Source organism: Massilia sp. SYSU DXS3249 (genome assembly GCF_053668055.1).
Genome location: NZ_JBSIPX010000004.1, coordinates 1 through 55,777 on the forward strand (window position 1 = coordinate 1; position 55,777 = coordinate 55,777).

The following is a 55,777-nucleotide window of genomic DNA, read 5'->3' on the forward strand; positions in this document are numbered from 1 at the left end:
GTCGCCGCCTGCGCCGCCCGCCGCACCCGAGCCGCTGGTCGCGTCGCGCGCCGCGCCGCCCGCGCCGCCGTTGCCGGCCGTCGCCGCGCCCGCCATCGCGTTGCCGGTGCTGGCGCTGCCGGTCATGGCGTTGCCGCCGGTCGAGCCGGAAGCGGCCTCGCCGCCCGAGCCGGATGCGCCGGCGCCGCCGTCGCCACGGGCATTGCCGCCCATGCCCATTGCGCCGTTGCCGCCGGTCGCGCCGCCGCCGTTGGCGTTGCCGCCGTTGGTGGCGACGTTACCGATGTTGTGGATCGTGTTGCCCGTGACGGTGCCGGTCAGCGAGCTGGTGGCCGTCGCGTTCGAGGTGTTGAACGAGTTGGCGAAGTTGGAGGTGGCGGTACCGCCGTTGTTGGCGGAAGCCGCGCCCATCGCGCTCGCGGTCGCCGAACCGGTGCTGCGGTTCTGGCCCGAGTTGTCGCGGCTGGACGAATCGTTGTTCTGGTTCGAGTTGTCACGGGTCGACGAATCGTTGTTCATGTTCGAACGGGTGCTCGAATCGTTGTTACGGTTCGAGTTGTCGTCGGTGCGGGTGACGGTGCGGGTAGTGGTCGAGTTGTCGTCCATGCTGGCCGTGCCGCCGTCGTTGGCGTTCACGCCGGGACCGCTCTGGGTCACGGTGGTCGAAGAGTCGGTGGTTGGCTCCGTCGTCTGGGCCTGGGCATTGAGGCCGAAAGCGAGCGACAGGGCGGTTACGAGCAAGGTCTTGTTCATCAAAAATTCCCCTAGGGTGTGTGGTTGAGTTCCGACTGGCAGTCGTACCAGCTAGGCTTCCTAATGCAAGACGGGTGCCAGCCGCGTAGGGAATTACTTAAATCCTTGATCAGCCAGCATAAATTTTTCGTGGAATGTCATAATTTCATTCAGTCATTGTTGTCTGGAATTTAATGAATTCGAGCTGTGCCGAATCTGGAACAGTTGTGTGTCTTTTTGCTGAGTTGGGGGTGGACACTGTGCCGTAGAGTATCTGGCCGTGCGCCTACAGCCGACGTCGGAAACGGCCGCAGGCCGCATGGATACACGTTCTTACACGCCCGATGCGTCTGGTCCGACAAAGTCCAATGTGTGGCTGAGCAGGATGCGACAGGCGTGGTCAGTGGGCGTCCTGGTCGGAGCGCGCTTACAAAAACAATACAAATTTGCTGAATTAGCTGGGCAGTGGCGATATCGGTGACCTGCGGGACTGTCCAGCGCAGGAGCGTATGCATGCCGCGAAACCGGCGTTCCGTAGTGAAAACCTACCTGGAGGGGAGGCGGCAGGTGCAGGCGCGGGATGCGCCTGCGGGAACGTGCAGGAAGATGTTTTAAGGCCGCATGTTGTGCTTGGCCAGCAGCCGGTACATCGTGGTGCGCGACACGCCGAGGTCGCGCGCGGCGCGGCTGACGTTCTGGCCGCTGCGGTCGAGGCAGGTGCGGATGGCCAGGCGCTCCGAACTGCAGCGCGCGTCGTCGAGCACGGCTTCGATCGGCGGCGAAGGCATGACCAGGTCGAGGTCGTCGGGCTCGATCCATTTGCCGTCGGCCATCACGAGCGCGCGCCGCACGCGGTTGATCAGTTCGCGGACGTTGCCGGGCCAGGCATGCGCCGCCAGCGCGCCCAGGGCGCGGCTGCTGAAGCCCTTCAGGCGCGGCGACTTGTCGGCCGAATACAGGTGGAAGAAGTGCTCGGCCAGCTCGACCAGATCCTGGCGCCGTTCGCGCAGCGAGGGCACGGTGACGGGCAGCACGGAGAGCCGGTAATACAGGTCTTCGCGGAAATCGCCGCGGGCGACGGCCTGCTGCAGGTTCACGTGCGAGGCCGAGATCACGCGCACGTCGACGGGAATGGCGCGCGTCGAGCCGAGCCGGGTAATCGTTTTGTCCTGCAAGAAGCGCAGCAGGTTGGCCTGCAAGTCCTTGGGCAGGTCGCCGATCTCGTCGAGGAAGAGGGTGCCGCCGTTGGCCGACTCGATCAGCCCGACCTTGTCGCGCGCCGCTCCCGTGAAGGCGCCGCGTTCGTAGCCGAACAGCTCGGAATGGATCAGGTTGGGGGCGATCGCCCCGCAATTGATGGGCACCATGGGACCGGTGGCGCGCAGCGACTGGCGGTGGATGGCCTGGGCCGTCAGTTCCTTGCCGCTGCCGCTTTCGCCCCAGATCAGCACCGGGGCGTCCACCTTGGCCACGCGCTCGACCTGGCTGCGCAGCCGCTCCATGGCCTCGCAGCTGCCGATCAGCGCCGAGGGCGCCGGCCCGGCCCGCGGCCGTGCGCGCCGCAACTGCGCATGCCCATGGACGTGGCCGAGCGTGTGCACGAGGCGGCGGGTGTCGAGCGGAAGCGTGTGGTAGTCGCACAGGTAGTCGCCGGCCAGGTCGCGCCAGGCCGGGATGCCGAGCGCCTCGCGCCCCGCGATGCCGACCCACTGGACCTCGCTGTGCTCGCGCAGGAAACGCTCGACCTCGAGCGGGGGCCGGGAACCGATCACATGCATCAGCAAGCCGACCAGGTAGATGTCCTGGCGCAGCGCGTGGCGCGCCTCGTCGAAACCCCGGACGACATGGATGTGCCAGTCGGGCATGTCTGCGCGCAGGATTTCGGCTGCGCCGGCGCTGTCGGGTGCAATGCAGAGTAGTCGTTTCGGAACCATCCGTTCTCCCTCGCGTATCCCTTGTTTGTGGCCGGCCCGTCCAGGTAGCCGGTACGCCTGGTTGCCTGCTGGGCTCTCGCTGTGCTGTAACTATGGGTTAAGCATACTGCATTATCAGTGTTGCACGATTGGCCACAAGCCCGTCCGTGGGCCGTTACCAACTCGACAATGCGCGGGGCTTGACCGGCGCGCGAGACTAGTGCATGCCAAGGAGGTCGGCGCGCGGATAGCCCCAGCGCGGCAGCCCCGGCGGGCAGGGCAGGCCGGCCTGGGCGGCGTACGGGAGGCTGGAAAAGTTCGGCGCGCCGGGCAGGCCATAGCGCACGTCGGTGGCCGTCCCGTTCGCCAGAGAAGGCGCACGGGCAAAGCGCAGCCAGGCGTCGACCCGGCAGTCGCCCGAACGCAGGGCGCGCAGGCTGGCGAGCCGTCCGCGCTCTTCCCAGGCCCAGGCCAGGCCCGCCGGGCCCGGCGCGACGCGCACTCCGGCAATCGCCGGCGGACAATGGGCAGGAGGGTTCAGCCCGGGAGCCAGGCTGAGCACTCCGCGGCGGATGCGGTAGCCGCCCGTCCCGTCCTCGCTGACGGCGATCGCACCCCAGCACAGCGGATTGGCGGGGAAGGCCGACAGCGGCAGGTCGAGGATGCGCGCGCCCGGGTCCTCGCGCTGCAGAGCAGCGCGCAGTTCGCCGCGCGCCATGTCGGCCATCGCGCCCTGCAATAGCACGAAGCACGCGACCAGGCCGACCCCGGCAAGCAGGGCCGCCCGTTCGCCGCGCCGGCGCGTCAGTAGCTGCGACAGGAGCCAGATCGCCGCGATGGCGACGAAAGAGCCCCACTGCAAGTGTCCGGTGAACACGAACAGTAGCGGCACGGCCAGCAGCAGGCCGAGCAGGAGACGGCGCCAGCGCGGCGCGGCCACGTGCGCGGCCAGCGGCGTGCCCAACGCCAGCCAGAACACCGGCTCGACGATGAAAACCATGTCGCCGTAGTACCAGCGCGGATCGAAGGGCGCGAACGGGTGGATGCCGTAGACGTTGAGCGCGTCCATGCCCAGGTGCAGCAGCAGCCCGAGGACGGTCGCGGCGGCCACGCCGAGGCGCGCCGTGCCGTCCGCCCGCAGCAGGGCACGCGCCCGCGGCCAGAAGGCCCACAGCGCCGCGAACAGCAGCAGGGCCTGGGGCAGCGCGTACAGCAGCGTATGGGTATGGCCGCGGTGGTGCAGCAGGTAGCCGAGCGGCTCCGGCGCGAGCGGGGTCAGCACCAGGTCGAGGTCGGGGAAATTGCTGGCCAGCGCGCCGCACACCAGCAGCAGGCGCCGCCGCGTGGATGCGCGCGCAGGATCGGGCTCGGCGCGCAGCACGCGATGGGTCAGCTCGCCGAGCGCGAGGCCGACCAGGGAGTGGGTCAAGTTATCCATATTGCAATGGTAGCACCGGCTCGGCGCGTGGCGGACAGAGCGGACACTCACGGTTTTGAACAGTCAAGCTTGATTTCTTGATCCACATCAAGGTTTGCGACGATTCAATCCGCATACACTCGCCGTTTAAATTTGCCGTATGGAAACACAGGAGGCGCAGTGCGTACCAATTTGCCGGTCACCGGTATCGAATACCGGATGCAAGCAGGCCAGTCAATCGTCTCGAAGACCGACACCAAAGGCCGCATCATCTATGTCAACCCGGCCTTCATCGAGGTCAGCGGTTTCAATGAAGACGAACTGCTGGGCAAGGCCCACAACATCGTGCGCCATCCGGACATGCCGCCGGAAGCCTTTGCCGACCTGTGGCGCACGCTGCAATCGGGCCAGCCCTGGACCGGGATGGTCAAGAACCGCCGCAAGAACGGCGATTTCTACTGGGTGGTCGCCAACGTCGTGCCGGTCAAGGAAGACGGGCGCGTGACCGGCTACATGTCGGTGCGCACCGCACCCACGCGCGTCCAGGTCGCCGCCGCCGAGGCGCTGTACCGGGCCTTCCGCGCCGGCGAGCAGGGCGCGCTGGCGATCCGCGGCGGGCGTGCCGTGCGCACCGGCCTGCTCGCGCGCCTGGGCGGCCTGCGCCGGCTGCCGCTGGGCCGCAAACTCGGCCTGGCGATGGGCACCCAGGCCGCGCTGCTGGCCGTGCTCGGCCTGGCCACCGACGGCCCAGCCTGGCGCCTCCTGGCCGCGCTCGGCGTGCTGGCGACCTGCGCCGCCTGGGCCGCCCTGCGGCGTGCGATCCTGGCGCCGCTGCGCGACGCAACCGAGGCCGTGCATGCGCTGGCCGGCGGCGACCTGTCGCACCTGCCCGAGGCGAGCGGCAGCGACGAGTTCGCGCAGCTGCTGCGCGCCCTACGCCAGCTGAACATCAACCTGCAGGCCATCGTCGGCGACGTGCGCAGCAACGTGCGCGCCATCGAAACGAGCACGCGCGCCATCGCCGCCGGCAACCTCGACCTGGCGGGACGCACCGAAGCGCAGGCAGCCAGCCTCGAGCAGACGGCGGCAAGCCTCGGCCAGATCGCCGCCGCGGCCCAGCAGAACACCGACGGGGCCGTGCGCGCTGACGAGCTGGTCGGCGCCGCGGCCAGGGTCGCCGGGCGCGGCGGCCAGGCGGTCGACAGCGTCGGCGCCACCATGGGCCAGATCAGCGCCTCGGCCACGCGCATCGTCGACATCATCGGCCTGATCGACGGCATCGCCTTCCAGACCAACATCCTGGCGCTTAACGCCGCCGTCGAGGCCGCGCGCGCGGGCGAGCAGGGCCGCGGCTTCGCGGTCGTCGCCGGCGAAGTGCGCAGCCTGGCCCAGCGCTCGGCCGGGGCGGCCAAGGAAATCAAGCAGCTGATCGAGGAATCGGTGCGCCAGGTGGGCGCGGGCGACGCGCTGGTGGGCGAAGCGGGCCAGACCATGCAGCAGGTGGTCGGTTCGGTGCAGGGCGCGGCGGCCATCATGCACGAGATCACGCTGGCCAGCCGCGAGCAGGGCAGCGGCATCGCCCAGGTGAACGCGGCGATGGAAGAACTCGACGCGATCACGCGCCGCAACGCGCTGCTGGTCGAGGAATCCGCGGCGGACTCGCGCAGCGTGGCGGAACAGGCGGCGCATTTGGCGCAGGCGCTGGCGGTGTTCAAGTTCGGCGGCCGCGACCCGGCGGACGAGGCTGGTGCTCCAGCCCAGCTGGGCCGATTTTGATCCAAATCAAGGATTTTGCACACCTGCATCAATAGACTCCTTTCATCCAAGCCGGACCGCAGCCCGCGGTCTGCGCCTCGCAGCCCGATAGAGCAGGAGTTCCAGATGCATCTTCAAGCAGTTTCCTTCCAGGCCGGCCGCGCGGCGCCGATCCCCTTCACGAGCGGCGTCGACTTCGATGGCGACCTGCTCCAGCGCCTCGGCAAGAATGGCCCGCGCTACACCTCCTACCCGACCGCCGACCGCTTCCAGGACAGCTACGGCTACCGCGACTACCTGCATGCGGTCGCCTCGGTACGCACCCGCGGCGCCCCGCGCCCGCTCTCGCTCTACCTGCACATCCCGTTCTGCGACACCGTCTGCTACTACTGCGCCTGCAACAAGATCGTCACCAAAAACCGCGACAAGGCCGCCACCTACCTGAACTACCTGAAGCGAGAAATCGCGATGCAGGGCGCGCTTTTCGCCGGCTGCAACGAGGTCGAGCAGCTGCATTTCGGCGGCGGCACCCCGACCTATCTCTCCAGCGAACAGATGGACGAGCTGATGGCCCACCTGCGCCGCCACTTCGCCTTTGCGCCCGACGAGGTGGGCGAGTATTCGATCGAGGTCGACCCGCGCACGGTCTCCACCGAACGCGTGCACGAGCTGCGCCGCCAGGGCTTCAACCGCATCAGCCTCGGCGTGCAGGACTTCGACCCCGAGGTGCAGAAGGCGGTCAACCGCGTCCAGCCCGAGGAAGAAACGCGCGCGGTGATTGCCGCCGCCCGCGCGGCCGGCTTCCGCTCGGTCAGCATCGACCTGATCTACGGCCTGCCGAAGCAGAGCCTGGCGACCATGGAAACGACGCTGGCCAAGGTGATCGACGCCAGTCCCGACCGCATCTCGGTCTACCACTACGCCCACCTGCCGCACTTGTTCAAGCCGCAGCGCCGCATCCTCGACGCCGACATGCCCGCCAGCGGCGAAAAGCTCGCCATGCTGGCTCTGTGCATCGAACGCCTGACGGGCGCCGGCTACGTCTACATCGGCATGGACCACTTCGCCAAGCCCGGCGACGACCTGGCCGTGGCCCAGCGCCAGGGCCGCCTGCACCGCAATTTCCAGGGCTATTCGACCCACGCCGACAGCGATCTGGTGTCCTGCGGCGTCTCGGCCATCGGCGCGGTCGGTGCCACCTACAGCCAGAATGCGAAAACGCTGGAAGCCTACTACGAAGCGCTCGACAACAACGAGCTGCCGGTCGTGCGCGGCGTGGCGCTCGGCATGGACGACCTGCTGCGCCGCGCCATCATCCAGAAGCTGATGTGCCAGTTCGAGCTGTCGATCCCGGCCATCGAGCAGGCCTTTCCGATCGTGTTCGCCGACTACTTCGCGCCCGAACTGGCGGTGCTGCGCGTCCTCGAAGCGGACGGCCTCGTGACCCTGGACGGCGACTGGATCACGGTGACGATGCGCGGACGCCTCCTGATCCGCAACGTCTGCATGGTGTTCGACCGCTACCTCGGCCCGCCGGCGACGGTCTCGCTGTCCGTGCCGCGCTACTCGCGCACCCTCTGACATGAACGTGCACCTGTTCCCGGTCTTCCTGGTGGGCCTGCTCGGCAGCGTCCACTGCGCCGGCATGTGCGGCGGGATCGTCGGAGCGCTGTCGCTGGCGCCGCCGCGCGTGCGGCCAGGGGCGGCCGTCATCGCGCTGCGTCCGGTGGACGCGGGCCAGCCTTTGGTACGAACCGCCGCCTACAACACGGGCCGCATCGCCAGCTATGCCACAGCGGGCGCGCTCGCCGGCGGCATCGGCGGCGGAGCGGTCTCGCTGGCCGCGTTGCCCGGCCTCCAGGCCGGCGCATACTGGCTGGCGAACGCGATGCTGGTGGCGCTCGGCCTCTACCTGATGGACGCCTGGCGCGGCATCGCCCGCATCGAGGGAGCCGGGCAACTGCTGTGGCGCCGGGTGGCGCCGGCCCTGCGCCGGGTCGGCCCGCCCGACACGGCGGGCAGGATGTTCGTCGCCGGCGCCCTGTGGGGCTGGCTGCCCTGCGCCATGGTCTACAGCGTGCTGGTGACCGCCATGCTGAGCGGCTCGGCTGCCTCGGGTGCCGCCGTCATGGCCGCCTTCGGGCTGGGCACGCTGCCGATGATGCTGGCGCTCGGCCTGGCCGGCGCCCGCCTGCGCGGCTGGCTGGGACTGCGCGCGGTGCGCCTGGCCTGCGGCGCCCTGGTGCTCGCCTTCGGCCTGCTCGGCCTGGCGCGCGCGGCCGGCGGCCTGCCGGCCAGCTGGCTGGCCGCGGTCTGCATCGCTCCGGGAGCGCACCCGTGAACGCGGTCGTCGACCAGCTTGCAGGCTGCTTCCACTGCGGCCTGCCTTTGCCGGACGGGCCGCGCTGGCACGCCCGCGTCCAGGGCGTCGAACAGGACATGTGCTGTCCCGGCTGCGCTGCGGCCGCGCAGGCCATCGTCGATGCCGGCTGCGACGACTACTACGCGACCCGCACCGGTTTCAGTGCCCACGTCGACGCGTCGGAAGCGCCCGAGCTGGCGCTGTTCGACGCGGACGGGAATCCGGGGGAGGGCAGCTTCACGGTCGAGGGCATCCGCTGCGCCGCCTGCGTCTGGCTGATCGAGCGCCGCGTCCAGGCCGTGCCCGGGGTGATCGAGGCCAGCCTGAACGTCAGCGCGGCGCGCCTGCAGGTAACCTGGGATCCGGCCGCCTGCACGGTCAGCGCCATCCTGCGCGCCCTGCACGCCATCGGCTACACCGGCTATCCCTACGATGCGAAACGCCATGGCGAGCAGCTGGCGCGCGAGCGGCGCACGCTGTTCCGTCAACTGTTCGTCGCCGGCCTGTCGATGATGCAGGTGATGATGTACGCGGTGCCGGTCTACCTCGCCGACGACGGCACGATGGATGCCGACATGACGGCCCTGATGGGCTGGGCATCGATGCTGCTGACGCTGCCGGCCGTGCTGTACTCGGCCCGGCCCTTCTTCCTCGGGGCCTGGCGCGACCTGCGCCGCGGCCTGCCCGGCATGGATGTGCCGGTGGCGCTCGGCATCGGCGCCGCCTTTGCCGGCAGCACCGCCGCGCTGCTGCAAGGCGGGACCGGCCTGTACTTCGATTCCGTCACGATGTTCGTCTTCCTGCTGCTGGCCAGCCGCTACCTGGAACTCGGCGCACGCCGGCGCGCGGCGGCAGCCCTGGAAGCGCTGCAGGAAGGACTACCTGCTTCCGCCCAGCGCCTGCCGCGCTGGCCCTTCGAGCGCACGCCCGAGCTGGTGCTGGCAAGCGCGCTGCGTCCCGGCGACCTGGTGCTGGTCGCGCCGGGCCAGGCGGCGCCGGCCGACGGCGCCATCGTCGAGGGCGAGACCGAGGCCGACCTGGCGCTGCTCACCGGCGAGAGCCGCGCGAAGCACATGGGGCCTGGGGACGTGCTGCCGGGCGGGGCGGTCAACGTGGCGCAGCCGGTCGTGCTGCGCGTCCATGCCGCGGCAGGGGACAGCACGCTGGCGCTGCTGGTGCGCCTGGCGGGCAAGGCCGGGCAGGGCAAGCCGGCGATCGCGCTCTGGGCCGACCGGGTCGCGGCCTGGTCGGTCGCGGCGCTGCTGGTGCTGACGGTGCTGGTGTTCGTCGGCTGGCAGCTGGTCGACCCGGCGCGCGCCTGGCCGGCCGCGATCGCGGTGCTGGTCGTCACCTGCCCCTGCGCGCTGTCGCTGGCCACGCCCACGGCCCTGGCTGCGGCCACGGGCAGCCTGCTGCGGCGCGGCGTGCTGGCGGTCAGCCCGCACACCCTGGAAACCTTCGAGCGCGCCACCCACGTCGTGTTCGACAAGACCGGCACGCTGACCCTGGGCCGGCCGCGCCTGGTGGCGACCCGTCTGTTCGATGCGCCGGACGAGCGTTGGGCGCTGCGTATCGCGGCCGGGCTGGAAGCGGGCAACGCCCATCCGCTGGCCGCCGCCCTGCGCGCCGCGGCGCCGCCCGCCGCCTGCGCCGATGAGGTCTCGTCCGTGCCGGGGCAGGGCGTCGAAGGCAGCGTCGACGGCGTGCGCTACCGGCTCGGGAATGCGGCCTTCGTGGGGGTTGTCGCCGGGCCGCAGCCGCATGAGACTGGAGACGAGCATGAAGCCAGCGTCGTCTGGCTTGGGTGCCCCGGCCGCTGGCTGGCGCGCTTCGACATCGCCGACGCGTTGCGCCTGGAGGCGCCCGGGGTGGTGCGCGCCCTGGAAGCGGCCGGTAAAACCGTCATCCTGCTCAGCGGCGACAGCCCGCAGGCCACGGCCGCGCTGGCCGCGAGGGCCGGCATCGCCCAGGCGGCCGGTGGCCAGCTGCCCGCCGACAAGCTCGACTTCGTGCGGCACCTGCAGGCGGGAGGAGCGGTGGTGGCGATGGTGGGGGACGGCATCAACGACGCGGCCGTGCTGCGCGGCGCCGACGTCTCGTTTGCCATGGGCAGCGGCGCGGCGCTGGCCCAGCTGCATGCGGACGGCGTGCTGCTCGGGGACAGCCTGGCGCCGCTGCTGGACGCCGCCGTGACCGCGCGCCGCAGCCTGCGCGTGATCCGCCAGAACCTGGCCTGGGCCAGCGCCTACAACCTGCTCGCCATTCCCGCAGCGGCGGCCGGGCTGCTCAACCCCTGGCTGTCGAGCATCGGGATGGCGGCCAGCTCGGCCATCGTCGTGCTCAACGCGCTGCGCTTGAGGAAATAAGCATGGAAGCCCTCTACCTCCTGATCCCGCTGAGCCTGGTGCTGGTGGCGCTGGCCGTCTGGATCTTCTTCGGCGCCGCCGACAGCGGGCAGTTCGAGGACCTCGAAGGCCCGGCGCTGCGCGTGCTGCGCGACGACGACAGCGCAGGTCCTTGACACCTTACATCGTCGGCCCGCGCCCGCCGCCGTTTTCCTGCTCGATCCGTTCCTGGCAGGCGATGCAGGTCTGCGCCGTCGGCGTGGCGCGCAGGCGCTCTTCCGGGATGTCGCAGCCGCAGGAAACGCAGATGCCGTAGCCGCCCGACTCGAGGCGGCCGAGGGCGGCGTCGATCTCGTGCAGCAAGGCGGTTTCGTGGTCGGCGAAACGGTGTTCGTCGTGCGCGGTCGCCTCGGCTTCCGGCGAGTCGTCGCCCGTTTCCATATGGGCGGACGGCGCGATCTGCGGCGGGTCGCCGGCATCGGAACTGGTACGGGCGCGGATGGTGGCGAGGGTGGCTTCGCGGCTTTGCTGCAGTTGCTTGGCGACTTCGTCGTGCAGGGATTGCGAGATAGGCGGCATACGATTTTCCTGTCAATGAATGGGAACATAGACCGTAGAGTAGGCGCGGCCAGCGTAGGCACTCCGTGCCCATGCGTTACGTGTTCATCCGAGAGCCAGTAGCCGCGACGAATCGCTCCGCGGCGCGTCGATTGACTGCGGCGCTAACTTGATGCATTTGGATCCGCTAACACGACGCATCCTTCCGCGTGGGCACGTCGTTGAGGCCCCCGGCCTCAACTACCCCACCCTACGGGCCTATCCGAGGTGAAACTGAACATTTTGATTCACATCAAGGATTTTTAAGGTCCAGAAAACTACTCTCCTGCTGTCAATCAAGGGAATCCTTAAAGGAGAGTATTGTGGAAGGCAGTCTAAACTATAACTACAAGATCGTGCGCCAGTTTGCCATCGCGACGGTCGTGTGGGGCGTCATCGGCATGGCCGCCGGCGTCTTCATCGCAGCCCAGCTGGCCTGGCCTGCGCTCAACTTCGACATCGCATGGCTGTCCTACGGGCGCCTGCGTCCGCTGCACACGAATGCCGTCATCTTCGCCTTCGGCATCTGCGGCCTGTTCGCCACGTCCTATTACGTCGTGCAGCGCACCTGCCAGGTGCGCCTGTTCTCGGACCGGCTCGCCGCCTTCACCTTCTGGGGTTGGCAGGCCGTGCTGGTGGCGGCCGCCATCACGCTGCCGATGGGCTTCACGCGCGGCAAGGAATACGCCGAACTCGAGTGGCCGATCGCGCTCCTGATCACGGTGGTCTGGGTCGCCTACGCGGTCGTCTTCTTCGGCACCATCGTCAAGCGCAAGGTGCAGCACATCTACGTCGCCAACTGGTTCTTCGGCGGCTACATCATCGCGGTCGCCGTGCTGCACGTCGTGAACGGCGCGGTGGTGCCGGTCTCCGCATTCAAGTCGTATTCGGTATATGCGGGCGTGCAGGACGCGATGATCCAGTGGTGGTACGGCCATAACGCGGTCGGCTTCATCCTCACCGCCGGCTACCTCGGCATGGTCTATTACTTCATCCCGAAACAGGCCGAGCGCCCGGTGTATTCGTACCGGCTCTCCATCGTCCACTTCTGGGCGCTGATCTTCACCTACATGTGGGCCGGCCCGCACCACCTGCACTACACCGCGCTGCCCGACTGGACCCAGTCGCTGGGCATGGTGTTCTCGCTGATCCTGCTGGCGCCTTCCTGGGGCGGCATGATCAACGGCGTCATGACGCTCTCGGGCGCCTGGCACAAGCTGCGCTCGGACCCGATCCTGAAGTTCCTGATCGTCTCGCTCTCGTTCTACGGCATGGCCACCTTCGAGGGCCCGATGATGTCGATCAAGACCATCAACTCGCTGTCCCACTACACCGACTGGACCGTCGCCCACGTGCACGCCGGGGCGCTGGGCTGGGTCGGCTTCATCACCATGGGCTCGATCTACTACCTGATCCCGCGCCTGGCCGGCAAGAAGCAGATGTGGAGCCTGTCGCTGGTCGAAGCGCACTTCTGGGTCGCCACCATCGGCATCGTGCTGTACATCGCCTCGATGTGGATCGCCGGCGTGATGCAGGGCCTGATGTGGCGCGCGGTGAATCCGGACGGCACGCTCACCTATACCTTCGCCGAAAGCGTGAAGGCCACCTATCCCTACTACGTGATCCGCTTCACGGGCGGGTTGCTCTACCTGTCGGGCATGGCGCTGATGGCCTTCAACACCTGGAAGACGCTGGCCGGCACCGTGAATGTCGACGCGCCGATCCCGCAGCCGAATCGGCCACACCCGGCGCATGACGAAGCCTGCGCCGTCGAATCCCGCGTGCCGACGCACGCCTGAGCAAGAGAGCCATCGAACATGAAAAACTTCACCCATGAATGGATCGAGAAGAACCCCTGGCTGCTGATCGGCCTGGTCCTGCTCGTGATCTCCTTTGGCGGCCTGGTCGAGATCGTGCCGCTGTTCTTCCAGAAGTCCACCACCGAACCTGTGGCCGGCCTGAAGCCTTACTCGCCGCTGCGCCTGGCGGGCCGCGACATCTACATCCGCGAGGGCTGCTACAACTGCCACTCGCAGATGATCCGCCCGCTGCGCGCCGAGACCGAGCGCTACGGCCACTACTCGGTGGCCGGCGAATTCGTCTACGACCATCCCTTCCAGTGGGGCAGCAAGCGCACCGGTCCCGACCTGGCCCGGGTCGGCGGCCGCTACAGCGACGAATGGCACCGCAGCCACCTCGACAATCCGCGCGACCTGGTGCCGGAGTCGAACATGCCCGGCTATCCGTGGCTGGCCACCACCAAGCTGAAACCGGCCGAGATCGTGCCGAAGATGCGCGCCATGCAGCTGCTGTCCGTGCCCTATACCGAAGACGAGATCAACAACGCGCCGGCCGAACTGGCGGGCAAGAGCGAGCAGGACGCGCTGATCGCCTACCTGCAGGGTCTCGGGACCCAGATCAAGACAAGAAATTAAAGAGGAACCGACATGTCGATCGAACTCATTTTTGACCGCGCCAGCAGCGTGATGACCGTGCTGTCGTTTGCCACCTTCATGGGCATCCTGCTCTGGACCTTCCTCCTGCGCAGGAGCGCCGATTTCGACCGCGCGGCGGCGCTGCCGTTCGCGGACGAGGAGAGTGAGCATGGCTGATTTCACCAGCAGCTTCTGGGACTGGTACATCGTCCTGATCACCGTGGCCTCGATCGCCGGCTGCGCCATCCTGCTGTGGTCGCAGTCCAGGTACCGGGTCAAGCTCGGCGCCGACGGCCAGCCGCAGAAAACCACGGGCCACGTCTGGGACGAGGACCTGACCGAACTGAACACGCCGATGCCGCGCTGGTGGATGGTGCTGTTCTACCTGACGATCCTGTTCGCGGTCGGCTACCTGGTGCTGTATCCCGGCCTTGGCGCCTACGCCGGCAAACTGGGCTGGAACTCCACCGGCGAATACAAGGCCGAACTCAAGAAGGCCGAGCAGGACTTCGGCCCGCTGTTCGCGCGCTATGCCGGCCAGGACATCCAGGCGGTGGCCGCCGACCCGCAGGCGCGCGCCATCGGCGAGCGCATGTTCATGAACTACTGCGCCCAGTGCCACGGTTCCGACGCGCGCGGCAACAAGGGCTACCCGAATCTGACCGACAAGGACTGGCTGCACGGCGGCGAGCCGGCCACGATCAAGCAGACCATCATGGCTGGCCGGGTCGGCATGATGCCGCCGATGGGCGCCGCGCTGGGCTCGGACAAGGACGTGGAGGCGGTCGCCCACTACGTGCGCAGCCTGTCGGGCGTGACCGCCGACCCGATCAAGGTCGTCTTCGGCAAGCCGAAATTCGCCGCCTGCGTGGCCTGCCACGGCGCCGCCGGCACCGGCAACCCCGCGCTGGGCGCGCCCAACCTGGCCGACAAGACCTGGCTCTACGGCGGCAGCGCCGAGACCATCATGGAAACCGTCCGCAAGGGCCGCACCAACACCATGCCCGCCTTCGGCGAGTTCCTCGGCGACGCCAAGGTGCACGTGCTGGCGGCCTATGTCTGGAGCCTGTCGAACCCTGTGGACGTGAAGGTAGCCAAAAAATGAATGCGCCAAAGGAGGCGGTCATCAGGATGTACGCCGCGCGCGAGGAGATTTACCCGCGCGAGGCCAAGGGCCGCTATGCGACGCTGCGCTGGGCCTGCGTCTGGCTCACCCAGCTGCTGTTCTACGGCCTGCCCTGGATAGGCTACAACGGTCGCCAGGCGGTGCTGTTCGACCTCGGCGCGCGCAAGTTCCACCTGTTCGGCCTCGTGCTCTGGCCCCAGGATTTCATCTATTTCGCGGGCCTCCTGATCATCTGCGCCTACGGCCTGTTCCTGGTCACGACGGTGGCCGGCCGGGTCTGGTGCGGCTTTGCCTGTCCGCAGACGGTGTACACCGAGCTGTTCCTGTGGATCGAGCGCAGGATCGAAGGCGCGCGCAGCGCCCGCATCCGCCTCGACCGCCAGCCCTGGAATGCAGAGAAGATCGCCAAGAAGACCGCCAAGCACGCGGCCTGGCTGGCGGTCGCCCTGTGGACGGGCTTTACTTTTGTGGGCTACTTCACGCCGGTGCGTTCCCTGGCGGCGGAAGTGCTGGCCTGGCAGCTGGGGCCCTGGGAAGCTTTCTGGGTGCTGTTCTACGGCTTCGCCACCTATGGCAACGCCGGCTGGATGCGCGAGCAGGTCTGCAAGTACATGTGCCCGTATGCGCGCTTCCAGAGCGCCATGTTCGACAAGGACACGCTGATCGTGACCTACGACCGGGCGCGCGGCGAGCCGCGGTCGCCCAGCGGCCGCCTGCCGGGCGGGCAGGGGGCGGGGGACTGCATCGACTGCACCCTGTGCGTGCAGGTCTGCCCGACCGGGATCGACATCCGGCGCGGCCTGCAGTACGAATGCATCGGCTGCGCCGCCTGCATCGACGCCTGCAACGGCGTGATGGACAAGGTGGAGCGGCCGCGTGGCCTGATCCGCTACGCCACCGAGCAGGCGCTGGCGAAGGGCTGGGGCAGCGAGCAAGTCAGGCGCCGCCTGCTGCGTCCGCGCGTGCTGGGCTATGCGGCGGTGCTGGCGCTGATGGTGGCGGCGATGACGGCCTCGCTCGCGCTGCGGGTGCCGCTCAAGGTCGACGTCATCCGCGACCGCGGCTCGATGGGGCGCGAGGTCGAGGACGGCCGCATCGAGAACGTCTACCGGCTGCAGCTGATGAACACCAGCGAGCAGGCGCGCAGTTACCGCCTGGGCGTGGCGGGCTTGCCGGGCGCCGCGATCGCCGACAGCGAGGTGGTCGAGGTCGACGCCGCCAGCACGCGTGCGGTGCCGGTGCGGGTGCGCGCGGATGCCGGCGGCGCGTCGGGCTCGCACCGGATCGCATTCACCATCACCGCGCTCGACGACCCGGCGGTCGCCGTGCGCGAGGAGGCGGCCTTCATCGTGCCGCGCTGAGAGGGATATATCATGCAAACCGCTTTACCCGTTTTCCCGCAGGCGCCGGTCAGGCCCTGGTACCGCCATCGCTGGCCCTGGTTCATCATGCTCGGCCCGGCCGCCGTGATGCTGGCGACCGCCGTCACCGTCTGGTTCGCGCTGCGCCAGCCCGACGCCATGGTCGTGGACGACTATTACAAGCAGGGCAAGGCGATCAACCAGGACTTGCGGCGCGACCGCGTGGCGACTGGTCTGCAGCTCGCCTTTAGGGCGCGCTACAATGCGCGGGCCGGGCGCCTGGAAGGGCGGCTCGCCAGCTTCGGCCGGCCGCTGGCGGCGCCGATCCGCATCCACCTGGCGCATCCGACCCTGCCTGCGAAAGACCTGGTGCTCGCGGCGCGCCCTGGCCCGGATGGTGCTTTCGCGATTCCCCTGCCGCGGCTGGAAATGACGCACTGGCAGGTGGTGATCGAAGGGGAGGGGCGCGAATGGCGCCTGGCGCGGCGCTGGAATCCGGCTGCGGGCGGATTGGAAATCGTCGCCGACCCGACACCCCAGGCAGGGCCGCGCACGCGACTGTAAAGACTGTTCCTCCCAACTCTTCCATGTTAGATTTCCAGCGCGGCAATTTGCCGGACTACTAATTAGAAGAGACACCATGCCTGCTCAGTTCCAATGCGCCTTGCGCGTCGCCCTTGCTTCCCTGTTCGTTCCCATCGCGCTGGCCGCCGCGCTGCCCTCGGCGGCGCTGGCCGCACCCGCCGCAACGGCTGCCACTGCTCCCGCCGTCAAGCCGAACGCCGCCTTCGATGCCTGGGCCGACAAGTTCGCCAACGACTGGGTGCGCCGCAACCCGCAGTTCGCCACCTCGACCCAGTACTTCGGCGGCGCCGAGCAGGAACGTTTGGACCGCGAGTTGACGCCGCAGACGCCGGCCCAGCGCAAGCAGGCCATCGCGCTGGCGAAGCAGGGCCTCGCGCGCCTCGACAAATTCCTGGCCGGTCCGCTGAGCGAGACCCAGCGCATCTCGGCCATGGTGATGCGCTGGTCGCTCTCGAACACGGTCGCCAACGAGCCCTTCGAGGACCACAACTTCGTGTTCTCGCAGTTCAGCGGCGTGCAGGTCAGCCTGGTGAACTTCCTGACCCAGACCCACCCGATGCGCCGCGCGGCCGACGTCGACAGCTACCTGGCCCGCCTGGACCAGGTAGCCGCCCGCATGGACGAGGCGCTGGCGCGCGGCCGTTCCGCCGCCGAACGCAAGCTGATCCCGCCGCGCTTCATCCTCGAGCGCGCCCAGTTCCAGGTCGACACCTTCCTCAAGCCGGCCGCGCCGCAGAACGTGCTGGTGACCTCGCTCGAGCAGCGCACGGCAGAGTTGAAGGACCTGACGCCCGCGGCGCGTACGGCGGCGATCGCGCGCGCGACGAAAATCGTCGAGGACAAGATCCGCCCGGCCTACACCCGCGTGCAAGCCTTCATGGCCGAGCTGCATCCGAAGACCACCGACACGGCCGGCATCTCGCGCCTGCCCGACGGCGCCAAAGCCTATGCCCGCGCGCTCGCCAACTACACCAGCACCACGCTCGGCGCCGAGGAGATCCATGCGATCGGCCTGCGCGAAGTGGCGCGCATCGAAGGCGAGATGGACAAGCACCTGCGCTCGCTCGGCTTCAACGAGGGCAGCATCGAGGCGCGCATGAAGGCGCTCGACGCCACCTTCCAGCCGAAGGTGAAGGATGGAGAGGACCCGCGCCCGGCCATCCTGGCCAAGTACGTCGAGATGGTGAAGGACGCCGAGCGGCGCAGCGCCAGCCTGTTCAACCTGAAGCCGCGAGCCCCGGTCGTCGTGCTGCGCGAGCCGCCGCTGACCGAGGCCTCGGCCGCCGCCCACTACTCGCTGCCGGCGCCGGACGGCAGCCGCCCGGGCGTGTTCTGGGTGCCGATGCGCGGTCCGACCTTCGACATGATCCGCATGCGCAGCCTGTCCTACCACGAGGCGGTACCCGGCCACCACTTCCAGCTGGCGATCCAGCAGGAATTGACCGGCATCCCGAAATACCGCAGCCAGCGCATCTTCAGCGGCGGCAGCGCGCACAGCGAAGGCTGGGCGCTGTACACCGAACGCCTGGCGGTGGAGCAGGGCTGGTACGGGGACGAAAAGACCGGCGACGTGCCGGGCCTCCTGGGCGCGCTCGGGTCGGAACTGTTCCGCGCACGCCGCCTGGTGGTCGACACCGGCCTGCACATGAAGGGCTGGACGCGCCAGCAGGCGGTCGACTACGGCATCAACGTGCAGGAAGTGGACCGCTACGTCGCCTGGCCGGGCCAGGCCACGGCCTACATGATCGGCATGCTGCGCATCCTGGAGCTGCGCGAGAAGGCCAAGGCCGAACTCGGCCCGAAATTCTCGCTGCCGGCCTTCCACGACATGGTCCTCGGCGCCGGTTCCGTGCCGCTCGACGTGCTGGGCCAGCTGGTCGACGGCTGGATCGCGAAGGAGAAGGCGAAGGCCTGAACCGACCGGTAGGGTGGGCACTTGTGCCCACGCGGTACGTACTCTGCGTCCAGGCGACCATGCCGCGGACGCGCAGGCAGCGCGTCCATGCACGTGATGAAACCGCGTGGGCTCGAGAGCCCACCCTACGTCCGCCGCACGATAGAATGGATTCCCGACCACCTCTTTCCGAAGGAGTGCGCTATGGAAACCCAGGAACTCTACCGCGGCCGCCTGATCGACCACATCCAGCTCGTGGTGCGCAACCTCCCTGCGTCGCGCAGGTTTTATACGGCAGTATTCGAAGCGCTGGGCGTGCCGCTGGCGGCTAGCGGCGAGGATTATTTCTGGGCCGACGAACTGTTCGTCTCGACCGCCGACAGCGAGGCCGCGCAGGGCATGCTGACCGGGCGCCACCACCTGGCCTTCCAGGCGGGCAGCCGCGAGATGGTCGATGCTTTCCACAAGGCAGCACTGGCCGCGGGCGGCAAGGACAACGGCGGCCCCGGGGAACGCGCCTACCACCCCGGCTATTACGCTGCCTTCGCGCTCGATCCGGACGGCAACAACATCGAAGCCGTTTACCACGGCGAGGCGCAGCGCAGCGCCCCGGCGGTGCGGGTTACTTTTTAATCCGGAGGGGAGCGCCTAAGAAAACCTCCAGGGCAAGGCGCATCGTCGAAGACAGTACCAGGGTACGGCGAGACGATGCAACGCAGCCATGGAGGTTTTATTAGGCACTCAGCTCATCGGGCTGCACTGGTCGGTGCCGGCCGCAATCGCCTTCAGCTTGGCCGGCTCGAGCAGGCGCACCTCGCGCTTGTCGACTTCGATCCAGCCCTGTTTCTTGAAGCGCGACAGGAGCCGGCTCACGCTCTCGATCGTCAGGCCCAGGTAGTTGCCGATGTCCTCGCGCGACATGCGCAGCCCGAAGCTGGTCGAGGAGTAGCCGCGCGCCGCATAACGTGCGGACAGGTTCACCAGGAACACTGCAAAGCGCTGCTCGGCGCGCATATTGCCCAACAGAAGCATCACGTTCTGCTCGCGCGTGATCTCCTGGCTCATGATCCGGTGAAAATGGCGGAGCAGGGCGGGCACCTGGCCGAACAGGTCTTCCAGGCGTGCGAACGGAATTTCGCAGACTTCGCTGTCTTCCAGCGCCACCGCGTCGCAGTGGTGGCGGTCGCCGCTGATCGCGTCCATGCCGAGCAGCTCGCCGGCCATCTGAAAGCCGGTGATCTGCTGCTCGCCGGCGGCATTGACCTGGTAGGTCTTGAAATGGCCGTAGCGGATCGCGTACAGGCTGCGGAAGGGCTCGCCCATGGCGTACAGGCGCTCGTCGCGCGCGAGGCGGCGGCGGCGGCCGATGATCTGGTCGAGCCGGTTGATGTCGGCGTCGTCGAGCCCCATCGGCAGGCAGAGCTGGTGCATGCTGCAGGCGCTGCAGCTGGCCTTGATCGCGCCGAGACTGATCGGCGCCGTCGCGGGAAGTGGGATGCCTTGGGTCATGTTAGGACGAAGAAACGAGGTAAAAACGTGGCCGGTCCATTATAGACCGCTGAGCCGTCCCCATTCCCGGTTTTTCCGGACAAGGCCGTCCACATGCGCGCTTGCGATGTAAGTACGCAACGGCTCCCTACGCTTCGCACCGCCTTTCGCGAGCATGGACAGCTTGCCAACTGTGCGCACCTTTACCCATGCTAGATTCTCGACAGTTCATCCTCGGGAGTGCTCATGTTCGGCTTATCGGCGTTGGACCTGGCCCGCATCCAGTTCGCGTTCACGATGTCCTTCCACATCCTGTTCCCGGCGGTCACCATCGGCCTGGCAAGCTACCTCGCCGTCCTCGAATTGTCCTGGCTGCGCACCAAGCGCGCGGTGTATGTCGACCTCTACCATTTCTGGCTGAAGATCTTCGCCGTCATGTTCGGCATGGGCGTGGTGTCGGGCATCGTGATGGCCTACCAGATCGGCACCAACTGGGGCGCCATGTCCGAGTTCGCCGGTTCGATCATGGGCCCGGTGCTGGCCTACGAAGTGCTGACCGCCTTCTTCCTGGAGGCGGGCTTCCTCGGCGTAATGCTGTTCGGCTGGACCCGGGTCGGCCCGCACCTGCATTTCGTCGCCACCTGCATGGTCGCGGTCGGCACCCTGATTTCCGCCACCTGGATCCTGGCCGCCAACAGCTGGATGCAGACCCCACAGGGCTATGCCATCGAGGGCGGGCGCATGGTGCCGGCCGACTGGCTGGCGATCGTCTTCAATCCCTCGTTTCCCTACCGCCTGCTGCACATGGTGGCGGCGGCCTACCTCACCACGGCGCTGATCGTCGGCGCGGTCGGGGCCTGGCAACTGCTCAAGGGCAGGGACAACCCGGCGGTGCGCAAGATGCTGTCGATGGCGATGTGGATGATCCTGCTCGCGGCGCCCGTCCAGGCGGTCATCGGCGACTTCCACGGCCTCAACACGCTCGAGCACCAGCCCGCCAAGCTGGCGGCGATGGAAGGACACTGGCAGAACGAGCCCGGCGAGGCGGTGCCGCTGCTGCTGTTCGGGATTCCCGACATGGAGGCCGAGCAGACGCGCTACGCGGTCGGCATCCCGCACCTGGGCAGCCTGATCCTGACCCATACCTGGTCCGGGCAGATTGCCGGCCTGAAGGAATTCGCCCCCGCCGACCGGCCGAACTCCCTGATCGTGTTCTGGAGCTTCCGCCTGATGGTCGGACTGGGCCTGCTGATGATCGCCCTCGGCGCCTGGAGCCTGCTGCTCAGGCGGCGCGGGCGGATCTTCACCAGCCGCGCTTTCCTGCGCGGTGCCTTGTGGATGGGGCCGGCCGGGCTGGTGGCCATCCTCGCCGGCTGGGTCACCACCGAAGTGGGGCGCCAGCCCTGGGTCGTGTACGGCGTGCTGAGGACGGCGGACGCCGTCTCGCCGCACGGCGCCGGGACGCTCGCGCTCACGCTGGCCCTGTTCGTGGTCGCCTACCTCTTCGTGTTCGGCGCCGGCACCGCCTACGTGCTGCGCATGATGCGCAAGGGCCCCCAGGCCTTCGAGCTGCACCGGGCGACCGAGGGCGGGCCGGGCGAAGGCCGCACGCCGATGCGCCCGATGTCGGCCGCCGACGTCGGCAACGACGACGACGCGGTGGAGGATCATCCCGGCGGCGGCGGTCACCACTCCAGGGGAAGCTGAGCCATGGGCATCGACACCTCGGTCATCTGGGCCGTCATCATCTACTTCGCCGTCTTCATGTACGTGCTGCTCGACGGCTTCGACCTCGGCATCGGCATGCTGTTCCCCTTCGCCCGGGACAAGCGCGACCGCGACACCATGATGAATACCGTGGCCCCGGTCTGGGACGGCAACGAAACCTGGCTGGTGCTGGGCGGGGAAGGGCTGCTGGCAGCCTTTCCGGTGGCGTATTCGATCATCCTTTCGGGGCTCTACCTGCCGCTCATCTTCATGCTGATCGGCCTGGTGTTCCGCGGCGTGGCCTTCGAATTCCGCTTCAAGGCCAAGGAGAGCGGGCGCCACCTGTGGGACAAGGCCTTCATCGGCGGCTCGGTGGTCGCCAGCTTCTTCCAGGGCGTCTCGCTCGGCGCCTTTCTCGACGGCATCACCGTGTCCGGCCGCAGCTATGCCGGCGGCCCGCTCGACTGGATCGCGCCGTTTCCCCTGCTCGCCGGCTTCGGCGTGATGATCGCCTACACCCTGCTCGGCAGCACCTGGCTGATCATGAAGACGGAAGGCGACCTGCACCGGCGCATGGTGCAGGTGGCGCGCCCCTTCGCGCTGCTGCTGCTCGGCGCCATCGTCGTGGTCAGCATCTGGACGCCGCTGCGCGACCCGCACGTCGCCGACCGCTGGTTCACCTTCCCGAACATCGTGTTCCTGATGCCGGTGCCGGTGCTGGTGCTGCTGTTCATCGTGATCCTGCTGCGCTCGCTGAAGCGCGACCCGCACCGGTGGCCCTTCGTCGCCGCGCTGGCGCTGGTCTTCCTCGGCTACTCGGGGATGGCGATCAGCATCTGGCCGCACATCGTGCCGCCGGCGATCACCATCTGGGAGGCGTCCTCGCCTCCGGCCAGCCAGGGTTTCGCCCTGGTCGGCACGCTCTTCATCCTGCCGATCATCCTGATGTACACGGTCTGGTCGTACTGGGTCTTCCGCGGCAAGGTCAAGGCCGACGCGGGGTATCACTGATGGGCAAGCGGCCGTCATCCGACCCGCCAGGGCAGCCGGGAGCCGGGCGCCGGGCCCTCTGGCTGCGCCGCCTCGGGTGGATGCTCGGCCTGTGGGCGGGCGGGGTGCTCGCCCTCTGGCTGGTTGCCGGCCTGATCCGGACAATCATGCACGCGGCGGGCATGCGCTGAAGAGGCGGTCGGCGCCGATCGAGCCTCCCTCGCGCCTCCTGCGGGCCGCCCGGAGCGCGCGGGGCGAGCCCCAGGTTCAACCGTGCGCGCCTTTACAGGACGAGCGAATACACTTTCGATGAAGATTTACTAACGGAGCGCCGCCAGTGTCCATGCAGTCCGCATCAAGCATCCTGTCCACCCCAGCGGCCGCCGAAGCCGCCCGTACTTCCGTCGCCGCCAACGCCGCAACTGCTGCCGCAACTACCGGTGCTGCGCCCACCGCGGCCGACATCGCCGTCGCGCTGCCGCTGACGGCCGAAGACCAGGCCCGGGCCGATCTCTACGCGCTGGCCGCCCGCCTGCTGCTGGCCCCGCCCGACGCCACGCTGCTGGCCGGCCTGGCGTCGGCCGACCCGATCCTGGCCACCGGCGGCGACCACGCCCTCGAAGACGCCTGGGAAAAGCTGGTGCTGGCCGCGAGCGTCATGGACGCCGACGCCGTGGCCGAGGAATTCGACGCGCTGTTCGTCAGCAGCGGCACGCCGGCGCTCAATCCCTACGGCTCGCTCTACCTGTCCGGCTTCATGAACGACACGCCACTGGCCGAGCTGCGCGCCGACCTGGCGGTCTTCGGCATCGGCCGCGTGCGCGGCGTCGGCGAGTCCGAGGACCACCTCGGCGCGCTGTGCGAGACGATGCGCGTCCTGATCGCGGGCGGTCCCGGTATCCGGCGCCAGCCCCTGCAGGTGCAGAAAACCTTTTTCGAGGCGCGCATCGGCCGCTGGTATGCGCGCTGCCTGACCGACATGATGAATGCGGAAGGCGCCAACTTCTACCGCCTGGTCGCGGCCTTCGCCTGCGCGCTGCTGACGATCGAGGCCGAGGCGTTCGCGGTGGAGGATGGGATCGATGGCTAACCAAGTAACTGAGCAGATGATCACGCGAAGCGAGGGGAATGCGATGGAACCGAAGCACACAACTGGTGACGTGCCTGCCCGGACGCCCGAGGCGCAGCCCGCCGGCGAGCCCAACCCGGCGCGCCGCAACTTCCTGAAAGCCGCACCGCTGGGCGCGCTGGCGGCGGTGGCCGGCGGCGCCGAGGCCAAGCCCGCGCTCGCGCCGGCCGAGGCCGCCAAGCCGGAGGTCAAGCGCGGCTACCACGAGACCGACCACATTCGTCGTTACTACCAAACCGCCGCCTACTGGTGAGCATATCCGGAGACCAGCCATGTCTTTAGTGAAGAGTTCAAGCGACAAGGGCGTCAGGCGGCGCAAGTTCCTGGTGGGGGCGGGCGTCGCTGCCGGCGCCGGCGCGCTGGCGCGCGGGCTGCCCCTGAACGTCATCGAGCCGGCCACGGCCGCCGATGCCGACGTCGCGGCCGATCCCGTCAAGACCGAACTGAAGCGCACCGTGTGCAGCCACTGCTCGGTTGGCTGCTCGGTCGACGCGATCGTCCAGAACGGTGTCTGGATCCGCCAGGAAGCGGCCTTCGATTCGCCGATCAACATGGGCGCGCACTGCGCCAAGGGCGCTTCGGTGCGCGAGCACGGCTTCGGCGAGCACCGCCTGCGCTACCCGATGAAGCTGGTGAACGGCAAGTACACCCGCATCTCCTGGGACCAGGCCATCAACGAGATCGGCGACAAGCTGCTGCAGCTGCGCCAGCAGGCCGGTCCCGACGCGCTGATGATCATCGGCAGCTCCAAGCACAACAACGAGCAGGCCTATTTGCTGCGCAAGTTCTCGTCCTTCTGGGGCTCGAACAACTGCGACCACCAGGCGCGCATCTGCCACTCGACGACGGTCGCGGGCGTGGCCCAGACCTTCGGTTACGGCGCCATGACGAACTCCTTCAACGACCTGCATTACAGCAAGGCCGTGATGTTCATCGGTTCCAACCCGGCCGAAGCCCACCCGATCTCGATGCTGCACTTCCTGCACGCCAAAGAGCTGGGCGCGAAGATGATCGTGGTCGACCCGCGCTTCACCCGCACCGCGCGCTTTGCCCACCATTATGTGCGCGTGCGTCCCGGCACCGACATCCCGCTGGTCTGGGGCATGCTCTGGCATATCTTCAACAACGGCTGGGAAGACAAGGAATACATCGCGGCGCGCACCTACGGCATGGACGACGTGCGCAAGGAAGTCGCCAAGTGGACCCCCGATAAAGTCTCGGACATCACGGGCGTGCCGGAAGCCTCGGTGCGCATGGCGGCCGAAATGCTGGCAAAGAACAAGCCCTCGTCGGTGGTCTGGTGCATGGGCATCACCCAGCACCACGTCGGCACTGCCAACGTGCGTGCGCTGGCCATCCTGCAGCTGGCGCTCGGCAATATCGGCGTTGCCGGCGGCGGCGCCAACATCTACCGCGGCCACGACAACGTGCAGGGCGCGACCGACGTCGGCCCGAACGGCGATTCGCTGCCCGGCTACTACGGCCTGGCCGAAGGTTCCTGGAAGCACTTCGCGAACGCCTGGGGCGTCGACTACAACTGGATCCTGTCGCGCTTCGGTTCCAAGGAACTGATGGAAAAGCCCGGCATCACGGTGTCGCGCTGGTTCGACGCCGTCAACGAGCAAAACCAGTATGTCGACCAGCCGGCCAATTTGAGAGCCGTGTTCTACTGGGGCCACGCGCCGAACAGCCAGACCCGCCTGCCGGACATGAAGGCGGCGATGCAGAAGCTCGACATGCTGGTCGTGGTCGATCCCTACCCGAGCATGACGGCCGCCATGCACGGCCGCACCGACGGCGTCTACCTGCTGCCGGCCGCCTCGCAGTTCGAGACCCAGGGCTCGTGCACCTCCTCGAACCGCTCGATCCAGTGGCGCGAACGGGTGATCGCTCCCCTGTTCGAGTGCAAGACCGACCACGAGATCATGTACCTGTTCGCCAAGAAGCTCGGCTTCCACAACGAACTATGCAAGAACATCAAGGTCGTGATGAACGAGCCCGTCATCGAGGATATCCTGCGCGAGATTAACCGTTCGTGCTGGACCATCGGCTACACCGGCTGCTCGCCCGAACGCCTGAAACTCCACATGGAGAACAAGCACACCTTCAACCCGACCACGATGCGCGCCGAGTCCGGTCCGTGCAAGGGCGATTACTACGGCCTGCCGTGGCCGTGCTGGGGCACGCCGGAAATGAAGCACCCCGGCACGCCCATCCTGTACGACCTGAACAAGTCGGTGGCCGAAGGCGGCCTGCCGTTCCGCGCCAACTGGGGCGTCGAGCACAACGGCCAGACCCTGCTGGCGGCCGACGGCTCGACCAACAAGGCGTCCGAACTCGACGTGGGTTATCCGGAATTCGATCACGTCTTCCTGAAGAAGCTGGGCTGGTGGGCCGAGCTCACGCCCCAGGAGCAGGCGATGGCCGAGGGCAAGAACTGGAAGACCGACCCGTCCGGCGGCATCATCCGCGTGGTGATCGCCCACGGCTGTGCCCCGTTCGGCAATGCCCGCGCACGCTGCAACGTCTGGAACTTCCCGGACCCGGTGCCGACCCACCGCGAGCCGCTGGCCTCGCCGCGCCGCGACCTGGTCGCCAAGTACCCGACCTACGACGACAAGGCCAATTTCCTGCGCCTGCCGACGCTCTACAAATCGGTGCAGGACATCGACTTCTCGAAGGACTTCCCGATGATCATGACCTCGGGACGCCTGGTCGAGTACGAAGGCGGGGGCGAGGAAACCCGTTCCAACCCGTGGCTGGCCGAACTGCAGCAGAACATGTTCGTCGAGGTCAATCCGCAGGATGCGGTCCAGATCGGCGCCAACATCGGCGACTACGTCTGGGTCGAGACGCCGACCGGCGCGCGCATGAAGATGATGGCGATGGTGACCGAGCGCGTCCCCGTGGGCATGGTCTGGGCGCCGTTCCACTTCGGCGGCTGGTGGATGGGCGAGGACCTCGAGAAGCATTACCCGGAGGACGGGGCGCCAACGGTGCGCGGCGAAGCCATCAACACCGGCTGGACCTATGGCTACGACGCCGTCACGATGATGCAGGAAACCAAAGTGTCGCTCTGCCGCCTCGTGCGTGCCTAGTGCCCCGGTAGCCATCTGAACAGGAGACAATCATGTCCGCAAGGATGAAATTCATCTGCGATACCGAGCGCTGCATCGATTGCAACGGCTGCGTTACCGCATGCAAGAACGAACACGAGACACCGTGGGGCGTGAACCGCCGCCGCGTCGTCACCATCAACGACGGCGTGCCGGGCGAACGCTCGGTGTCGGTGGCCTGCATGCACTGCACCGACGCGCCCTGCCTGGCAGTGTGCCCGACCAACTGCATCTACCACACCGAGGATGGCATCGTCCTGCACAGCAAGGACCAGTGCATCGGCTGCGGCTACTGCAGCTTCGCCTGCCCGTTCGGCGCCCCGCAGTTCCCGGAAACGGGCCTGTTCGCCCACCGCGGCAAGATGGACAAGTGCACCTTCTGCGCCGGCGGTCCGGAACCGGATACCTCGGAAGCCGAATTCAAGAAGTACGGGCGCAACCGCATTGCCGAGGGCAAGCTGCCGGCCTGCGCCGAGATGTGCGGCACCAAGGCGCTGCTCGGCGGGGAAGCGAACCTGATCGCCGACATCTACCGCCAGCGGGTCGAGACGCGCGGCTACGGTCCCGAACTGTGGGGCTGGAAGATCGCCTACGGGCCCAACAAGCGCGGTGGCGCGCGCAAAGCGCTGGGCGATGCGCCACGGGTGAACCAGAAGATTGGTGACAGCCAGAACACACCAGGGAAGCTGCCGACATGAAACTACTCAAACTGATCGCGGCCCTGCCGCTGGCGCTGGCCTTGTCCGGCTGCCTCGAAGTGGAACAGCATCCGGCCTGGATCAAGGGCGAATACGCGGGCAAGGATGACCAGCGCCACTTCCAGCAGCTGTTCCACAACGACAAGCTCTCCTGGAATGCGGCGATCGTCAACCGCAACAACCAGCAGAACGAGTACAACCGCGCCAATCCCTAGGAGCCTGCCATGCGAGCGAACCTGATTGCCGTGAAAGCCATCCTGGCTTTGTTCTGCGCACTGCTGCTGTCCCCGAGCTGGGCGGGTGTGCCGACCCGCGACGCCAAGCCGGCCTATGCCGAAGAGCAGACCATGCTGCAGATCGAAGCCGATTCGAACGTGCGCGAACCGGGCCTGATGGACTCCGCCTCGGGCCGGGTGCACATGGACCGCCACTTCCTCGGCCAGTACGGCAACACCGAGGCCAACGTCATCGTCCAGCGCGGCGGCAACACCTGGCGCCTGCTGCGCAACGGGCCGATCGCGATCATCACGGGGACGATCCTGCTGGCCGTGCCGCTCCTGATCTTCATCTTTTACCGGGCCTTCAGGCCGGCCCCGCTGCAGGAATCCGGGCGCCGCGTGCACCGCTTCAGCAACTGGGAGCGCACCGTGCACTGGGCCACCGCCTATTCCTTCATCGCGCTGGCGATCACCGGCATCATCATCATGTTCGGCAAGGTCATCATGCTGCCGTGGATGGGCCATACCCTGTTTTCCTGGGTGGCGATCATCTCGAAGTACGTGCACAACGTCGTCGGGCCGGTCTTCATCCTGTGCTCGATCCTGATGTTCTTCACCTTCCTGAAGCGTAACTTCTACAACCGCATCGACTGGCAATGGATCAAGCAGGGCGGCGGGCTGATTTCACACAAGCATCCGCCTGCCGGCTTCTTCAACGCGGGCGAAAAGACCTGGTTCTGGTTTGGCGTCGTGCTGCTGGGCCTGGTGATGTCGATTACCGGCCTGATCCTCGACTTCGTCACCTTCGGCCAGACCCGCTATGTGCTGCAGGTGTCGAACTACCTGCACATTGCGGGCGCCACCCTGTACATGGCCGCGGCGATGGGCCACATCTACATCGGCACCATCGGTGCGCCGGGCTCCTACGATTCGATGCGCCAGGGCCATGTCGACGAGAACTGGGCCAAGGCCCACCACGGGATCTGGTACGAGGAAACGAAATCGGGCGCCGCGCCGGATGGCGCCCGGCCTGCCGGGAACGTGCCGCCGACGGCGCCACGCCCGGGTCCCGCACATTGAGGTGAAGATGAACGCATCCACACTTACCAAGCGCACGGCCATCGGCGTTGCCGCCGGCGTCCTTGCATGCGCCATGCTCGCCGGCTGCGACCGCGGCTACACCAACGCCAAGGACGGGGTCGAACAGACCAAGTTCCCGGGCCAGGTCACGGCGGGCGGCCTCACCAGCGGCCAGGTCATGGCACGCAGCGCCAAGCCCGAAACCAACGCCGCGTATTCCGGAGGCACACCCGGCATTGCCGGCGGCGCCGGGGGCACCACCGGGGGGGCCGCGCTGGGCGGCACGGTGACCGAAAGCGGGCAGGGCCCGAACCAGGGCGCCACCACGCCGGCCAGCGCGGGGCAGGGCGGCAACAAGCCGCAGGGCGACTATGGCGGACCGCCGGCCAACGCACCGGCAGCAGGCGTCACGCCGGTCGGCGCCGGCAATGCGGCCAACCAGGGGGGCTCGGGGCCGGCCACGAACAACGCGGCGACGGGCGCCAATGCCGGTGCGACGACCGGCGCCGCCGGCGCGCCTGCCCAGCAAGCCAAACCGGCAGCCGCGCCCGGCACACTGACAGGGGACAAATGATGCGTACCCGACCAATTTCGCTCATGACTACCTTGCGTACACCGCTTCTCCGTACCCTGCTGGTTGCCGGCCTGGCGTCGAGCAGCGTGGCCCTTGCCGCCTTGCCGCCGCCGACGGCGGCAGCGCAGCAGGCAGCCGCGGCCAAGAAAGCCGCAGCCGATGCCCAGGCAGAACAGGCCAAGCTGAAGCTGGCGGCCAGCCAGGATGCGATCAGCAGCCGCTGGCGTTCGCAGGCATCGTCGAAGGGCTGGACGGTGCGCCCACCGGTGGCCATCGCAGCGGCGCCGGCCGCGGCCGGCGTGCCGGCGGCGGGTTCGCCCCCGCCCAATGCGGCCAACGCCGCGCCCGTCGTACCCGCATCCGGGGCGGTGCCGGCGGCGGTGCAGACCACCGGCGTGGCCATCACCGGCAAGCCGATGCCGGGCGTGGCGCCAAGCGCCACGGGCGTGTCCGCCAACACCATCACCGGCACGCCCGCCGGCAATACGGCGGCCTCGCCGGGCGGCGGCGCCGCGCCGCGCAGCCCGCAGGCGCTGCAGTCGGCCACTGTGCCGATCAAGAGCGAAAAACTCGGCACCGCCGCGCCCAGCCCGGACGCCAAGAACAGGCAGACCGGTTCCGTCAAGTCCGGCGCCTCGCCGGGAGTCGACAAGAGCATCGCGAACGGGTCGAAAAAAGAATGAAAATGTCCAGCATGCCGATCGCGGTCATCATGCAGCGCCGCAAGGTGGAACACCGCTGGGCCGACGAGGCATGGGCCGCCGTCGGCGTCGTGCCCGACCGCGGCAACCGGCCGCCGCTGCAGGTGCTCGGCGAAAGCCCGGAGCGCGACTACTACCTCGTATCGGGGCTCGAACTCGAGCTCTACACCGACGAGCACGAGGGTTATTACGAGAACTGCATGGCGCCCGAATCGAAGGTATTCGTCCTGTGGCGCATGATCGACGGCCGCGCCATGCCGGTGCGCGCCTCGGTCAGCTATGTCGAGGGCACCCGCATGTTCGATTCCGGCGAAGCGGCCGACGGCGTGACCATGCCGGCCGAGATCTATGCCTGGCTGGCGGACTACCTGCGCGAGCACTACACGCCGCGTCCGCGCCGCGGGCGCCAGCACGGGTAAGGAGGCACAATGCCCGAAGAAGGATTCCTGCGCCGCTGGGCGCGCGTCAAGGCGACCGGCCCCACGGAAGCCGATGCGCAGGCCGAAGCGGCGGCGCGCGCTGCTGCAACACCAACTGCTGCAGCGGCTGCGACCTCAGCTGCAAGCTCAGTTGCAACCTCAGCTGCAGCCTCGGCAGCGGCGCCTGCCCCGGCCTCGCGGCTCGCCCCATGGGCAAGGGCAGGGGATGTCCCGGCCCCCGTGGAGGAGGCGGCAAGCCCCGCGGGCGTGCCATCGGAGCCAGGCGGGCGGCCTTCGCCCACGCTCGACGACGTCGCCCGGCTCACGCCCGACTCCGACTACTCCATCTTCGTCGGCCAGGGCGTCGACAAGTCCGTGCAGCGCCTGGCGCTGAAAAAACTGTTCGCCGATCCGCACTTCAACGTGATGGACAGGCTCGACATGTACATGGACGACTACAACATCCCCAGCCCGGTATCGGAGGAGATGCTGGCCTCGCTCGACCATGCACGCAGCGCCTTGCGCCGCTTTGTCGAGGACCCTCCCGCCGAGGCGGCACCGGCGGCGGGCGACACCGGGGCGGCCGTCCTGGCTGAGCTGCCGTCCGAAAACGCCCCGGCGCAGGCATCGGCCCTGGCCGACGTCCCCGCGCCCAACACCGCCGGGCAGGACGCACTATCCCATGCACTGCCTGACGCACCACCCCATAACGAAGCCGCGCATGCCGCAGCCGCGCACGAGCACTCCCCGGCCGGGGAGTCCTTCGCTGTCGCGTCCACGCATGAGCACGGCCCATTCCATCGTCCAAACCAGCAATTGTCCCAAGGCCAAGTATGAACATCCGATTTCTAGAAGGGCAGGCCGGCGATCCCTTGCAGGAACGCCGCAATGCCCTCGCCAAGACCGCCGCCATCCTCGCGGCCGACGCCATCGCCCCTTTCGAGCCGGCCAGTTCGGTCGCCTACCGTTCCGGAGGACGCACCCTGGTCGTCGGCAGCTCCACCCAGGCCTTGCCCTGGGCCGATCACCTGGCGAACAGCCTGCCGGTGACCCTGCTGTTGCTCGACAATGTCGACGTCGGCGAACGTCCTTACCCGGTCTTCGTTGCGCGCGCCGTCGCCGTGGCCGGCTGGCTGGGCGCGTTCGAGGCGCGCTGGCAGGCGCCGGGCGAACCGGCCGCGCAGGGCAAGTTCGACCTCGTGCTCGACCTGTGCCCGAGCCCGCTCATCGCCAGCCACCAGCCGCCGCACGGCTATTACGCGCCGGGCTTCGACGACGCCGCGCGCCGCGTTGCCGCCGCCGAACTGCTGGAGATGATCGGCGACTTCGAGAAGCCCAAGTATTTCGCGTACAAGGAGCGCCTCTGCGCCCATAGCCGCAACGGCCAGGCCGGCTGCACGGCCTGCATCGAGATCTGCTCGGCCAAGGCGATCTCCAGCGCCGGCGACCGCATCAAGGTCAACCCCTACCTGTGCGCGGGCTGTGGCGCCTGCACCACCGTCTGCCCGTCGGGCGCGCTCGGATATGCCTATCCGTCCGCTGCCCACACCGGCAGCCGCATCAAGGCGGCCCTGCGCGCCTACCGCGAAGCCGGCGGAGAAGATCCCGTGCTCCTGTTCCACAGCGAAGGCGGCGCCCCGCTGCTCGAAACGGTGGGGATGGATGCCGCCACCGGCGTGCCGGGCCGCGTGATTCCGATGGCCCTGCACCATACGGCCTCGACCGGCATCGACGTCTGGCTGTCGGCCCTCGCGTACGGCGCCTCCGGCGTCACCGTGCTGATGACGGCGGACGAAGCCCCGCAGTACGCCGCGGCGATCGACACCCAGATGCGCATCGCGGAAACCGTGCTCGAGGGCCTGGGCTATGCCGGGCCGCACTTCCAGCTGCTGCGCGTGAACGCGCCCGAGGAACTGGCGGTGGCCCTGCAGCATGCGCCGCGCGGCGAAGCACCGGCCGAGCCGGCGGGCTTCAACCTGGCGGCGGACAAGCGCAACACGCTCGACTACGCGCTCGACCACCTGCTGCGGCAGGCGCCGCAGCCGGCCCAGGAAGTGGCGCTGCCGAAGGGCAGCCCCTTCGGTGCGATCGCCGTCAACAAGCAATCCTGCAGCCTGTGCATGGCCTGCGTCGGCGCCTGCCCGGCGTCGGCCGTGATGGATACGCCGAACGCGCCCCAGTTGCGCTTCGTCGAGCAGAACTGCGTGCAATGCGGCCTGTGCGCCAACACCTGTCCGGAAAACGCGATCACCCTGGTGCCGCGCATGGTCTTCGGCGACGCCCGCAAGCAGACCGTGGTGCTGAACGAGTCGCAGCCTTTCCACTGCATCCGCTGCAACAAGGCCTTCGGCACCGTGCAGATGATCGAGAACATGCTCGGACGCCTGTCCCAGCACAGCGCCTTTGCCGGCCACCTCGACCGCCTGCGCATGTGTGGCGACTGCCGCGTGATCGACATGATGCAGCCCGAAGGCGAATTCGCCGTGCCGCTGCGGCGCCCGACCTGATCCGGACGCACCGTCAATTCGGAGCACGGCTTTGACGGGCGTCCCCGTGCCCTGCGAAGCCGTGGCAAAATGTGCGCAAACAGACAACGCACGGCGGCCACCGCCGGCGTCCCCGAGACCCGCTTGAGACAGGTCCCAACAGCGCACAGGAGACAACATGACCCCTTACCAGCGTTTCGTGCAGGCGCGCGATTTCCTGCAACAGCACCGCCTCGACTACGACACCGCCTACCGCGACTACAAGGCGCCCCAGCTCGACGCCTTCAACTGGGGCATCGATTTCTTCGACCAGGAAGCGAAGGACAACCACGCGCCGGCGCTGTGGGTGGTGGAAGAGGATGGCCGCGAGCAGAAGATCTCGTTTGCCGACATGGCGGCGCGCTCGAACCAGGTTGCCCAGTACCTGCAGCAATGCGGCGTCGAGCGCGGCGACCGCGTGCTGCTGATGCTGCCGAACCGCGTCGAGCTGTGGGAAATCATGCTGGCGGGGATCAAGCTGGGCGCGGTACTGGTGCCGACGACGATGCTGGTCTCGACCGCCGACCTGCAGGACCGGATGGACCGGGGCCGGGTGCGCCACGTGATCGCCCAGGTGTCGGAAGCGCACAAGTTCGAAGGCCTGACCGGCAACTTCACGCGCATCGCCGTCGGCGGCAAGCTCGACGGCTGGCATGACTTCGACGACTGCCGCCGCGTGCTCAGCGTGTTCACGCCGAAGGGCGAGACGCGCGCGACCGATCCGCTGCTGCTGTACTTCACCTCCGGCACCACGGCGAAACCGAAGCTGGTGCTGCACAGCCAGCAGAGTTATCCGGTCGGGCACCTGTCGACCATGTACTGGATCGGCCTGCAGCGGGGCGACGTGCACTGGAACATCAGCTCGCCAGGCTGGGCCAAGCATGCCTGGAGCTGCTTCTTCGCGCCCTGGAACGCGGGCGCCACCGTCTTCGTCTACAACTACGAACGCTTCAGCGCCAAGGCCGCGCTCGAGACCGTGATGCGCTGCGGCGTGACCTCGCTGTGCGCGCCGCCCACGGTCTGGCGCATGCTGATCAAGGAGGACCTGACCCAGTGGAAACCGCCGCTGCGCGAGCTGGTGGGCGCGGGCGAGCCGCTCAATCCGGAAGTGATCGAACAGGTCGAGCGCGCCTGGGGCATCCGCATCCGCGACGGCTTCGGCCAGTCGGAGACGACCGCGCAGATCGGCAATCCGCCCGGCCAGCCGCTCAAACCCGGCTCGATGGGACGCCCGCTGCCCGGCTACGCGGTCGCGCTGCTCGACGTCGACGACCAGCCTGCGCAGGAGGGCGAGATTTCGGTGCGCCTGCAGCCGCATCCGCTGGGCCTGATGATGGCCTACGAGGGCGACGAGGAGAAGACCTCCGAGGTCATGCGTGCCGGCCACTACCATACCGGCGACACGGCCTTCGTCGACGAGGACGGCTACTACTTCTACGTCGGCCGCAACGACGACGTGTTCAAGTCCTCCGACTACCGCATCAGCCCCTTCGAGCTGGAAAGCGTGCTGGTCGAGCACGAGATGGTGCTCGAGGCCGCGATCGTGCCCAGCCCCGACCCGCTGCGCCTGTCGGTGCCGAAGGCCTTCATCACGCTGCGCCAGGGCGTCGAACCGAGCCGCGAGCTGGCGCGCGAGCTGTTCGCCTTTGCGCGCGAGCGGCTGGCGCCCTACAAGCGGATCCGCCGCATCGAGTTCCGCGAGCTGCCGAAGACCATCTCCGGCAAGATCCGCCGCGTGGAGCTGCGCAAGCAGGAAGCGACGCGAGACACATCGCCGGGCACGGGTGTCGAGTTCCGCGAAGAGGATGTTGGCAACTGAGCGGCAACTGAGCGGCAACTGAGCGGCAACTGAACGCGACAAGCGCGGTCAAATGCACAGAGCTCACCCTCAAGGAGGCGACCGTGCAGACCCTGTCGAGAATCACCCCCTGCCTGTGGTTCGACAATCAAGCCGAGGAAGCGGCCAACTACTACGTTGGCATCTTTCCGAACTCGCGCATCCGGGCGGTCTCGCATTACGGCGAGGCCGGCCGCGAGATCCACGGCATGGAAGCCGGCACCGTGCTCACCGTCGCCTTCGAACTCGACGGCCAGCCCTTCACGGCCCTGAACGGCGGCCCGGCGTTTACCTTTAGCGAGGCGGTGTCCTTCCAGGTCATGTGCGACACCCAGGACGAGATCGATTTCTACTGGGACCGGCTGGGCGCCGGCGGCGATGGGATGGCGCGCCAGTGCGGCTGGCTAAAGGACCGCTACGGCGCCTCCTGGCAAATCGTCCCGCGCCAGTTGCAGGCGCTGCTGACCGGACGCGACACGGCGCGCACCGACCGTGTGATGACGGCGCTGCTGAAGATGACGAAGCTCGATATCGAGGCGCTGGTGCGCGCTGCGGGGTGATCGGCAGCACGGCCTGAGCAAAATACTCAAGTGCGGCGCGGAAGCTGGAAACGTATGATAATGGTAACGTTTTGTTTCCATCATCGCGCCCATCTTCGAATCCTACATGCCGACCAAACCCGCAGCCAAGGCCGACCCGGCCTACGAAGTCAAGCAGTCCACGATCCACGGCAACGGCGTCTTCGCCCGGCGCTTCATCGATGCCGGCGAGCGCATCATCGAATACCGCGGCGAGCGCATCAGCTGGGACGAAGCGACCCAGCGCGCGGCGGACCGTGGCGGCCCGATCAACCATACCTTTTACTTCAGCCTGCACGACGGGCGGGTCATCGACGGCGGGAGCCGCGGCAACGAGGCGCGCTGGATCAACCATGCCTGCTCGCCCAACTGCGAAGCCTACGAGGAAGACGGACGCGTCTACATCCACGCGCTCCATCCGATCGAACCCGGCGAAGAGCTGAACTACAACTACGCGCTCATCTACGACGAACGCCACACGCCGGCCCTGAAGAAACTGTTCGCCTGCCGCTGCGGCACCCCCGGCTGCACCGGCACCATGCTGGCGCCGAAAAAACGCCAGCGCAAGAAGGCCGAGGCGAAGGAAATCGCATGAAGCCCATCGTCCGCAGCCTGCTGGAAACCGACCTCTACAAATTCACGATGTGGCAGGCGCTGCTGCACCGTCATCCGAACGCGCACGGCGAGTACGAATTCCGCTGCCGTAACGAGCCGGCCTATCCGCTGGCCGAGCTGAAGGAAGAAGTGGAACGCGAACTCGACCACCTGTGCGAACTGCTGTTCACGGACGAGGAAATCGATTACCTGCGCAGCCTGCGCTTCATCAAGAGCGACTTCGCCGACTTCCTGACGGTGTTCCGCTTCCAGCGCAAGTTCATCACGGTGGAAGCCGACGGGCCGCACCTGCGCATCCGCGCATGCGGTCCGATCGTGCACGTGATGGGCTTCGAGATCTACGTGCTCTACATCGTCAACGAACTGTATTTCCGTCGTTTCGACCAGGCGAAAGCCCTGGAAGTGGCGCGCGAGCGACTGGCGCTGAAGATCGCGCAGCTGCGCGAGTTCGACCAGGAACCGAAGCGCGCCAATCCCTTCGAGTTCTTCGACTTCGGCGTGCGCCGCCGCTTTTCCGGAGAGTGGCAGGACGAGGTCGTCTCGACGCTGGCGCGCGAGCTGCCGCAGTTCTTCAAGGGCACCTCGAACGTGCACCTGGCGCGCAAGTACAACCTGGTGCCGATCGGGACCATGGCCCACGAATACATGCAGGCCTTCCAGGCCTTCGGCGTGCGCCTGCGCGATTTCCAGAAGGCGGCGCTCGAGGACTGGGTGCAGGAATACCGCGGCGACCTCGGCACCGCGCTGACCGACGTGGTCGGCATGGATGCCTTCCTGGCCGACTTCGACCTGTATTTCGCCAAGCTGTTCGACGGCCTGCGCCACGATTCGGGCGACCCCTTCGAGTGGGGCGAAAAAGCGCTGGCGCACTACGCCAAACTGCGCATCGATGCGCGCACCAAGCGCCTCGTGTTTTCGGATGCGCTGACGGTGCCGAAGGCCCTGAGCCTGTACCGCCACTTCGCCGACCGCACCATGACCGGCTTCGGCATCGGCACCCAGCTCACCAACGACACGCCGTATAAAGCCCTGAACATCGTCATGAAGCTGGTGCGCTGCAACGGCCAGCCGGTGGCCAAGCTGTCCGACACGGCCGGCAAGTCGATGAGCAACGACGAAACCTTCCTCGCCTACCTGCGCCAGGTGTTCAACCACTCGGAGCCGACAGAGTAGGGTGCCTGAGGGCAGCGCACCGGCGCTGCCGGAACCACCCGCCGCGCCATGCGCCGGCACCTTCAAAGGAGAATGTCTTGAAACAGATCGCCGCACTTGTCGTCGCCAGCGCCTTTGCCGCTGGCGCTGCCCACGCGCAGTCGACCGCATCCCCCGCATCGGCAACCCCGGCCGCAACCCCGGCCGCAACCCCGGCCGCCGGCGCCGATGCGCAAATCGCCCCCGCCGTGGAAGCCGCCAACCGCTGGCTGGCGCTGATGGACGCCGGCCAGGCGGGCGAGAGCTGGGATGCGGCCGCGCCCATCCTGCAGGCCGCCGTCACGCGGGCGAACTGGATCGACATCGGCAAGTCGGTGCGCGCCCCGCTGGGCGAGGTCAAGTCGCGCAAGCTCGGTTCGAGCGGGTTCACGCGCTCGCTGCCGGGCGTGCCGGCAGGCGAGTACGTGGTAATCGAATACACGACCGACTTCGCCGGCCGCGCAGGCGTGGTCGAGACCGTGGTCCCGATGCGCCTGCCCGACGGCAGCTGGAAGGTGACGACCTACCGGCTGCGCTAAACGAAGGCCAGGGTGCGCGCTAGCGCGGGCACAGCTTCCACAGTTCGGTCGGCAGCGCAGCCGGCGCGTCGGGCTTGAAGAAGCTCGAATCCTGGATGTGCGAGGTCGTCACGTACACGGTGCCGTCCGGTCCCTGGCTGAAGGTGTCCGGCCAGCGCAGCCGTTCGTCGCGCACCAGCGTGCGCAGCGGCGCCTCGGGACCTTCGTCCAGGTCGCGCATCCGGATCGCGTCTTCCTGCAAGGCGGTGAGCAGCATCCGGTTGGTGCCACGGGGAATCAGGAGGCCGTCGTTGACGTCGTTGAAGCCGTAGGGCTGGACGCTGGCGGACATGTCCTCGCCGCGCATGCCTGCATCGCGCAGGACGCTGGTGGCGATGCGGTAGAGGGTGTCACCCTTGATCGCCTGCCAGTACAGCCATTCGCCGTCGCCCGACAGTTCGATGCCGTCGGCCGAGAACTCGACGCCGCGCCCGTCCGGGCGGCGCAGCACCTTGCCGTCGGCCTTGACGTCGAGGCCCTTCTTCATCTGCGTGGACGGATCGCCGTCGAGCACGCGCGCCGCCTTTCCGCTCGCGACGTCGACCACGAGGAGCGCACCTTGCACGCCCGAATCGGTGATGTACGCGAACGCGCCGTCCGGCGAAAAGCGCACGTCGTTCAGGTAGGAACCCTGGGGCGCCGCGTCCTCGTCGAAGGCGATCGTTTGCGCGACCCGGTTCGAGGCCAGGTCGATGCGCACCAGCTTCGGTCCTCCGTCCACGACATGGCTCTGCGCGGGCGCGGCCGGATCGAGCACCCACAGGCTGCCGCGGCCGTCCGCGACCACGCTCTGCACGCAGACCCAGTGCTCGCCGGGATCGAGCTGGTCCTTCCTGGCGTTGCGCCACGCGTTCCATTCGGCGTCCGGATAGGGCTCGAGCCCGCCGCCGGGCAGCAGCTCGGCCACCGAGACCGCCGTGTCCTCGGTCCAGCGCGGGAAGTTGACGAAGATCCGGTTGTCCTCGGACACCGTCACGCCCGTCACCTGGTGTTCGAAGCGGGCGACCAGTTCGATGGCCGTGCGGTTTTCCTGCAGGTCCTGCGGCTTGTTCGTATCGCTCATCTGTTCTTCCTTTATCGGTAGGTTGGCGGCTGGAGAATTCAGGCCGCCTGGCGTTGGGGGCGCGAGGCGGGCGGCGCCTCGGCGTCGCGCGCCAGGCGCTGCTGGAGCATGGCCAGCACGGCCGCTTCCTCGGGCTGCAGGGCGTGCAGCTCGTCGACCAGCTGCTGTTCGGTGCGCTCGCGCATGGCTTCGATCACGGCGCCGTCCATGTAGGCGTCGAGCACGGCCGGGTGCACGTAGCACTTGCGGCAGACCGAGGGCGTGTTGCCAAGCTTCTCGGCCACCGATTCGATGGCGCGCACCACGTTTTTCTTGGCCTGGGTCTCGGAGTCGAACTTCTCGAATTCCTGCAGGGCGAGGGCGGCCAGCACCGTGCCCGACCAGGTGCGGAAATCCTTGGCCGTGTACTCTTCGCCGGTGATGCCGCGCAGGTAGTCGTTGACGTCGCTCGAATCGACGCTGTGGGTCTCGCCGTCCGCGTCTATGTACTGGAACAGTTCCTGGCCCGGCAGGTCGCGCGTGTTGCGGATGATGCGCGCCAGGCGGCGGTCGTGCACCTGGATCTTGTGGTACACGCCGCTCTTGCCGCGGAAGCGGAACTCGACGTCGCTGCCATCCACCTTCACGTGGCGGTTGCGCAGCGTCGTCAGGCCGAAGGATTTATTCGTGCGCGCATATTCCTCGTTACCGACCCGCATCATGGTCGCCTCGAGCAGGTAGACGATGGTGGCCAGCACCTTCTCGCGCGGCAGGCCCGGCAGCTTCAGGGCGCGGTCGACCTCGGCGCGGATCAGGGGCAGGGCGTGGCCGAAGTTGATCATGCGCTCGTACTTGGCCTCGTCGCGCACGCTGCGCCACTTCGGGTGATAGCGGTACTGCTTGCGCCCGCGCGCGTCGCGCCCGGTGGCCTGCAGGTGGCCGTTCGCCTGCGGGCAGATCCATACGTCGGTCCAGGCCGGCGGGATGACGAGCGACTTGATGCGCTTGAGCGTGGCCTCGTCCTCGACCGGGTCGCCCTTGGCGGAATAGTAGCGGAAACCGCCGCCTTCGCGGTCGCCTTCGCGCTCGCGCCGGATGCCTGGCCGGTCGTCGTGTACATAGCGCAGGCCGGCGGCCTTGGCCGCGGTGGGCGGGTCGCTCAGCGGCGCCTGCTCGCCTGGGGAATCGTCAAGGGTCATGGTCGTGGCATTCAAGAGTGGAACACGCCCGGCCGATCTTACGCCTGCTGGCGGAGTACACCGTTCGGGAGCGCACGCAAGCGTAGTCCAACTCGGAGAGACTGCCAAAGCTCCCAGTGCAAGGCGCACCGCCGAAGACAGTACGCGAGTACGGCGAGGCGGTGCAACGCCGCAATGGGAGCTTTGGCAGGCTCTCTCAGCGGTAACGCGCCTCGACCAGGTCAATCTCGCGCAGCAGCTTGCGCGCGGTCTCGTCCGACAGCGCGCGCTCGTGCACCAGGGCCAGGATGGCGCGCCGCTCGGCCTGCAGGGCGGCCAGCCGGTATTCGCGCTCGGCTTGCTCGGCCACGCGCGTGCGCGCCGGATCGTAGGTGCCGCCGACGCCCAGCCTGTGCTCGTAGATGCCGCGCACATGGTCGATCGCGGCGGCGTGGACGTCGGCGTCGTGTTCCCTGTCGAGGTGGGCGTGGCCGGCCTTCTCGATGGCGGCGATGGCGGCCATGGCCGCGTCGTGGCGGGCGCGGTCTTCCTCGGTTTCCTCGCTCGACTCTTCCGGCACCTCCAGCCCGCGCAGCACGCGCGGCAGGCCGACGCTGGCGACCAGCAGCGAGACGATGATCACCGCGCTGGCGTAGAAGATGGCCAGGTCGCGTCCGGGGAAGGGCGCGCCGCCGGGCAGGGCCAGGGGCAGGGTCAGCACGCCGGCCAGGGTGATCGCGCCGCGCACGCCGGCCAGCGAGGTGGCCAGCACGAGGCGGAAGTTCGGGGTGTACACCTGTTGCCCGTGGCGCCGCGCCCTGAGCAGGGTCAGGCGCAGCGAGACCCACACCCACACCAGGCGCAGCAGGACCAGGGCCAGGCTGATGGCGAGCGCGGTGCCCGCCAGCGACCAGCTCGTCATGCTGGCATCCGGCCCGGCGTCGCGCAGGGCGCGCTCGACGATGTCGGGAAGCTGCTCGCCCAGCAGCACGAACACCACGCCGTTGAGGGCGAACTGCACCGTGTCCCAGACCACCGCGCGCCGCACGCGGGTGGTGGCCAGGGCGCGGCCGGACAATTCGACATAGCTCATCGTGATGCCGGCTGCGACCGCGGCCAGGATGCCGGAGGCCTCGAGGTGCTCGGCCGCGAGGTAGGCGCCGAAGGGGATCAGGAGGTTGACCAGGATCGGCGAGCCGGGCTCCTCGCCGAAGCGCGTGTTGATGACGCGCTGGGCGAAGGACACCGCCAGCGTGATCGCCACCCCGCAGGCGATCCCGGCCAGCGCCACCCAGACGAAGGTGAGCGAGGCGCTGGCCAGCGAAAAGGTGCCGGTCATGGCCGCGGCGACGGCAAAGCGGAAGCACACCAGGCCGGTGGCGTCGTTGAGCAGCGACTCGCCCTCGAGGATGTGCATCAGGCGCCGCGGCACCGGCACGCGCGCCGTGATCGAGGCGACCGCCACCGGATCGGTGGGGGCGACGATGGCGGCCAGCGCAAAGGCGACCGGCAGCGGGAGGGTGGGCACCAGCCAGTGGATCAGGAAGCCGGCGCCGACCACGGTGAAGACCACCAGCCCGAGCGCCAGTTCGAGGATCGCGCCCTTGTCGCGGAACAGCCCGACCTTCGGGATGCGCCAGCCGTCGAGGAAGAGCAGCGGAGGCAGGAACAGCAGGAAGAAGATTTCGGGGTCGAGCGTGACGCCATGGTCGAACACGCCGGCGATGGTCGCGCCCAGCGCGATCTGCACCAGCGGCAGCGGCACCCCGAAGGGCAGCATCCGCACCAGGTAGCCGCTCGCGATGACGGCCAGCAGCATCGCCAGTACTACGCCTACCGATTCCATGCATGCTCCTCCATGTTGAGCCGGCATGATACGGGAGGTAGCGATGAGATGTCGCTCAAGCGCGTATCCGGTGTCCTCGTACGGTGGACGGCTTCGCCGTCCACCGTACGAACCTCGAGCCTACCGAGGGTGCTTCTCCGCCGCCGCTTCCGCCAGCAGGTCCGACAGCTCCACCGTATTGACCGGCTTGACGATGTAGTGGTCGAAGCCCGCTGCCATCGCCGCGTCGCGGTCCTGCTGGCGGCCGTAGCCGGTGGTGGCGATCAGCATGGCGTGGGTCGCCTCGGGCAGGCGGCGCAGGCGGCGCGCCAGTTCGTTGCCGTCGAAGTCGGGCAGGCCGATGTCGAGCAGGCAGACGTCGGGCCCGAAGACCCGCGCCACATCGACCGCGACGGCGCCGCAATAGGCGATCTCGACCTGGTGGCCGGCGGCGCCGAGGAAGAGCTGGAGGGTGTGCACCGCGTCCAGGTTGTCGTCCACCAGCAGCACCTTCAGCGGGCGGGCCGGCGTCGCCTGGCCGCTGGTCTGGGCCACCGCGTGCGGCAGTTCCTGGGTATGGCGCGGCAGGCGGATGGTGAAGGTGCTGCCCTGGCCGAGGCCGGGGCTGGAGGCGCGCACCGTGCCGCCGTGCAGTTCGACCAGGCTCTTGGCCAGCGCCAGGCCGAGGCCCAGGCCGCCCTGCGAGCGGTCCGGCGTGCGTTCGGCCTGGGTGAACAGGTCGAACACGCGCGCCACCAGCTGCGGCTCCATGCCGATGCCGTCGTCGCTGATGGTGATCATGTAGTCCGGCCCGTCCTCGATCAGGCGCAGTTCGATGCGGCCGCCCTCGGGGGTGTACTTGGTGGCGTTGTTGAGCACGTTCGCGAGCACCTGCACCAGGCGCTTGTGGTCCCCCTTGACGGGCGCCGCATCGGGCAGCAGGTCGAGCACGACGCTGTGGCGGCGCGTCGTGATCAGCGGGCGGATCTGCTCGGCCGCGTCGTCGATCACCTGGCGCAGGTCGAGCACCTGGGTCGAGATCGAGACCAGGCCGCGCGTGACGCGCGAGACGTCGAGCAGGTCGTCCACCAGCCCGGTCATGTGCTCGACCTGGCGCGCGATGATGGCGCAGGTCTGGGTGATTTGCGCGTTGTCCGAGTGCAGCAGCTTGAGCAGGTGGGCGCCGGTGCTGATCGGCGCCAGCGGATTGCGCAGCTCGTGCGCGAGCATGGCCAGGAATTCGTCCTTGCGCTGGTCGGCCGCGCGCAGCTCGCGCTCGGCCAGGCCGCGCGCCGCTTCCTTCTTCTGCAGCGAAGCGGCCATCTCGTCGAGCGCCTCGGCCAGCTGGCCGATCTCCTCGCGCTCGTAGGGAATGCCGCTGCGCGCGTCGAGCTTGCCGGCGGCGATGCTGCGCGCGGTGTCCATCAGCTTGCGCACGCGCTGCACGATCAGGACGTCGCCCGCCAGCCAGGCCGCCAGCATCGCCAGCATGGTGGTCGCGGCCAGGCCGATCAGCGACATCAGCTGGGCGCGGCGCGCGCCGGCGGTGACGGTTTCGACGGGGATGCCGATCGTGATCGTGTAGTCCGACAGCGAGGCCGGGCCCACGCGCGCGAAGGTATGCAGGCGCTCGACGCCGTCGCTCCCGCGCAGCACCACCGCGTGGCGGCCGGCGCTGCGCATGGCCTCGCGCAGCGTGGCGGAGACCTTGGTGCCGAACCAGCGTTCAGGGTCGGGACGGCGCGAGATGATGCTGCCGTTGGCGTCGCTCGTGACCAGCACCGAGCCGGGCGGCAGGTTAATGTCGGCGACGAAGGTGTCCAGGCCCGCCAGGTCCATCGCCGCGAACACGACCGCGACGTCGCGGCCGGCGCGGTCGATCACCGGATAGGTGAGGTTGATGGTGTGGCGCCGGATGACGCGCCCGAAGACGTAGTCGCCGGCGATGAAGCGGCGCTCGAGGATGGCGCGCTTGAAGTGCGGGCGGTCGCCCAGGTTCACCGGGTGCAGCATCGGCACCCCGCTGCAGGTGACGTTGCCGTCCATCTGGATCAGGCCGAAGTTGGCGTAGCCTTCGTTGCGGTCCAGGACATCGGCCAGCAGCGCATTGCAGCGCGCCGTCTCGCCCATCAGGTCGGGCACGCTGGCCAGGTCGACCAGGATCTGGCGCGCGCGCTCGATCGACTGGGCCTCGTTGGCCGCGGCCAGGTTGGTCAGGCGGCGCAGGTTTTCCTCGGACGCCTCGATCGCCTGCTCGCGCTCGCGGATGCCGCCCAGGATCGTCATCAGGGCCAGCGGCAGGATCGCCAGCGCCACCAGCAGCATCAGGCGGCTGCGCAGGCTGGTCGGCCTGAAGAGCTGGGGAGACGTCATTGGTTTGCCGCGAGCTTGGCCGTGGAGTCGGCTGCCTGGCCGGCCGCCATCCTGTCGCCGAAGGCTACCAGGCGCCGCACGCCTTCCATCAGCGTGAAGACGTCGTCGCAGATGTAGCCGATGCGGATGAAGCCGGGCACGCCGAGCGCGTCGCCCGGCATGATGGCCACGCCTTCCTCGGCCAGCAGGCCCTCGGCGAAAGCTTCGGTGTCGAGGGTGAGCGAGCGCACGTCGCCCCACAGGTAGGGCCCGGATTCGGGGCACTGCATGTCGACCCATGGCACGTCGCGCAGGTGGCGCAGCACGGCGTCGCGGCGCTCGCGGTAGTCGTCGATCATGTGCTGCTGCACGCCGCAATCGAAGGCGGCCACGGTGGCGACCTGGGCCAGGTGGGAGGCGGCCGCCGTGATCGGGCCCTGCAGGGTCTGCATGGCACCGGCGATCGCGGCCGGGGCGAGGGCGAAGCCCAGGCGCCAGCCCATCATCGCGTAGCTTTGCGACGCCGAGAACAGCGTCACGACGCCGATCCCGCGCCAGTCGCACAGGGTGGCGAAGCTGGTGTGGACCGGGCCGAAGCTGAGGTGTTCGTAGCTCTCGTCGACGATGACCTGGGCGCCGATGGAGCCGATCCAGTCCGCCAGGTGCACGAGTTCTTCGCGGTTGAAGACCTTGCCGGTCGGGTTGTGCGGGTTGTTGATGATGACCAGGCCGGCCTGCGGGCAGGCGGCCAGCGCCTCGGGCGTGATTTCCTCCGGGAGGTCGACCAGCACCGGGCGCAGCCCGAGCAGCAGGCAGGTGGTGACATAGGCCGGCCAGTGCGGCTTGAAGATCAGCACGCTGTCGCCCGGATCGGTCATGGCGTAGAGCGCCTCGTACAGCGCCTGCTTGGCGCCGTTGGTGACGATGATCTCGTTGGCCTTGGCCGCGATGCCGTTCTCGCGTTCCAGCTTGGCGCACAGGCTGCGGCGCACGTCGAGGGCGCCCGCGACGCCGGTGTAGGGCATGGTGCGTTCGTCCTGCACGGCCCGGGTCACGGCGTCGAGCACAGGGGCCGGCGGAGAAAAGTGCGAGATCGCGATCGAGAAATCGATGATGCCCATGCCTTCGTTGCGGAAGGCCTCGACCCGGCCATGCATGGCGGTGGTGGCGAGGGGACGGGAGGCGGCGATGCGCTGGGAGATCTTCATCTTATTATGTACCGTAGGTAAATGACTGCAACTGTGTCCCGGGTGGCTTCTCCATGCCACAACATTTCCTGATTGTACTAAAAATTTGTCATTGAGCGAGCGCAATAAGAAACAATCGACACGTTCCGTTTCACGCTTGCACGAACACCAGCGAAAGCGGCCTGCATGCGCGGTTTGGCGAGCGAGCGCCGCCGGGAAAAGCTTTCTGTTACGGTGGTGTTAACTGCAACAATGGAGCAACCATGGACAACCAGATCGTACGCATGCTGCCCAATTTCGAGGCAGCCGAGCAGGCGCGCAAAGGCTTACTGGCAGAAGGTTTCGACGGCAATGGCATCGACATCAAGGTGACCACCGACGAAGCAGGGCCGGCCGAAAGCAATTTTTACGTCGGCGACTCGCCTGAAGTGAAAGGCGGCACCGACTACCAGGACGTCTTCAAGCCCGCCGACCGGGGAGACCTGTGCATGATGGTCGTGACGGTCGCCAACGCGGCCCAGCTGGAACGCGCGGCGGCCATCCTCGACCACAACGGCGCCTTCGACGCCGACCCGGCGCACAATCCGCCGCCCCGGGCCTAGGGCGGAGATTGCCTCTTAACTCCAGCTCAGGTCGGTTTTACTGAGCGGAAGCTCGCGCACGCGCTTGCCGGTCGCGGCGAAGATCGCGTTGCAGACCGCCGGCGCCAGCGGCGGCAGCACCGGTTCGCCCAAGCCCGTCACCGGATAGTCGGTTTTTAGGAAGTGCATTTCGATCTTCGCCGGGGTGTCCGGCATGCGCAGCAGCTTGTAGTCGTGGAAATTGCTCTGCACGATGCGGCCTTTGGCGATGTCCAGTTCCGGGTACATCAGGGTCGACAGGCCGTCGATCACCGAGCCCTGCACCTGGTTTTCCGCGCCGCTGAGGTTGACGATCTGGGCGCCGATGTCGGTCACCACGACCACGCGGTCCACCTTCAGCTCGCCGCTTTTTGAGACCGTCACCTCGGCCACTTCGGCGACATAGCCGCGGTGGCTGAAGTGGAAGGCCACGCCCGCACCCTGGCCGCGCGCGAACTTGCGCTTGCCCCAGCCCGACTTTTCCGCCACCTCGCGCAACACGTTGCGCATGCGCGCCACGCTGTAGGGCTGGCCGCGCTCGCCGGTGCCCGGCACGATGTCCTTCTCGCCCAGCAGTTCCAGGCGGAACTCGACCGGATCGCGTCCGCCCGCATGGGCCAGCTCGTCGATGAAGCTGTGGAACACCCAGGAAAACACGTTGCTGCCGGGCGCGCGCCACGGTCCCATCGGGATCCGGCATTCGAGGGCGGTCTGTTCCAGCAGGCAGTTGGCCAGCCAGCGGCCCGGGAACTCGTCGCCGGACAGGCTGCCGCCGCTGCCCGGCTGCAGGATGCTCTTGCCGTCGCGCTCGACGCGGTTGGCGAAGGTCACGAAGTGGTTGTGCCAGCCGACCAGCTTGCCCCTGGCGTCGACGCCGCCGCGCAGGTGGTGGAAGCCGCCCGGACGGAAATGGTCGTGCTGCAAATCGTCTTCGCGGGTCCAGGTGAGTTTCACGGGCGCGCCGACCTTTTGCGCGATCGCAGTTGCCTCGACGATGAAGTCGGAACTGAGGCGCCGGCCGAAGCCGCCGCCGCTGCGGATGATGTGCAGCGTGATCTTTTCTTTCGGGATGCCGAAGGTGCTCGTCACCAGCGCCTGGCCGGAGCCCGGGTTCTGGGTCGGCGCCCACAGTTCCAGCGTGCCGTCCGCCGGCTTGAACCAGGCCGTGCAGTTCTGCGGTTCCATGCTGGCGTGCGAGATGAAGGGGTAGCTGTAGCTTGCTTCGACCTGCTTCGCCGCGCCCGCGAAGGCTGCGCGCACGTCGCCGTCCTGGCGCAGGACCGTCGTGCCCGGCTTGCCGGCGGCCGCCCGGGCCTGGGCCGTGAAGTCGGCCCAGCTGTGGCCGGCGCCCTGGCCTTCGTCCCAGCTCACTTCCAGCTGGCGGCGCGCCTTGAACGCATTCCAGGTCGAGGTGGCGACGATCGCCACGCCCGGGCGCAGGCCGTTCAGGTTGCTGCCGCCTTCGATGATGAAGGCGTCCTTGACGCCGGGCAGGGCCTTGATCGCGTCGAGGTTGGCGCCGACCGGTTTGCCGCCCAGTACCGGGCACTTTACGTAGACCGCGTAGAGCATGCCCGGCAGTTGCACGTCGATGCCGAACAGCGGCTTGCCGCTGACGATGGCGGCGTTGTCGACGCCACCGATGCGGGTGCCGAGCAGCTTGTAGCTGGCCGGGTCTTTCAGGGCGACCGCCGCCGCGTCCGGCACGGGCAGGCCGATCGCGGCCGGCACCAGCGCGCCGTAGCCGAGCTTGCGGCGGGTGGCTGCATGGTGGATGGCGCCATTCGCGGCCTGGCATTCGGATGCCGGCACCTTCCAGATCTGGGCCGCTGCCTGCACCAGGATGGTGCGTGCGGTGGCGCCGAGGCGGTGGAAGGCTTCGTAATTGGTCGGCGTCGAGGTCGAGCCGCCCGCGCCCTGGCTGCCATAGGCCGGGTTCAGGTCGCCCTGGACGATGCGCACATCCTTCCAGTCGATCTCGAGTTCCTCGGCGATGATCATCGGCAGCGAGGTCTTGATGCCCTGGCCGATTTCGGGCTGCTTGGAAATCAGGGTGACGATGCCGTCGCGACCGATGCGGATGAAGACGCTGGGCGTGAAGGCAGCGTCCTTCGCTGCCGGGACTGCATTGACTGCATTCGACAGCGCGGCGCCGGGCGCCATGCCGATGAAGAGGGCGCCGGCGGTGCTATTGCGCAGGAAGCGGCGGCGCGATGGGGACAGCGGCATGCTCATTTCTTGCCCTTTCCAGTGCTGACGGAACTACCGGCGATTTCAGCGGCGCGGTGGATGCCGGCGCGGATGCGGGTGTAGGTGGCGCAGCGGCACAGGTTGCCGGCCATCGCTTCGTCGATCTGGGCGTCGGTCGGCTTCGGGTGCTGTTTCAGCAGGGCGCAGGCGCTCATGATCTGGCCCGACTGGCAGTAGCCGCATTGCGGCACGTCGAGTTCCTGCCAGGCTTGCTGGAGCGGATGCTGGTGGTTGCGGTCCAGACCCTCGATCGTCGTGATTTTCTGGTTGCCGATGCTGGAAACCGGCATCAGGCAGGAACGGGCGGGCGCGCCGTCGATGTGCACGGTGCAGGCGCCGCACATGCCGGCCCCGCAGCCGTACTTGGCGCCGACCAGGCCGAGCGAATCGCGCAGGGCCCAGAGCAGCGGGGTGTCCGCCTCGACGTCGACCGTTTGGCGCTTGCCGTTGATGTTCAGCGTGTAGTTACTCATGACTATTCCTTGCCTGATGACAAACCTGAGCATCCTACCAAAATGCCGCGCGGAAGCGGTGGCCGGGAAAAAGTTTATTGTTGGAGAATTGTTGCAACCGGTCGACGTTATCGAGCCGGGATACGAACGCGGGTGGAGGCGCAAGATGTAGGGTGGACTCCCGAGTCCACGCGTTGCACGGCCCGGTCATCTGCACGCTTTGTTATCCCACGGAGGCGATAGCGGGGAGCGAGCGCCGTACCGCGTGGACACAGGTGTCCACCCTACGGTTTGCGCCCGGTCGACGGTAACGAGCCGGGTTACGAACGCGGGTGGAGGCGCAAGATGTAGGGTGGGCTCCCGAGTCCACGCGTTACACGGCCCGATCATCTGCACGCTTCGTTATCTCACGGAGGCGATAGCGCCGAGCGAGCACTGTACCGCGTGGACACAGGTGTCCACCCTACGGTTCGCGCCCGGTCGACGGTAACGAGGTGGATACGAACGCTGGTGGAGGCGCAAGATGTAGGGTGGACTCCCGAGTCCACGCGTTGCACAGCCCGGTCATCTGCACGCTTCGTTATCTCACGGAGGCGATAGCGCAAAGCCAGCACCGTACCGCGTGGACACAGGTGTCCATCCCACGGTTCGTGGCGGGCCACCTAAATCCCTTCCGGATACGTCTCCGGCGGCTCGTCCGAATGCCAGCCGCTGGTGGCGTCGAGCGGGGTCAGCGCTTCGGTGCGGTCGATGTGGATGATGGCGTCGAACTGCTTTGCCATCTGGGCGTCGAAATAATGGCTGTGGCGCTCGGTGCGGGGCAGGTAGAGCACGCCGATGGCGCGTTCCAGGCGCCGTTCGAGCAGCAGGCGCCGCACCGGGCCCTCGTCGCGCAGGTTCAGGTAGTAGCGGGGCAGGCCGACCGCGTGCAGCAGTTCCTCGTAGCTGCCGGCCATGCCGGGCCGGACCCGCTTACGCTCGGCGGGGCCGTCCCACTCGGAGGCGGCCGTCACATAGCCCAGGTAGGTCGAAAAGCCGATCAGGCAGGTCTCCCCGGGGTAGGCCTTGCGCGCCAGTTCGCCCACGTTCCACTCGCCCAGGCCGCCCATGTAGGTGGCGCGGGCGTCGCCGATGTGCGAGTTGTGTTCCCAGATGACGATCTTGGCCGGCGTGCCGTCGCGCGACAGGTGGCGGTTGAGCGCATCGAGGGTTTCGGCCATGTGGCTGTCGCGCAGGTTCCAGGACGAGACCCGGCCCCGGAACATGGTGCGGTAGTACTCCTCGGCGTTTTTCACGAGGCGTGCGTTCTGCTGGGCGTAGAAAAAGGCATCCTCGGGCGAGGTGCCGTCGGCCTGCATGTAGTCGAAGGCGCGCTGCTGCAATTCCTGCAGCTGGGTCAGCACGCCCTGCTGGCAGGATTCGGACAGGCCGACGCCGGTGGCATAGCCGTAATGCTGGCTGTCTTCGCCGTAGTGGTCGAAGCAGGCGTAGCGCCGGCGGGCTTCTTCGGCCGCCGTCGGGTCTACCTGTTCGAGGTAGTTCAGCACCTCGCGCACGGAGGTGAACAGGCTGTACAGGTCGAGGCCGTAGAAACCGACCTTCGGCCCGGCCTGCACGCCCGCGTTGTGCTCGCGCAGCCAGTCGATGAAGGCGGCGACGTCGGTGTTGCGCCACATCCAGGCAGGGAAACGCTCGAAGCCGGACAGGGCCTCGTTGGCGTTCGTGTCCTGCCCTTCGCCGCGCACGTAGCGGTTGACGCGGTAGGCGTCGGGCCAGTCGGCCTCGACCGCGACAGCGGTAAACCCCTTTTCGCGGATCAGGCGCTGGGTGATGCGCGCCCGTTCCTCGTAGAACTCGTGGGAGCCGTGGGTCGCTTCGCCGAGCAGCACGAAGCGGGCGTCGCCCACGAGGTTCAGGAGGGCGTCGTAATCGCCCGGCCCGCCGTCGAGCGGGTGGGCGGCAGCCGCCAGGGCGGCTGCGCTGATCTCGATCGTGGCCGTCATCGTCCTGGCTTGGTGCTTAGTGCTCAGTGCAGGAACCGGCTGCCCGATTTCTCGCGGCGGGCGGCATCGTGCGGGATGACGCCGCGCTCGAGGAAGTGCTTCATGCGCGCCAGGTCGTCGTCCATCTGGCGCTTCGGGTCCGACCCGAGCAGCGAGGCGATCCCGTGGCCCAGCAGGCCTGCCGGCGGCGTGTACGACAGGCGCACCGTCACCAGGGTGCCGCCGCGGTAGGGCTCGAAGCGGACCAGGCCGTTGTTCTGGATCTCGGCGCCCGGTTCGCTGCGCCATGCCAGGCGCTTGCCCTTGACCTGCTCGGTCAGCATCGAGTCGAATTCGAACTGGGTGCCGGCCGGACCCTGCACTACCCAGTGCGAGCGGCGGCGGCCCAGGTCGCGTACTTCGATTACGTGCGACATGAAGCGCGGGAAGTTTTCGTAGTTGCTCCACTGTTCGTAGACCTCGTTGGGCGAGGCGTCGATGCGGATCGATTTTTCCAGGATCACCGGGTCGCCGCTGCTGTAGCCGCTGCGGCTGCCGCCGAACAGGCTCGAGATGCCGCCGCCGCTGTTGCGTGCGGCCAGGGCGAGCCCGGCCAGGCCGAGGGCGGCGGCGATCGGGGAACGGCGCATCAGACCGAACAGGCCGAGCAGGCCGCCGCCGACCACGGCCGGATTGCGCAGCAGCGCCGAGATGTCTTCGCGGTCTTCGAGGTGCAGTGCGCCCATGGCCTTGCCGGCGGCCTGGCTGGCCATGCGGCTGAAGCGCGAAGCGGCTGCGTCGGCGCGGGCACCGGCTTCGCTGGCCATGCGCGAGGCGTCGTCATAGGTGCGCTCCATGGCACGGCCGGCGCTGCCGTTCGGCTTGGCCGCCCTGGAGGCCGACTCATAGGCCGAATCGTAGGCGCGGCTGGCGCGCGCGCTGGTCTCGTCCACCATCCTGCTGGCGCCGCGTGTGGCGTCGTCGATCATGTCGCCCGCCGCATTGCCGGCTTCGCGCGCGGCCGTGCCGATGCGCTCGCCAATGCCATGCCAGGCATTGCCCAGCGCACTACCGGTACGTGCGCCGGCATTGCGGATCGCAGCGGTCGAGTTCGAACGGCGGGCGCTGCCGCGGTCCGGGTCGAGCAGGTACATCAACAGGGCGCCGGCGGCGGCACCGCCGAGCATCATGGCCACGTCGCTCGTCTCGATGTTGAGGCTGCTATCGGTACTGGTGGTGTGTTGTCGCATGTTCTTTCCTCTCATGGTTAGGTGTGAAGCTGCCGATCGGCCCGGCTGCGCCAGGCCATCGCCAGCAATTCCTGCACTTCCTCGTCGCTCGTTTGATCGAACGAGTCGTACCACTGGCTGACCGCGCGAAAGCGCGGCGGAGCCGCAAGGCAGACGAGTTCGTCCACCAGGGGCGCCAGTGCGGCCAGCGTGTCGGGCGGGGCCACGGGCACCGCCACGACGACGCGCGCGGCACCACGTCCGCGCGCCACCTGCACCGCCGCCAGCATCGTCGAGCCGGTGGCAATGCCGTCGTCTACCAAAATCACGTCCCGTCCCGCGCATGCCGGTTCGGGACGGTCGCCCCGGTACAGGCGTCCGCGCCGGTCGATCTCGGCCAGTTCGCGCGTGGCGATGGCCTCGACCTGCTCCTGCGTGACACCCATCAGCCCGGGCACGCCCTGCTGCAAGACCCGCACGCCGCCGCTGCCGACGGCGCCGATGGCGTACTCCGGCTGGCCCGGCATGCCGAGCTTGCGCACAAGCAGGATGTCGAGTTCCAGGCCGCAAGCCATTGCCACCGCAAAGGCGACCGGCACGCCGCCGCGCGGCAGGGCCAGCACCAGCGCGTCGGGTCCATGCACCGCCTTGCCCCCGCCCGCACCTGCGTCTGCGCCGAGCGCCGCCGCCAGCAGCTTGCCGGCATGTGCACGGTTCCTGAAGCGTGCCAGTTCAGCCATCGCCGTCGATTCCGTTCATGCCGCGGCACGCCGTGTGCCTGGCGATGCCGCGACTATCCCTTCATGGCGGCACCGCCGCGCAACGACACCGCTGCGCGGCGTGGCACCGCTTACTGGACTTGCAGGCGCTTGACCGGGCTGCCCTGTTTCTTCGGCAGCGTCAGGTGCAGGACGCCGTTTTCCAGTTTGGCTTGCGCGGCTTCGTCGTCGACCTCGGTCGGCAGGGTAAAGCTGCGCACGAACTTGCGTGCTGAGCGTTCAGAATACACCACGTTTTCGCCCTCGCGCCGCTCGTTTGCCTTGCGGCATTCTCCTTCGATGGTGATGCGCTGGTGGTCGATGGCGACCTTCAGGTCATCCTTCTCCACGCCCGGCATTTCGGCCTGGACTTCATAGGCGGTGTCGCTCTCGGTCATGTCGAGCCGGGGAATGCTGGCATTCGTGTCGGACCAGCGGTTGCCCTGTGCGAGCGGTGCGAAGAAGTCCTCGAACATGCTTTCGACGAGGCGGCCGAACTGATCCTCGGCCACGCCGGGCCGGTAAGTCGACAGTGGCGTACTGCCTCTCCTGACGAGATTCATGGTAAGCCTCCTTTCCTCACGATGAACATGCGCGGCATGGCGCCGCATCTGATTTATAGGGCAGCGGCGGCCCGATTTCAAGGCGAGCTGAGAGAGGAATCGAGGCGGGGTGGGGCGCGTTTGCGCGAGGGCATAAAGCGTGCAACCGACCGGAACCGACAGGGCTTGTCGTGGTCGGCGCACGCCGCTAGAAAGAGGGCGGTCGGGCCGGCCCAGGCGGCCCGACCCAGCCTGTTTCCCCCTAGCCGAGCTGGCCGCGATGGAAGCGCAGGTGGTCTTCCATGAAGGTCGAGATGAAGTAATAGCCGTGGTCGTAACCGGCATGGCGGCGCAGCGTGAGCGGCTGGCCGGCGGCGCGGCAGGCCGCCTCGAAGGCGTCCGGGTTCAGCTGGTCGGACAGGAATTTGTCGGCCAGGCCCTGGTCGACCAGGATGCCGCCGGGGAAGCGCACCGGTCCTTCGCCGACCAGTTCGGTGGCGTCGTGCGCGCGCCAGGCGCCGCGGTCGGCGCCGAGGTAGCCGCCGAAGGCCTTTTCCCCCCAGGGGCAGCGGCTCGGCGCGGCGATCGGGGCAAAGGCGGAGACCGACCGGAACAGGTCCGGATGGCGCAGGGCGATCGTCAGTGCGCCATGGCCGCCCATCGAGTGGCCGAAGATGCCCAGGCGCCTGGGGTCGGCCGCGAATTCGCGCAGCACCAGTTCGCGCAGCTCGAGGATGTAGCTGTACATGCGGTAGTGCCGCGCCCAGGGTGCCTCGGTGGCGTCGACATAGAAGCCGGCGCCGGCGCCGAAGTCCCAGCTGTCGGTCTCGCCCGGCACGCCGGCGCCGCGCGGGCTGGTGTCCGGGGCGACCAGGATCATGCCTTCCCGGGCCGCCATGCGCTGGGCGCCGGCCTTGATCATGAAGGTTTCTTCGGTGCAGGTCAGGCCGGCCAGGTAGAACAGGGTAGGCAGCGGCTGCGCGCCCTTGTCCGCACCGGGCGGCAGGTAGACCGAAAAGCGCATCGGCTGGCCGATCGCCGTCGAATCGTGCTGGTAGAAACGCTGGACGCCGCCGAAGCAGGCGTGTTCGCTGAGCAGTTGTAGCATACCGGTCTCCGTGGTGGTCAATGATGCAAGTATGCCATCCTCGACCCGGCCGTGTGCAAGCCGGTTGCAGCCAGGTTCAGACGATGCCGAGCGCGCCGAGCAGGGCGCCCAGGCCGAGCACCCACAGCAGGTGCAGCCGGGTGCGCCAGATGACGAGGCAGCTGGCGCCCGCCAGCAGCCACAACGCCCACGGCCGGGAGCCGGTCTGGCCGGCCGAGGTGGCGAGGATCCAGCTGGTCGCGAGCAGCAGGGCGATGACGACCGGGGCCATGCCTTGCTTGAAGGCGCGCACGGCGCGCAGCTCGCGGTTGCGGTGGCCCCACTGGGCGACCTGGTAGGTGAAGATGGACGAGGGCAGCAGGATGCCGGCCATGGTCGTGGCCACGCCCAGCCAGGCGGCCACGGTGCTCCCGGCGTTCAGGCCGACCTTCCAGCCCATCAGCGCGACGAACAGCACGTTCGGTCCGGGCGCGGCCTGCGCGATGGCGATCGCGTCGTTGAACTGGGCCTGGGTCAGCCAGCCCTGCTGCTCGACCAGGAAGCGGTGCATCTCGGGCGTCATCGAGATGGCCCCGCCGAAGGACATTGCCGAGAGCAGCAGGTAGTGGCCGAACAGGTTCAGCCAGTCGTGCCAGCCGAGGGTAATGTGGAGCGCGGTGTCGACGGCGGTACTCATGGACGCATGCTCCGCCAGGTCAGCACGCAGCCCAGGGAGCCGAGGCCGAGTACCACGTACAGGAGCGGCAGGCGCATCAGCGCCACCAGACCGAAGGCGGCCAGCGCGATGGCGGCGGACACGGGGAGCGGCAGCGGATGGCGCAGCAGGCTGCCGGCCAGCTTCAGCCCGGCCGCGGCGATCAGGCCGCTCGATACCGCCGCCATGCCGCGCAGGGCGCCCGCCACCTGCGGGTTGTCCGCAAAGCCGGCGTGCAGGGTGGCCAGCAGCAGCACTACGACCAGCGGGATCGCGAGCATGCCGGCCAGTGCCGCCAGGGCGCCGCGCAGGCCGAAGTAGCGCGCGCCGATCATCATCGAGATGTTGACGACGTTTGGGCCCGGCATGATCTGCGCCACGGCCCAGTCTTCGATGAATTCTTCCTGGGTCAGCCAGCGCTTGCGCTCGACGAGCTCGCGCTGGACGACGGCGAGGACGCCGCCGAAGCCCTGCAGGGCGAGCAGCGTGAAGGCGACGAACAGGTCGAGCAGGGAGGCGGGACGGGGGTGGGGAGGCGGATGGCCTGGCGCGGATGCCGGTGCGATGGGAGTAGGGCTCATCCCGTGATTAT

At 68.0% G+C, this 55,777-nt stretch carries 51 protein-coding genes and 1 pseudogene; 33 read left to right on the forward strand and 19 right to left on the reverse strand.

Features of this window, described 5'->3' with window-relative positions; all coding sequences use genetic code 11:
- The 3 genes and pseudogenes from ACWCIA_RS06185 to ACWCIA_RS06195 all read right to left on the reverse strand — a co-directional run.
- Positions 1-753: pseudogene (locus ACWCIA_RS06185) on the reverse strand (hypothetical protein); the annotation flags it as partial.
- A 590-nt stretch (positions 754-1,343) separates the two neighbouring features.
- Positions 1,344-2,666 carry a sigma 54-interacting transcriptional regulator gene (locus ACWCIA_RS06190; RefSeq protein WP_454161720.1) on the reverse strand — a complete coding sequence of 441 codons (1,323 nt, stop codon included), beginning with the start codon at positions 2,664-2,666 and terminating at the stop codon, positions 1,344-1,346.
- A 196-nt stretch (positions 2,667-2,862) separates the two neighbouring features.
- Positions 2,863-4,083 (reverse strand): metal-dependent hydrolase, encoded by a 1,221-nt coding sequence (locus ACWCIA_RS06195; RefSeq protein WP_454161721.1) that lies wholly within the window; start codon positions 4,081-4,083, stop codon positions 2,863-2,865.
- Between the two features lie 159 nt (positions 4,084-4,242).
- Here ACWCIA_RS06195 and ACWCIA_RS06200 point away from each other — a divergent pair, with 159 nt between their 5' ends.
- From ACWCIA_RS06200 to ccoS, 5 genes are all read left to right on the forward strand, one after another.
- Complete coding sequence (locus ACWCIA_RS06200; protein ID WP_454161722.1) at positions 4,243-5,838, forward strand: methyl-accepting chemotaxis protein; 1,596 nt, start codon at positions 4,243-4,245, stop codon at positions 5,836-5,838.
- A gap of 105 nt (positions 5,839-5,943) precedes the next feature.
- Positions 5,944-7,398: an oxygen-independent coproporphyrinogen III oxidase gene (gene hemN / locus ACWCIA_RS06205; RefSeq protein ID WP_454161723.1), complete on the forward strand. Its 1,455-nt coding sequence runs from the start codon at positions 5,944-5,946 to the stop codon at positions 7,396-7,398.
- Position 7,399: 1 nt separating this feature from the next.
- The gene (locus ACWCIA_RS06210) at positions 7,400-8,158 is read left to right on the forward strand and encodes a sulfite exporter TauE/SafE family protein (RefSeq protein WP_454161724.1); all 759 of its coding nucleotides are present in this window, start codon (positions 7,400-7,402) and stop codon (positions 8,156-8,158) included.
- Positions 8,155-10,545: a heavy metal translocating P-type ATPase gene (locus ACWCIA_RS06215; protein ID WP_454161725.1), complete on the forward strand. Its 2,391-nt coding sequence runs from the start codon at positions 8,155-8,157 to the stop codon at positions 10,543-10,545. The genes ACWCIA_RS06210 and ACWCIA_RS06215 overlap by 4 nt, the downstream gene beginning before the upstream one ends.
- Positions 10,546-10,547: 2 nt before the next feature.
- Positions 10,548-10,700, forward strand: a complete 153-nt coding sequence (ccoS, locus tag ACWCIA_RS06220; protein WP_454161726.1) for a cbb3-type cytochrome oxidase assembly protein CcoS — start codon at positions 10,548-10,550, stop codon at positions 10,698-10,700.
- A 4-nt stretch (positions 10,701-10,704) separates the two neighbouring features.
- Here ccoS and ACWCIA_RS06225 read toward each other — a convergent pair whose 3' ends face one another.
- On the reverse strand, positions 10,705-11,103 hold the full coding sequence (locus tag ACWCIA_RS06225) for a TraR/DksA family transcriptional regulator (RefSeq protein WP_454161727.1): 399 nt from the start codon (positions 11,101-11,103) through the stop codon (positions 10,705-10,707).
- Positions 11,104-11,444: 341 nt separating this feature from the next.
- Here ACWCIA_RS06225 and ccoN point away from each other — a divergent pair, with 341 nt between their 5' ends.
- From ccoN to ACWCIA_RS06265, 8 genes are all read left to right on the forward strand, one after another.
- The gene (ccoN, locus tag ACWCIA_RS06230) at positions 11,445-12,920 is read left to right on the forward strand and encodes a cytochrome-c oxidase, cbb3-type subunit I (protein WP_454161728.1); all 1,476 of its coding nucleotides are present in this window, start codon (positions 11,445-11,447) and stop codon (positions 12,918-12,920) included.
- Between the two features lie 18 nt (positions 12,921-12,938).
- On the forward strand, positions 12,939-13,556 hold the full coding sequence (gene ccoO / locus ACWCIA_RS06235) for a cytochrome-c oxidase, cbb3-type subunit II (RefSeq protein WP_454161729.1): 618 nt from the start codon (positions 12,939-12,941) through the stop codon (positions 13,554-13,556).
- Positions 13,557-13,568: 12 nt separating this feature from the next.
- On the forward strand, positions 13,569-13,733 hold the full coding sequence (locus ACWCIA_RS06240) for a cbb3-type cytochrome oxidase subunit 3 (RefSeq protein ID WP_454161730.1): 165 nt from the start codon (positions 13,569-13,571) through the stop codon (positions 13,731-13,733).
- A complete protein-coding gene (gene ccoP / locus ACWCIA_RS06245; RefSeq protein WP_454161731.1) occupies positions 13,726-14,661 on the forward strand; it encodes a cytochrome-c oxidase, cbb3-type subunit III in 936 nt (311 codons plus the stop codon). The genes ACWCIA_RS06240 and ccoP overlap by 8 nt, the downstream gene beginning before the upstream one ends.
- Positions 14,658-16,043, forward strand: a complete 1,386-nt coding sequence (gene ccoG, locus ACWCIA_RS06250; protein ID WP_454161732.1) for a cytochrome c oxidase accessory protein CcoG — start codon at positions 14,658-14,660, stop codon at positions 16,041-16,043. The genes ccoP and ccoG overlap by 4 nt, the downstream gene beginning before the upstream one ends.
- Before the next feature lie 12 nt (positions 16,044-16,055).
- Positions 16,056-16,607 (forward strand): FixH family protein, encoded by a 552-nt coding sequence (locus ACWCIA_RS06255; RefSeq protein ID WP_454161733.1) that lies wholly within the window; start codon positions 16,056-16,058, stop codon positions 16,605-16,607.
- Between the two features lie 76 nt (positions 16,608-16,683).
- Entirely contained in the window at positions 16,684-18,543 is a 1,860-nt protein-coding gene (locus tag ACWCIA_RS06260; protein ID WP_454161734.1) for a DUF885 domain-containing protein, read from the forward strand.
- A gap of 183 nt (positions 18,544-18,726) precedes the next feature.
- Positions 18,727-19,155: a VOC family protein gene (locus tag ACWCIA_RS06265; protein WP_454161735.1), complete on the forward strand. Its 429-nt coding sequence runs from the start codon at positions 18,727-18,729 to the stop codon at positions 19,153-19,155.
- 108 nt (positions 19,156-19,263) lie between these two features.
- On the opposite strand, the gene fnr is transcribed toward ACWCIA_RS06265, so the two are convergent.
- Complete coding sequence (gene fnr / locus ACWCIA_RS06270) at positions 19,264-20,031, reverse strand: fumarate/nitrate reduction transcriptional regulator Fnr (protein WP_454161736.1); 768 nt, start codon at positions 20,029-20,031, stop codon at positions 19,264-19,266.
- Between the two features lie 225 nt (positions 20,032-20,256).
- On the opposite strand from fnr, the gene ACWCIA_RS06275 reads away from it, so the two are divergent.
- From ACWCIA_RS06275 to ACWCIA_RS06365, 19 genes are all read left to right on the forward strand, one after another.
- Positions 20,257-21,717 carry a cytochrome ubiquinol oxidase subunit I gene (locus ACWCIA_RS06275; protein WP_454161737.1) on the forward strand — a complete coding sequence of 487 codons (1,461 nt, stop codon included), beginning with the start codon at positions 20,257-20,259 and terminating at the stop codon, positions 21,715-21,717.
- 3 nt (positions 21,718-21,720) lie between these two features.
- Entirely contained in the window at positions 21,721-22,728 is a 1,008-nt protein-coding gene (cydB, locus tag ACWCIA_RS06280) for a cytochrome d ubiquinol oxidase subunit II (protein WP_454161738.1), read from the forward strand.
- The gene (locus ACWCIA_RS06285; RefSeq protein ID WP_454161739.1) at positions 22,728-22,898 is read left to right on the forward strand and encodes a DUF2474 domain-containing protein; all 171 of its coding nucleotides are present in this window, start codon (positions 22,728-22,730) and stop codon (positions 22,896-22,898) included. Before cydB ends, ACWCIA_RS06285 begins: the two co-directional genes overlap by 1 nt.
- 152 nt (positions 22,899-23,050) lie before the next feature.
- On the forward strand, positions 23,051-23,797 hold the full coding sequence (locus ACWCIA_RS06290) for a TorD/DmsD family molecular chaperone (protein ID WP_454161740.1): 747 nt from the start codon (positions 23,051-23,053) through the stop codon (positions 23,795-23,797).
- Positions 23,790-24,089, forward strand: a complete 300-nt coding sequence (locus ACWCIA_RS06295; protein ID WP_454161741.1) for a twin-arginine translocation signal domain-containing protein — start codon at positions 23,790-23,792, stop codon at positions 24,087-24,089. The genes ACWCIA_RS06290 and ACWCIA_RS06295 overlap by 8 nt, the downstream gene beginning before the upstream one ends.
- 19 nt (positions 24,090-24,108) lie before the next feature.
- A complete protein-coding gene (locus ACWCIA_RS06300; RefSeq protein WP_454161742.1) occupies positions 24,109-26,934 on the forward strand; it encodes a formate dehydrogenase subunit alpha in 2,826 nt (941 codons plus the stop codon).
- Positions 26,935-26,966: 32 nt separating this feature from the next.
- On the forward strand, positions 26,967-27,650 hold the full coding sequence (gene fdh3B / locus ACWCIA_RS06305; RefSeq protein ID WP_454161743.1) for a formate dehydrogenase FDH3 subunit beta: 684 nt from the start codon (positions 26,967-26,969) through the stop codon (positions 27,648-27,650).
- Entirely contained in the window at positions 27,647-27,865 is a 219-nt protein-coding gene (locus tag ACWCIA_RS06310) for a hypothetical protein (RefSeq protein ID WP_454161744.1), read from the forward strand. Before fdh3B ends, ACWCIA_RS06310 begins: the two co-directional genes overlap by 4 nt.
- Positions 27,866-27,874: 9 nt before the next feature.
- Positions 27,875-28,948, forward strand: a complete 1,074-nt coding sequence (locus ACWCIA_RS06315; RefSeq protein ID WP_454161745.1) for a formate dehydrogenase subunit gamma — start codon at positions 27,875-27,877, stop codon at positions 28,946-28,948.
- 7 nt (positions 28,949-28,955) lie between these two features.
- On the forward strand, positions 28,956-29,522 hold the full coding sequence (locus ACWCIA_RS06320; RefSeq protein ID WP_454161746.1) for a hypothetical protein: 567 nt from the start codon (positions 28,956-28,958) through the stop codon (positions 29,520-29,522).
- 23 nt (positions 29,523-29,545) lie between these two features.
- On the forward strand, positions 29,546-30,205 hold the full coding sequence (locus tag ACWCIA_RS06325) for a hypothetical protein (RefSeq protein WP_454161747.1): 660 nt from the start codon (positions 29,546-29,548) through the stop codon (positions 30,203-30,205).
- Complete coding sequence (locus ACWCIA_RS06330; RefSeq protein WP_454161748.1) at positions 30,202-30,642, forward strand: DUF3305 domain-containing protein; 441 nt, start codon at positions 30,202-30,204, stop codon at positions 30,640-30,642. The genes ACWCIA_RS06325 and ACWCIA_RS06330 overlap by 4 nt, the downstream gene beginning before the upstream one ends.
- A gap of 9 nt (positions 30,643-30,651) precedes the next feature.
- On the forward strand, positions 30,652-31,479 hold the full coding sequence (locus tag ACWCIA_RS06335; RefSeq protein WP_454161749.1) for a DUF3306 domain-containing protein: 828 nt from the start codon (positions 30,652-30,654) through the stop codon (positions 31,477-31,479).
- Positions 31,476-33,149 (forward strand): 4Fe-4S binding protein, encoded by a 1,674-nt coding sequence (locus tag ACWCIA_RS06340; RefSeq protein ID WP_454161750.1) that lies wholly within the window; start codon positions 31,476-31,478, stop codon positions 33,147-33,149. Before ACWCIA_RS06335 ends, ACWCIA_RS06340 begins: the two co-directional genes overlap by 4 nt.
- Before the next feature lie 157 nt (positions 33,150-33,306).
- Positions 33,307-34,986: an AMP-binding protein gene (locus tag ACWCIA_RS06345; RefSeq protein WP_454161751.1), complete on the forward strand. Its 1,680-nt coding sequence runs from the start codon at positions 33,307-33,309 to the stop codon at positions 34,984-34,986.
- An 83-nt stretch (positions 34,987-35,069) separates the two neighbouring features.
- The gene (locus ACWCIA_RS06350) at positions 35,070-35,564 is read left to right on the forward strand and encodes a VOC family protein (RefSeq protein ID WP_454161752.1); all 495 of its coding nucleotides are present in this window, start codon (positions 35,070-35,072) and stop codon (positions 35,562-35,564) included.
- A gap of 106 nt (positions 35,565-35,670) precedes the next feature.
- Positions 35,671-36,177: an SET domain-containing protein gene (locus ACWCIA_RS06355; protein ID WP_454161753.1), complete on the forward strand. Its 507-nt coding sequence runs from the start codon at positions 35,671-35,673 to the stop codon at positions 36,175-36,177.
- On the forward strand, positions 36,174-37,370 hold the full coding sequence (pncB, locus tag ACWCIA_RS06360) for a nicotinate phosphoribosyltransferase (RefSeq protein WP_454161754.1): 1,197 nt from the start codon (positions 36,174-36,176) through the stop codon (positions 37,368-37,370). The genes ACWCIA_RS06355 and pncB overlap by 4 nt, the downstream gene beginning before the upstream one ends.
- 77 nt (positions 37,371-37,447) lie before the next feature.
- Positions 37,448-37,927 (forward strand): DUF4019 domain-containing protein, encoded by a 480-nt coding sequence (locus ACWCIA_RS06365; RefSeq protein ID WP_454161755.1) that lies wholly within the window; start codon positions 37,448-37,450, stop codon positions 37,925-37,927.
- Between the two features lie 19 nt (positions 37,928-37,946).
- Here ACWCIA_RS06365 and ACWCIA_RS06370 read toward each other — a convergent pair whose 3' ends face one another.
- From ACWCIA_RS06370 to ACWCIA_RS06390, 5 genes are all read right to left on the reverse strand, one after another.
- The gene (locus ACWCIA_RS06370) at positions 37,947-39,029 is read right to left on the reverse strand and encodes an L-dopachrome tautomerase-related protein (protein WP_454161756.1); all 1,083 of its coding nucleotides are present in this window, start codon (positions 39,027-39,029) and stop codon (positions 37,947-37,949) included.
- Between the two features lie 38 nt (positions 39,030-39,067).
- The gene (locus tag ACWCIA_RS06375; protein ID WP_454161757.1) at positions 39,068-40,207 is read right to left on the reverse strand and encodes a DNA topoisomerase IB; all 1,140 of its coding nucleotides are present in this window, start codon (positions 40,205-40,207) and stop codon (positions 39,068-39,070) included.
- A 196-nt stretch (positions 40,208-40,403) separates the two neighbouring features.
- Entirely contained in the window at positions 40,404-42,032 is a 1,629-nt protein-coding gene (locus ACWCIA_RS06380) for a Na+/H+ antiporter (RefSeq protein WP_454161758.1), read from the reverse strand.
- Positions 42,033-42,152: 120 nt separating this feature from the next.
- Positions 42,153-44,384: a hybrid sensor histidine kinase/response regulator gene (locus ACWCIA_RS06385; RefSeq protein ID WP_454161759.1), complete on the reverse strand. Its 2,232-nt coding sequence runs from the start codon at positions 44,382-44,384 to the stop codon at positions 42,153-42,155.
- Positions 44,381-45,571 (reverse strand): pyridoxal phosphate-dependent aminotransferase, encoded by a 1,191-nt coding sequence (locus ACWCIA_RS06390; protein ID WP_454161760.1) that lies wholly within the window; start codon positions 45,569-45,571, stop codon positions 44,381-44,383. The genes ACWCIA_RS06385 and ACWCIA_RS06390 overlap by 4 nt, the downstream gene beginning before the upstream one ends.
- A gap of 242 nt (positions 45,572-45,813) precedes the next feature.
- On the opposite strand from ACWCIA_RS06390, the gene ACWCIA_RS06395 reads away from it, so the two are divergent.
- Positions 45,814-46,152 carry a hypothetical protein gene (locus ACWCIA_RS06395; RefSeq protein ID WP_454161761.1) on the forward strand — a complete coding sequence of 113 codons (339 nt, stop codon included), beginning with the start codon at positions 45,814-45,816 and terminating at the stop codon, positions 46,150-46,152.
- Positions 46,153-46,167: 15 nt separating this feature from the next.
- On the opposite strand, the gene ACWCIA_RS06400 is transcribed toward ACWCIA_RS06395, so the two are convergent.
- The 9 genes from ACWCIA_RS06400 to ACWCIA_RS06440 form a co-directional block, all read right to left on the reverse strand.
- Positions 46,168-48,399 carry a molybdopterin cofactor-binding domain-containing protein gene (locus ACWCIA_RS06400; RefSeq protein ID WP_454161762.1) on the reverse strand — a complete coding sequence of 744 codons (2,232 nt, stop codon included), beginning with the start codon at positions 48,397-48,399 and terminating at the stop codon, positions 46,168-46,170.
- Between the two features lie 2 nt (positions 48,400-48,401).
- Complete coding sequence (locus tag ACWCIA_RS06405; protein ID WP_454161763.1) at positions 48,402-48,893, reverse strand: (2Fe-2S)-binding protein; 492 nt, start codon at positions 48,891-48,893, stop codon at positions 48,402-48,404.
- Positions 48,894-49,534: 641 nt separating this feature from the next.
- The gene (locus tag ACWCIA_RS06410) at positions 49,535-50,875 is read right to left on the reverse strand and encodes an erythromycin esterase family protein (RefSeq protein WP_454161764.1); all 1,341 of its coding nucleotides are present in this window, start codon (positions 50,873-50,875) and stop codon (positions 49,535-49,537) included.
- A 23-nt stretch (positions 50,876-50,898) separates the two neighbouring features.
- Positions 50,899-52,104 (reverse strand): SRPBCC family protein, encoded by a 1,206-nt coding sequence (locus ACWCIA_RS06415; RefSeq protein ID WP_454161765.1) that lies wholly within the window; start codon positions 52,102-52,104, stop codon positions 50,899-50,901.
- A gap of 17 nt (positions 52,105-52,121) precedes the next feature.
- Positions 52,122-52,823 (reverse strand): phosphoribosyltransferase, encoded by a 702-nt coding sequence (locus tag ACWCIA_RS06420; RefSeq protein ID WP_454161766.1) that lies wholly within the window; start codon positions 52,821-52,823, stop codon positions 52,122-52,124.
- A 110-nt stretch (positions 52,824-52,933) separates the two neighbouring features.
- A complete protein-coding gene (locus ACWCIA_RS06425; RefSeq protein WP_454161767.1) occupies positions 52,934-53,404 on the reverse strand; it encodes an Hsp20/alpha crystallin family protein in 471 nt (156 codons plus the stop codon).
- Between the two features lie 241 nt (positions 53,405-53,645).
- Positions 53,646-54,491, reverse strand: coding sequence for an S-formylglutathione hydrolase (gene fghA / locus ACWCIA_RS06430; RefSeq protein WP_454161768.1), 846 nt, complete (start codon positions 54,489-54,491; stop codon positions 53,646-53,648).
- Positions 54,492-54,567: 76 nt separating this feature from the next.
- Positions 54,568-55,167, reverse strand: coding sequence for a chromate transporter (locus tag ACWCIA_RS06435; RefSeq protein ID WP_454161769.1), 600 nt, complete (start codon positions 55,165-55,167; stop codon positions 54,568-54,570).
- A complete protein-coding gene (locus ACWCIA_RS06440) occupies positions 55,164-55,766 on the reverse strand; it encodes a chromate transporter (protein WP_454161770.1) in 603 nt (200 codons plus the stop codon). The genes ACWCIA_RS06435 and ACWCIA_RS06440 overlap by 4 nt, the downstream gene beginning before the upstream one ends.
- Positions 55,767-55,777 lie beyond the last annotated feature (11 nt).

Bases quoted from the DNA above. Each gene is read 5' to 3' on its own strand.
- ACWCIA_RS06190 (WP_454161720.1), bottom strand. From the start codon at position 2,666: ATGGTTCCGAAACGACTACTCTGCATTGCACCCGACAGCGCCGGCGCA.
- ACWCIA_RS06195 (WP_454161721.1), bottom strand. From the start codon at position 4,083: ATGGATAACTTGACCCACTCCCTGGTCGGCCTCGCGCTCGGCGAGCTG.
- hemN (WP_454161723.1), top strand. From the start codon at position 5,944: ATGCATCTTCAAGCAGTTTCCTTCCAGGCCGGCCGCGCGGCGCCGATC.
- ACWCIA_RS06210 (WP_454161724.1), top strand. From the start codon at position 7,400: ATGAACGTGCACCTGTTCCCGGTCTTCCTGGTGGGCCTGCTCGGCAGC.
- ccoS (WP_454161726.1), top strand. From the start codon at position 10,548: ATGGAAGCCCTCTACCTCCTGATCCCGCTGAGCCTGGTGCTGGTGGCG.
- ACWCIA_RS06225 (WP_454161727.1), bottom strand. From the start codon at position 11,103: ATGCCGCCTATCTCGCAATCCCTGCACGACGAAGTCGCCAAGCAACTG.
- ccoO (WP_454161729.1), top strand. From the start codon at position 12,939: ATGAAAAACTTCACCCATGAATGGATCGAGAAGAACCCCTGGCTGCTG.
- ACWCIA_RS06240 (WP_454161730.1), top strand. From the start codon at position 13,569: ATGTCGATCGAACTCATTTTTGACCGCGCCAGCAGCGTGATGACCGTG.
- ccoP (WP_454161731.1), top strand. From the start codon at position 13,726: ATGGCTGATTTCACCAGCAGCTTCTGGGACTGGTACATCGTCCTGATC.
- ccoG (WP_454161732.1), top strand. From the start codon at position 14,658: ATGAATGCGCCAAAGGAGGCGGTCATCAGGATGTACGCCGCGCGCGAG.
- ACWCIA_RS06255 (WP_454161733.1), top strand. From the start codon at position 16,056: ATGCAAACCGCTTTACCCGTTTTCCCGCAGGCGCCGGTCAGGCCCTGG.
- ACWCIA_RS06260 (WP_454161734.1), top strand. From the start codon at position 16,684: ATGCCTGCTCAGTTCCAATGCGCCTTGCGCGTCGCCCTTGCTTCCCTG.
- ACWCIA_RS06265 (WP_454161735.1), top strand. From the start codon at position 18,727: ATGGAAACCCAGGAACTCTACCGCGGCCGCCTGATCGACCACATCCAG.
- fnr (WP_454161736.1), bottom strand. From the start codon at position 20,031: ATGACCCAAGGCATCCCACTTCCCGCGACGGCGCCGATCAGTCTCGGC.
- ACWCIA_RS06275 (WP_454161737.1), top strand. From the start codon at position 20,257: ATGTTCGGCTTATCGGCGTTGGACCTGGCCCGCATCCAGTTCGCGTTC.
- cydB (WP_454161738.1), top strand. From the start codon at position 21,721: ATGGGCATCGACACCTCGGTCATCTGGGCCGTCATCATCTACTTCGCC.
- ACWCIA_RS06285 (WP_454161739.1), top strand. From the start codon at position 22,728: ATGGGCAAGCGGCCGTCATCCGACCCGCCAGGGCAGCCGGGAGCCGGG.
- ACWCIA_RS06290 (WP_454161740.1), top strand. From the start codon at position 23,051: ATGCAGTCCGCATCAAGCATCCTGTCCACCCCAGCGGCCGCCGAAGCC.
- ACWCIA_RS06295 (WP_454161741.1), top strand. From the start codon at position 23,790: ATGGCTAACCAAGTAACTGAGCAGATGATCACGCGAAGCGAGGGGAAT.
- ACWCIA_RS06300 (WP_454161742.1), top strand. From the start codon at position 24,109: ATGTCTTTAGTGAAGAGTTCAAGCGACAAGGGCGTCAGGCGGCGCAAG.
- fdh3B (WP_454161743.1), top strand. From the start codon at position 26,967: ATGTCCGCAAGGATGAAATTCATCTGCGATACCGAGCGCTGCATCGAT.
- ACWCIA_RS06310 (WP_454161744.1), top strand. From the start codon at position 27,647: ATGAAACTACTCAAACTGATCGCGGCCCTGCCGCTGGCGCTGGCCTTG.
- ACWCIA_RS06315 (WP_454161745.1), top strand. From the start codon at position 27,875: ATGCGAGCGAACCTGATTGCCGTGAAAGCCATCCTGGCTTTGTTCTGC.
- ACWCIA_RS06320 (WP_454161746.1), top strand. From the start codon at position 28,956: ATGAACGCATCCACACTTACCAAGCGCACGGCCATCGGCGTTGCCGCC.
- ACWCIA_RS06325 (WP_454161747.1), top strand. From the start codon at position 29,546: ATGACTACCTTGCGTACACCGCTTCTCCGTACCCTGCTGGTTGCCGGC.
- ACWCIA_RS06330 (WP_454161748.1), top strand. From the start codon at position 30,202: ATGAAAATGTCCAGCATGCCGATCGCGGTCATCATGCAGCGCCGCAAG.
- ACWCIA_RS06335 (WP_454161749.1), top strand. From the start codon at position 30,652: ATGCCCGAAGAAGGATTCCTGCGCCGCTGGGCGCGCGTCAAGGCGACC.
- ACWCIA_RS06340 (WP_454161750.1), top strand. From the start codon at position 31,476: ATGAACATCCGATTTCTAGAAGGGCAGGCCGGCGATCCCTTGCAGGAA.
- ACWCIA_RS06345 (WP_454161751.1), top strand. From the start codon at position 33,307: ATGACCCCTTACCAGCGTTTCGTGCAGGCGCGCGATTTCCTGCAACAG.
- ACWCIA_RS06355 (WP_454161753.1), top strand. From the start codon at position 35,671: ATGCCGACCAAACCCGCAGCCAAGGCCGACCCGGCCTACGAAGTCAAG.
- pncB (WP_454161754.1), top strand. From the start codon at position 36,174: ATGAAGCCCATCGTCCGCAGCCTGCTGGAAACCGACCTCTACAAATTC.
- ACWCIA_RS06370 (WP_454161756.1), bottom strand. From the start codon at position 39,029: ATGAGCGATACGAACAAGCCGCAGGACCTGCAGGAAAACCGCACGGCC.
- ACWCIA_RS06375 (WP_454161757.1), bottom strand. From the start codon at position 40,207: ATGACCCTTGACGATTCCCCAGGCGAGCAGGCGCCGCTGAGCGACCCG.
- ACWCIA_RS06380 (WP_454161758.1), bottom strand. From the start codon at position 42,032: ATGGAATCGGTAGGCGTAGTACTGGCGATGCTGCTGGCCGTCATCGCG.
- ACWCIA_RS06385 (WP_454161759.1), bottom strand. From the start codon at position 44,384: ATGACGTCTCCCCAGCTCTTCAGGCCGACCAGCCTGCGCAGCCGCCTG.
- ACWCIA_RS06390 (WP_454161760.1), bottom strand. From the start codon at position 45,571: ATGAAGATCTCCCAGCGCATCGCCGCCTCCCGTCCCCTCGCCACCACC.
- ACWCIA_RS06395 (WP_454161761.1), top strand. From the start codon at position 45,814: ATGGACAACCAGATCGTACGCATGCTGCCCAATTTCGAGGCAGCCGAG.
- ACWCIA_RS06400 (WP_454161762.1), bottom strand. From the start codon at position 48,399: ATGCCGCTGTCCCCATCGCGCCGCCGCTTCCTGCGCAATAGCACCGCC.
- ACWCIA_RS06405 (WP_454161763.1), bottom strand. From the start codon at position 48,893: ATGAGTAACTACACGCTGAACATCAACGGCAAGCGCCAAACGGTCGAC.
- ACWCIA_RS06410 (WP_454161764.1), bottom strand. From the start codon at position 50,875: ATGACGGCCACGATCGAGATCAGCGCAGCCGCCCTGGCGGCTGCCGCC.
- ACWCIA_RS06415 (WP_454161765.1), bottom strand. From the start codon at position 52,104: ATGCGACAACACACCACCAGTACCGATAGCAGCCTCAACATCGAGACG.
- ACWCIA_RS06420 (WP_454161766.1), bottom strand. From the start codon at position 52,823: ATGGCTGAACTGGCACGCTTCAGGAACCGTGCACATGCCGGCAAGCTG.
- ACWCIA_RS06425 (WP_454161767.1), bottom strand. From the start codon at position 53,404: ATGAATCTCGTCAGGAGAGGCAGTACGCCACTGTCGACTTACCGGCCC.
- fghA (WP_454161768.1), bottom strand. From the start codon at position 54,491: ATGCTACAACTGCTCAGCGAACACGCCTGCTTCGGCGGCGTCCAGCGT.
- ACWCIA_RS06435 (WP_454161769.1), bottom strand. From the start codon at position 55,167: ATGAGTACCGCCGTCGACACCGCGCTCCACATTACCCTCGGCTGGCAC.
- ACWCIA_RS06440 (WP_454161770.1), bottom strand. From the start codon at position 55,766: ATGAGCCCTACTCCCATCGCACCGGCATCCGCGCCAGGCCATCCGCCT.